Origin of the sequence: Rhodocytophaga aerolata (genome assembly GCF_030503435.1) — a bacterium.
GTDB classification, from domain to species: Bacteria; Bacteroidota; Bacteroidia; order Cytophagales; family 172606-1; genus Rhodocytophaga; species Rhodocytophaga aerolata.
In genome coordinates this window covers 1-57,671 of sequence record NZ_JAUKPO010000014.1, presented here as the reverse complement: position 1 = coordinate 57,671, position 57,671 = coordinate 1, and the positions used below count along the sequence as shown (strand labels likewise).

General features: G+C 41.6%; 47 protein-coding genes (1 of these 47 running past the window's edge). 15 read left to right on the top strand and 32 right to left on the bottom strand.

The window, feature by feature from the left end; genetic code table 11:
• Positions 1 to 576 carry the 3' portion of a lytic transglycosylase domain-containing protein gene (locus tag Q0590_RS21235; RefSeq protein ID WP_302039617.1) on the top strand. 432 nt of this gene lie to the left of the window's left edge, so only the last 576 of its 1,008 coding nucleotides appear in the window; its start codon lies beyond the left edge, outside the window; its stop codon occupies positions 574 to 576.
• A 225-nt stretch (positions 577 to 801) separates the two neighbouring features.
• Positions 802 to 3,693, top strand: coding sequence for an excinuclease ABC subunit UvrA (uvrA, locus tag Q0590_RS21230; RefSeq protein ID WP_302039616.1), 2,892 nt, complete (start codon positions 802 to 804; stop codon positions 3,691 to 3,693).
• Positions 3,694 to 3,736: 43 nt separating this feature from the next.
• On the opposite strand, the gene Q0590_RS21225 is transcribed toward uvrA, so the two are convergent.
• The 11 genes from Q0590_RS21225 to Q0590_RS21175 all read right to left on the bottom strand — a co-directional run bounded on the left by Q0590_RS21225 (position 3,737) and on the right by Q0590_RS21175 (position 14,360).
• A complete protein-coding gene (locus tag Q0590_RS21225) occupies positions 3,737 to 4,327 on the bottom strand; it encodes a cytochrome c oxidase subunit 3 (protein ID WP_302039615.1) in 591 nt (196 codons plus the stop codon).
• A 130-nt stretch (positions 4,328 to 4,457) separates the two neighbouring features.
• The gene (locus Q0590_RS21220; RefSeq protein ID WP_302039614.1) at positions 4,458 to 5,063 is read right to left on the bottom strand and encodes an OmpH/Skp family outer membrane protein; all 606 of its coding nucleotides are present in this window, start codon (positions 5,061 to 5,063) and stop codon (positions 4,458 to 4,460) included.
• A gap of 47 nt (positions 5,064 to 5,110) precedes the next feature.
• Positions 5,111 to 5,719, bottom strand: coding sequence for an OmpH/Skp family outer membrane protein (locus Q0590_RS21215; RefSeq protein ID WP_302039613.1), 609 nt, complete (start codon positions 5,717 to 5,719; stop codon positions 5,111 to 5,113).
• A gap of 32 nt (positions 5,720 to 5,751) precedes the next feature.
• A complete protein-coding gene (bamA, locus tag Q0590_RS21210; RefSeq protein ID WP_302039612.1) occupies positions 5,752 to 8,328 on the bottom strand; it encodes an outer membrane protein assembly factor BamA in 2,577 nt (858 codons plus the stop codon).
• Between the two features lie 8 nt (positions 8,329 to 8,336).
• A complete protein-coding gene (gene uppS, locus Q0590_RS21205; protein ID WP_302039611.1) occupies positions 8,337 to 9,074 on the bottom strand; it encodes an undecaprenyl pyrophosphate synthase in 738 nt (245 codons plus the stop codon).
• A 63-nt stretch (positions 9,075 to 9,137) separates the two neighbouring features.
• Positions 9,138 to 9,788 (bottom strand): type IX secretion system protein PorG, encoded by a 651-nt coding sequence (gene porG / locus Q0590_RS21200; protein ID WP_302039610.1) that lies wholly within the window; start codon positions 9,786 to 9,788, stop codon positions 9,138 to 9,140.
• A gap of 92 nt (positions 9,789 to 9,880) precedes the next feature.
• Positions 9,881 to 10,891, bottom strand: a complete 1,011-nt coding sequence (locus Q0590_RS21195; protein ID WP_302039609.1) for a DUF6089 family protein — start codon at positions 10,889 to 10,891, stop codon at positions 9,881 to 9,883.
• A gap of 101 nt (positions 10,892 to 10,992) precedes the next feature.
• Positions 10,993 to 11,871 (bottom strand): NAD kinase, encoded by an 879-nt coding sequence (locus Q0590_RS21190; protein ID WP_302039608.1) that lies wholly within the window; start codon positions 11,869 to 11,871, stop codon positions 10,993 to 10,995.
• A gap of 182 nt (positions 11,872 to 12,053) precedes the next feature.
• Complete coding sequence (locus Q0590_RS21185) at positions 12,054 to 12,716, bottom strand: CBS domain-containing protein (protein ID WP_302039607.1); 663 nt, start codon at positions 12,714 to 12,716, stop codon at positions 12,054 to 12,056.
• 229 nt (positions 12,717 to 12,945) lie between these two features.
• Positions 12,946 to 13,731, bottom strand: a complete 786-nt coding sequence (locus Q0590_RS21180) for an alpha/beta fold hydrolase (protein ID WP_302039606.1) — start codon at positions 13,729 to 13,731, stop codon at positions 12,946 to 12,948.
• 59 nt (positions 13,732 to 13,790) lie between these two features.
• Positions 13,791 to 14,360 (bottom strand): anthranilate synthase component II, encoded by a 570-nt coding sequence (locus Q0590_RS21175; protein ID WP_302039605.1) that lies wholly within the window; start codon positions 14,358 to 14,360, stop codon positions 13,791 to 13,793.
• A gap of 165 nt (positions 14,361 to 14,525) precedes the next feature.
• On the opposite strand from Q0590_RS21175, the gene Q0590_RS21170 reads away from it, so the two are divergent.
• From Q0590_RS21170 to Q0590_RS21150, 5 genes are all read left to right on the top strand, one after another.
• On the top strand, positions 14,526 to 15,485 hold the full coding sequence (locus tag Q0590_RS21170; RefSeq protein ID WP_302039604.1) for a calcium/sodium antiporter: 960 nt from the start codon (positions 14,526 to 14,528) through the stop codon (positions 15,483 to 15,485).
• 117 nt (positions 15,486 to 15,602) lie between these two features.
• Entirely contained in the window at positions 15,603 to 16,244 is a 642-nt protein-coding gene (locus tag Q0590_RS21165) for an OmpH/Skp family outer membrane protein (protein ID WP_302039603.1), read from the top strand.
• A 236-nt stretch (positions 16,245 to 16,480) separates the two neighbouring features.
• Positions 16,481 to 16,927, top strand: a complete 447-nt coding sequence (locus Q0590_RS21160) for an Hsp20/alpha crystallin family protein (RefSeq protein ID WP_302039602.1) — start codon at positions 16,481 to 16,483, stop codon at positions 16,925 to 16,927.
• A 151-nt stretch (positions 16,928 to 17,078) separates the two neighbouring features.
• The gene (locus tag Q0590_RS21155; RefSeq protein WP_302039601.1) at positions 17,079 to 17,795 is read left to right on the top strand and encodes an RluA family pseudouridine synthase; all 717 of its coding nucleotides are present in this window, start codon (positions 17,079 to 17,081) and stop codon (positions 17,793 to 17,795) included.
• Between the two features lie 23 nt (positions 17,796 to 17,818).
• On the top strand, positions 17,819 to 18,592 hold the full coding sequence (locus Q0590_RS21150; RefSeq protein ID WP_302039600.1) for an ABC transporter substrate-binding protein: 774 nt from the start codon (positions 17,819 to 17,821) through the stop codon (positions 18,590 to 18,592).
• 60 nt (positions 18,593 to 18,652) lie between these two features.
• Here Q0590_RS21150 and Q0590_RS21145 read toward each other — a convergent pair whose 3' ends face one another.
• The 5 genes from Q0590_RS21145 to Q0590_RS21125 form a co-directional block, all read right to left on the bottom strand.
• A complete protein-coding gene (locus Q0590_RS21145; protein WP_302039599.1) occupies positions 18,653 to 19,198 on the bottom strand; it encodes a lysophospholipid acyltransferase family protein in 546 nt (181 codons plus the stop codon).
• Between the two features lie 90 nt (positions 19,199 to 19,288).
• Positions 19,289 to 20,062: a patatin-like phospholipase family protein gene (locus Q0590_RS21140; RefSeq protein ID WP_302039598.1), complete on the bottom strand. Its 774-nt coding sequence runs from the start codon at positions 20,060 to 20,062 to the stop codon at positions 19,289 to 19,291.
• Between the two features lie 321 nt (positions 20,063 to 20,383).
• Entirely contained in the window at positions 20,384 to 21,232 is an 849-nt protein-coding gene (locus Q0590_RS21135) for an MBL fold metallo-hydrolase (RefSeq protein WP_302039597.1), read from the bottom strand.
• 25 nt (positions 21,233 to 21,257) lie between these two features.
• A complete protein-coding gene (locus Q0590_RS21130) occupies positions 21,258 to 22,205 on the bottom strand; it encodes an acetyl-CoA carboxylase carboxyltransferase subunit alpha (protein ID WP_302039596.1) in 948 nt (315 codons plus the stop codon).
• A gap of 44 nt (positions 22,206 to 22,249) precedes the next feature.
• Complete coding sequence (locus Q0590_RS21125; RefSeq protein WP_302039595.1) at positions 22,250 to 23,164, bottom strand: Ppx/GppA phosphatase family protein; 915 nt, start codon at positions 23,162 to 23,164, stop codon at positions 22,250 to 22,252.
• A gap of 710 nt (positions 23,165 to 23,874) precedes the next feature.
• Here Q0590_RS21125 and Q0590_RS21120 point away from each other — a divergent pair.
• Positions 23,875 to 25,572: a tail fiber domain-containing protein gene (locus tag Q0590_RS21120; protein ID WP_302039594.1), complete on the top strand. Its 1,698-nt coding sequence runs from the start codon at positions 23,875 to 23,877 to the stop codon at positions 25,570 to 25,572.
• 83 nt (positions 25,573 to 25,655) lie between these two features.
• Here Q0590_RS21120 and Q0590_RS21115 read toward each other — a convergent pair whose 3' ends face one another.
• The 12 genes from Q0590_RS21115 to Q0590_RS21065 all read right to left on the bottom strand — a co-directional run bounded on the left by Q0590_RS21115 (position 25,656) and on the right by Q0590_RS21065 (position 41,441).
• Complete coding sequence (locus tag Q0590_RS21115) at positions 25,656 to 26,708, bottom strand: 2-oxoacid:ferredoxin oxidoreductase subunit beta (protein WP_302039593.1); 1,053 nt, start codon at positions 26,706 to 26,708, stop codon at positions 25,656 to 25,658.
• The gene (locus tag Q0590_RS21110; protein WP_302039592.1) at positions 26,683 to 28,524 is read right to left on the bottom strand and encodes a 2-oxoacid:acceptor oxidoreductase subunit alpha; all 1,842 of its coding nucleotides are present in this window, start codon (positions 28,522 to 28,524) and stop codon (positions 26,683 to 26,685) included. Before Q0590_RS21110 ends, Q0590_RS21115 begins: the two co-directional genes overlap by 26 nt.
• Before the next feature lie 73 nt (positions 28,525 to 28,597).
• On the bottom strand, positions 28,598 to 30,376 hold the full coding sequence (locus Q0590_RS21105) for an FAD-dependent oxidoreductase (protein WP_302039591.1): 1,779 nt from the start codon (positions 30,374 to 30,376) through the stop codon (positions 28,598 to 28,600).
• A gap of 250 nt (positions 30,377 to 30,626) precedes the next feature.
• The gene (locus Q0590_RS21100) at positions 30,627 to 31,988 is read right to left on the bottom strand and encodes an HlyD family secretion protein (RefSeq protein WP_302039590.1); all 1,362 of its coding nucleotides are present in this window, start codon (positions 31,986 to 31,988) and stop codon (positions 30,627 to 30,629) included.
• A gap of 4 nt (positions 31,989 to 31,992) precedes the next feature.
• Entirely contained in the window at positions 31,993 to 34,230 is a 2,238-nt protein-coding gene (locus tag Q0590_RS21095; protein WP_302039589.1) for a peptidase domain-containing ABC transporter, read from the bottom strand.
• Between the two features lie 13 nt (positions 34,231 to 34,243).
• Entirely contained in the window at positions 34,244 to 37,420 is a 3,177-nt protein-coding gene (locus tag Q0590_RS21090) for a lantibiotic dehydratase (protein WP_302039588.1), read from the bottom strand.
• Positions 37,421 to 37,680: 260 nt separating this feature from the next.
• Positions 37,681 to 37,824 (bottom strand): class I lanthipeptide, encoded by a 144-nt coding sequence (locus tag Q0590_RS21085; RefSeq protein ID WP_302039587.1) that lies wholly within the window; start codon positions 37,822 to 37,824, stop codon positions 37,681 to 37,683.
• A 472-nt stretch (positions 37,825 to 38,296) separates the two neighbouring features.
• The gene (locus Q0590_RS21080) at positions 38,297 to 38,446 is read right to left on the bottom strand and encodes a class I lanthipeptide (protein ID WP_302039586.1); all 150 of its coding nucleotides are present in this window, start codon (positions 38,444 to 38,446) and stop codon (positions 38,297 to 38,299) included.
• Positions 38,447 to 38,562: 116 nt separating this feature from the next.
• Positions 38,563 to 38,706 carry a class I lanthipeptide gene (locus tag Q0590_RS37560; RefSeq protein WP_366970481.1) on the bottom strand — a complete coding sequence of 48 codons (144 nt, stop codon included), beginning with the start codon at positions 38,704 to 38,706 and terminating at the stop codon, positions 38,563 to 38,565.
• Positions 38,707 to 38,762: 56 nt separating this feature from the next.
• The gene (locus tag Q0590_RS21075; RefSeq protein ID WP_302039585.1) at positions 38,763 to 38,882 is read right to left on the bottom strand and encodes a class I lanthipeptide; all 120 of its coding nucleotides are present in this window, start codon (positions 38,880 to 38,882) and stop codon (positions 38,763 to 38,765) included.
• A 94-nt stretch (positions 38,883 to 38,976) separates the two neighbouring features.
• Entirely contained in the window at positions 38,977 to 39,135 is a 159-nt protein-coding gene (locus tag Q0590_RS21070; RefSeq protein ID WP_302039584.1) for a class I lanthipeptide, read from the bottom strand.
• Positions 39,136 to 40,202: 1,067 nt separating this feature from the next.
• Complete coding sequence (locus Q0590_RS21065) at positions 40,203 to 41,441, bottom strand: lanthionine synthetase C family protein (protein WP_302039583.1); 1,239 nt, start codon at positions 41,439 to 41,441, stop codon at positions 40,203 to 40,205.
• A 488-nt stretch (positions 41,442 to 41,929) separates the two neighbouring features.
• Between Q0590_RS21065 and Q0590_RS21060 the strand changes: the two genes are divergently transcribed.
• Both Q0590_RS21060 and Q0590_RS21055 read left to right on the top strand, forming a co-directional pair.
• Positions 41,930 to 42,211: an osmoprotectant transporter permease gene (locus Q0590_RS21060; protein ID WP_302039582.1), complete on the top strand. Its 282-nt coding sequence runs from the start codon at positions 41,930 to 41,932 to the stop codon at positions 42,209 to 42,211.
• A 19-nt stretch (positions 42,212 to 42,230) separates the two neighbouring features.
• Complete coding sequence (locus Q0590_RS21055) at positions 42,231 to 42,920, top strand: hypothetical protein (RefSeq protein WP_302039581.1); 690 nt, start codon at positions 42,231 to 42,233, stop codon at positions 42,918 to 42,920.
• A 14-nt stretch (positions 42,921 to 42,934) separates the two neighbouring features.
• On the opposite strand, the gene Q0590_RS21050 is transcribed toward Q0590_RS21055, so the two are convergent.
• Positions 42,935 to 45,736: a vWA domain-containing protein gene (locus Q0590_RS21050; RefSeq protein ID WP_302039580.1), complete on the bottom strand. Its 2,802-nt coding sequence runs from the start codon at positions 45,734 to 45,736 to the stop codon at positions 42,935 to 42,937.
• A 215-nt stretch (positions 45,737 to 45,951) separates the two neighbouring features.
• Here Q0590_RS21050 and Q0590_RS21045 point away from each other — a divergent pair, with 215 nt between their 5' ends.
• Complete coding sequence (locus tag Q0590_RS21045) at positions 45,952 to 46,968, top strand: DUF6268 family outer membrane beta-barrel protein (protein ID WP_302039579.1); 1,017 nt, start codon at positions 45,952 to 45,954, stop codon at positions 46,966 to 46,968.
• On the opposite strand, the gene Q0590_RS21040 is transcribed toward Q0590_RS21045, so the two are convergent.
• Together Q0590_RS21040 and Q0590_RS21035 are read right to left on the bottom strand one after the other, a co-directional pair.
• Positions 46,965 to 50,657, bottom strand: coding sequence for a BamA/TamA family outer membrane protein (locus Q0590_RS21040; RefSeq protein ID WP_302039578.1), 3,693 nt, complete (start codon positions 50,655 to 50,657; stop codon positions 46,965 to 46,967). The genes Q0590_RS21045 and Q0590_RS21040 overlap by 4 nt on opposite strands.
• Positions 50,657 to 51,520 carry an SdiA-regulated domain-containing protein gene (locus tag Q0590_RS21035; RefSeq protein ID WP_302039577.1) on the bottom strand — a complete coding sequence of 288 codons (864 nt, stop codon included), beginning with the start codon at positions 51,518 to 51,520 and terminating at the stop codon, positions 50,657 to 50,659. Before Q0590_RS21035 ends, Q0590_RS21040 begins: the two co-directional genes overlap by 1 nt.
• A 190-nt stretch (positions 51,521 to 51,710) precedes the next feature.
• Between Q0590_RS21035 and Q0590_RS21030 the strand changes: the two genes are divergently transcribed.
• Complete coding sequence (locus tag Q0590_RS21030; RefSeq protein WP_302039576.1) at positions 51,711 to 52,991, top strand: Pycsar system effector family protein; 1,281 nt, start codon at positions 51,711 to 51,713, stop codon at positions 52,989 to 52,991.
• A 13-nt stretch (positions 52,992 to 53,004) separates the two neighbouring features.
• On the opposite strand, the gene Q0590_RS21025 is transcribed toward Q0590_RS21030, so the two are convergent.
• Positions 53,005 to 53,730, bottom strand: coding sequence for a hypothetical protein (locus Q0590_RS21025; protein WP_302039575.1), 726 nt, complete (start codon positions 53,728 to 53,730; stop codon positions 53,005 to 53,007).
• A gap of 234 nt (positions 53,731 to 53,964) precedes the next feature.
• Here Q0590_RS21025 and Q0590_RS21020 point away from each other — a divergent pair, with 234 nt between their 5' ends.
• The 3 genes from Q0590_RS21020 to Q0590_RS21010 all read left to right on the top strand — a co-directional run bounded on the left by Q0590_RS21020 (position 53,965) and on the right by Q0590_RS21010 (position 57,445).
• Complete coding sequence (locus Q0590_RS21020) at positions 53,965 to 54,552, top strand: arylesterase (RefSeq protein ID WP_302039574.1); 588 nt, start codon at positions 53,965 to 53,967, stop codon at positions 54,550 to 54,552.
• Between the two features lie 108 nt (positions 54,553 to 54,660).
• Positions 54,661 to 56,709: a M3 family metallopeptidase gene (locus Q0590_RS21015; RefSeq protein WP_302039573.1), complete on the top strand. Its 2,049-nt coding sequence runs from the start codon at positions 54,661 to 54,663 to the stop codon at positions 56,707 to 56,709.
• Between the two features lie 58 nt (positions 56,710 to 56,767).
• The gene (locus tag Q0590_RS21010) at positions 56,768 to 57,445 is read left to right on the top strand and encodes a dienelactone hydrolase family protein (protein ID WP_302039572.1); all 678 of its coding nucleotides are present in this window, start codon (positions 56,768 to 56,770) and stop codon (positions 57,443 to 57,445) included.
• The last annotated feature ends 226 nt before the right edge of the window (positions 57,446 to 57,671 follow it).

Sequence of the window (57,671 nt, the reverse complement as noted above, 5' to 3'; positions counted from 1 at the left end):
TTGGAGATCAATGAGGAAGTAGATGAACGGTACCATCCGATTAAAGCAACCCATGTGGCCTGCCAGTATTTTAAAGATTCTTACAAAAAGTTTGGTAACTGGACCAGTGTTGCCGCTTCGTATAATATAGGCATGAGCGGCTTAAGTAGGGCCTTGCGTAACCAGAACGAAACTTCATATTATAAGTTAAACCTCAATAGCCAGACAGCAGATTATATTTTCCGGATTGTAGCCATTAAACAATTACTGGAGCATCCGAAAGAGTTTGGTTACAATGTTCCCCGGTATAATCCATATGCCATTCCCATGAAAAGAATTCCTGTGAAGGAATCCATTCCTGACCTGGCAGTGTTTGCTGAAGAACATGGCATCACCCTGGAAATCTTACGAGAACACAATGCCTGGTTACTGAAAAACAGTCTTACCATTAAAGATCCGGAAAAAACCTATACACTTCTAGTACCCAGAAATCCGGAAATGTTGGTTAAAAAAGAGACTAAAAATGCTTCTCCCCAGCAGGCGCAAACAGATTCTATTAAAATTTCTGTTACTGACTCTACCCTCTCCCGCCGATAGAAACTATCTGCTTTGTTATTGGTGTTACATGCCCAACATACAAGCAAATTAATTACCTGTAAATACTCCATGCATAAGCTGAATTAAAAGCTGGCATTATTAAAGAAATGGCATGAAAAAGCCAGCTATTTGCAATTGGCTACTTAGTTCATATACGTTTCGTTAATTGTTACAGAATCAGCAGAAAATTGAGTAGTTTTACAGATTGTTTACAATCCAATGCAGATGAACCACCCGCTTGCAACAGGCAATCCTGACCTTAATTCAGCACCTGTTCAGACAGTAGCCGCCGATGCTACCGGTTATGAAAATATAGAGATTTACGGTGCCCGAGAGCATAATCTTAAAAATATAGATGTTACTATTCCCCGAAATAAGCTAGTAGTTATTACTGGCATTAGCGGAAGCGGCAAATCTTCGCTTGCGTTTGACACGGTGTATGCTGAAGGTCAACGAAGGTATATGGAAAGCTTTTCTGCCTATGCCCGCTCGTTTCTGGGAAATATGGAACGGCCAAATGTGGATAAGATTAATGGATTGAGTCCAGTGATCTCTATTGAGCAGAAAACGACTTCCCGCAATCCCCGCTCTACCGTAGGTACCGTAACGGAGATTTACGATTTTATGCGTTTGCTTTTTGCACGTACAGCAGAAGCCTTCTCATACGTAACCGGCGAAAAAATGACCCGCCAGTCACAGGATCAGATTATTGAACATATTCTGCAAAACTTTGTAAATCAGAAGCTGGTATTGCTGGCACCTGTTGTTAAAGGCCGTAAAGGACATTACCGCGAATTGTTCGTTCAGATCAGTAAAATGGGGTTTACTAAAGTCCGGATAGATGGAGTGGTACAGGATATTACTGCCAAAATGCAGCTGGACCGCTATAAAACACACGATATTGAAATTGTAATTGACCGGTTGGTAGCCAGAGAAGATGAACGCTTCCGGATATCACAATCTGTACAAACAGCCTTACAACATGGCAAAGGTACCATGATGATTCTAGGCGATGATGGTAAGCCTGTTCAATTTTCTAAGTTTTTAATGTGCCCCACCTCTGGTATAGCTTATGATGAACCTGCCCCTAACAATTTTTCTTTTAACTCTCCCTACGGCGCTTGCCCAGTTTGCAACGGCTTGGGCGTAATAGAAGAAATTACAGAGGATGCCGTTATTCCTGATCGTGAACTGAGTATTACCAGAAGTGCAATCGCTCCACTAGGCGAATACCGCGATATCTGGATCTTTAAAGAGATGGCTACTGTACTTAAAAAGTTCAAATTTAGCTTATCTACCCCAGTTAAAGATATGTCCAGAGAAGCCCTGGATGTATTATTATATGGTTCTGATGCAGTAAATAAGGCAGCTAATGAAAAAGGGGCAGGAGCCAATTATAGCTTTAAGTTTGAGGGAATCATTAATTTCCTAAAAAAGCAGCAGGAAACCGGTTCTGATAAAATGCAAACCTGGATTCAAGACTATATGGTAACTACTGTATGTCCGGAATGCCACGGAGCCAGATTGAAAAAAGAATCTTTGCATTTTAAAATTGATCATAAAAATATAGCTGAACTGGCACAAATGGATATCCGGATACTGGCCACTTGGTTCAGCGATCTGGAAACCCGCCTGAGTGACCGACAGAATATGATTGCTTCAGAAGTTCTGAAAGAAATACGTAAACGAATAGGCTTCTTACTGGATATTGGTCTGGATTATCTGACCTTAGACCGCCCCTTACGTACGCTTTCCGGCGGAGAAGCCCAGCGTATCCGCCTGGCTACGCAAATAGGTACCCAATTGGTAGGTGTGCTGTACATTTTAGATGAACCGAGTATAGGGCTTCACCAACGGGATAACGTAAAGCTGATAGATGCCTTAAAAAGGCTGCGTGATGTAGGAAACTCGGTCTTGGTAGTGGAGCATGACAAAGATATGATGCTACACTCCGACTATATTCTGGATATTGGCCCTGGAGCAGGCAGACATGGCGGACAAGTAGTAGCCGAGGGTATTCCGGCGGATTTCATTAAAAATAACAGCATGACGGCTGCTTTTCTGAACGGAAAAACAGGTATAGAAGTCCCAAAGGAACGTAGAAAAGGAAATGGCCTTGAACTGGTATTACGCAATGCAAGTGGCAACAATCTAAAAGATGTAACATTAAAGCTGCCGTTGGGTAAAATGATTTCTATCACTGGTGTTTCCGGCAGCGGAAAATCTACACTCATTCATGATACCTTGTTTCCGATTCTGAATAATTATTTCTATAACTCCAGGAGAGAACCTTTGGCTTACAAAAGTATCGAGGGTTTGGAGCATATAGATAAAGTTATTGAGGTAGACCAATCACCTATTGGCCGTACACCCCGGTCCAATCCGGCTACTTATACTGGTGTATTCTCAGATATACGCAGCTTATTTACTGAAATGCCTGAGTCTAAAATCAGAGGGTATAAACCCGGCAGGTTCTCTTTCAATGTAAAAGGCGGCCGTTGCGAATCGTGTGAAGGTGCCGGTATGAAGCTGATTGAAATGGACTTTTTACCGGATGTATACGTACCTTGTGAAACCTGCAAAGGTAAACGTTATAACCGCCAGACGCTGGAAGTCCGGTTTAAAGGCAAATCCATATCTGATGTCCTGGACATGACGGTAGAGCAAGCTGTAGACTTTTTTGAAAATCAGCCGAAGATTCTGCGCAAGATAAAAACCTTGTTTGATGTTGGACTGGGTTATATTACGCTAGGCCAACATGCCACTACCCTTTCTGGTGGAGAAGCCCAACGGGTTAAACTAGCGCAGGAACTTTCTAAGAAAGATACGGGCAAAACGCTGTACATTCTGGATGAACCTACTACCGGCTTGCACTTTCAGGATATAAAACAGTTGTTGGATGTACTGAATAAGTTAGTTGACAAGGGCAACACCGTACTGATCATAGAGCATAACCTGGATGTTATTAAAGTATCAGACTATATTATTGACCTTGGCCCAGAAGGCGGTGCCAAAGGAGGAATGATTCTATGTGAAGGAACCCCGGAAAAAGTAGCTAAATGTAAAAACTCTTATACAGCTACGTTTGTAAAAGAAGAATTAAAACAAAGTGTATAAACAAGAGCAGGAAAGTTTTCTATGTAAATTTTCCTGCTTCTTGCTAATGGCCGTGGTGGTAGAGAAGAAAGACAAATAAATAAATCCATAGGATGTCTATAAAATGCCAGTAGATCGACACCATCTGTAATTTCAATTGCGTAGGAGGATTTACACTATACACAAAAGAATCTACGTAAGTTACTCTTTTTAAAGCATGAGAGAATGTAACGCCTAAGTAGATAATTCCACCCAGAATATGCAGAATATGTAAGCCAGATAAGGTATATAAAAAAGCACCGGCTATATTATTATGCATATAGACTCCTGTATTAAATAACTGTTTCCATCCAACGATCTGGGTTAGAATAAACGATACGCCTAGTAGTAAAGTAAGCCCAATTAACCATTTATAGGCAATAAACTTATCTCGTTTAAAGGATTGAACAGCTACATACAAAGAGCCACTGCTAGCTAGAATAATGGCTGTGCTTAGCCAAAAAATAGCCGGCAACTTGAAATTATGCCAGTCTGGGCTCGATTTACGTAGCAGATACAGAAATGACAGAGAGACAAACAATAAAATAATCCCTATAATAGATACGCCCATCATAAATTTAAAAGGCTCTCTTCGTTTAGTGAGGTAGCTTGGCATCTGCTTGTTCTTTTATTATGTAACTATACCTTTTAAACAATGTTTTCTGCAAAAAAGCTTAGTTTATACACATAAAAAAACCTTCTTTAAATTCAATTAAAGAAGGTTTTAAATAAAAATAAATTATACGTTATTTTTTTGGTGCAGGCGTATTAGCTGGCTTCTGATTGTTAGCAGGAGTTGTAGTAGCGCCGGCTGGCTTTTGATTGTTGTTGCTGGTTGGTGAACTAGCTAATAATTTTTTGGCAACAAGATCAGAAATATCATCTCCGGCAGGTGAATGCAATAATACTTCTTTAGCTAAAACATAGGTATAGCCATTCTCATTTGCTACAGCAGTAATAGCCTCCTGAATTCTTTTCTCAATAGGATCGAAAATTGTTTGTTGTCTTTTTTGAATATCAGCCTGGGCATTGGTAGCTTTTAACTGTAATTGCTCATTCTTGGCTTGCAATTCTCTTTCTTTAGATGCTCTCATAGCAGCATCCATCCCCTGACCATCCTGCTGATATTTTTCTACCTCTTTTTGAAAAGCTTCTTCCTCTTTTTGCAATTCGTTCTGTTTTTGCTTCTGGAATTCAGATAACTGGGCATAGGCTTGCTTTACTTCGGGCAACTTATCAGACACCGCACGTGAATCAACATAACCAATTTTTACAGCAGTCTGTGCATTTGCTATGCTACCAATACCAAAGATAAAAAACAGGGCAATTAATATTCTCATCTGATTTTTCATGATAAATAAAATAGTGATAAAATTTGTATAAAGGGTTTAGATTTTGATTAATTCTTATTTACTGGAGCCCCACCAGCTCTGGGTGGCGCACTGGGAGACGTTTGACTAGCAGGGCCTTGACCATCTTTGTTCTCAGCCAAACCTAATTCTTCTAAAATATAATCAGAATAGTCGTGGCGGGGATCAGAGTAGATCATTACTAAGTCTGCTGCTTTATCAAACATAAACTCTAATTTTCTGGTTTTTACTACTTTTTGCACAGCTTCATAAATCTGATCGCGTAGAGGCTGCATCAGCTCTTTCTTTTTCAGATACAACATGCCTTCAAATCCGAACACCTTGTTGTTATACTCACTGACTTCCTTCTTTTTCTGCTCAATAGCTAAAAGGCGCTGGCTTCTCATTTCGTCCGTTAACAAAATTTCTTCGGCTCTAAAATCCTGCTCCATCTGATTAACTTCGTCGTATTTTGCCTGAATTTCACGCTGCCATTTACTGGCAAATGCCTCTATCTCACTTTGAGCCTTGGTTGCATCAGGCATTTTACTCAGGATAAAATCCGTATCTATGTACCCGAATTTCTGTGCTTGTAGTGGCAATATACTACAAACACTGAAAAGTACTGCCAATATTATACCAAAACTTACTTTATTCATAAATCACTTATTCTTCTTTTTAGTTCACCCGATTAACGGAATTGCTGCCCGATCGTAAAGTGGAACTGGCCGCCTTTCTGACCTGGAAGCGGATCGAAGCCCCATCCGTAATCTATTCCCAACAACCCAAAAGCAGCCATATTAATTCTGGCGCCAATCCCTGCTGACCTCCGTATCTTAAACGGATTAAACTCAGAATAATTATTCCAGTTGTTGCCACCTTCCAAGAATCCGAGAACAAATATTGTAGCCGATGGGTTTGGTGAAATTAAATAACGTAATTCAGTGACAAATTTATTATACACAATACCACTTTGCGGTTGCCCTGGTAAAGCTGGTCCGCCCAGTAACGATTGATCTTGATAACCTCTTAGGCCAATAATGTCTGCCGCAAAAAACACCCCTTGCCCAGCCATACCAGAACCACCCATAATAAAACGCTCTGCAAAGGTGTATGGTGAATCTTTATTGTATCTACCTATAAAGCCCATATGTGCACGCGCGCTCAAAACTAATTTACCGCCTAAGCCTAAAGGAGTAAACCAATTGGAATCAAACATCCATTTATGGTATTCCATGCTTATATCGTCAGGACTTGTACCATTTTCACCGGTGCTTTTAATCTGCCCAGTTATACCTAATACTGAATAAGGAGGCGTAAAAGTGGCACTTAAGGAAATGGTTGATCCACCTCTTGGGAAGATAGGGTTATCTACACTATTCCGGGCTATGGTTGTATTGAACGTTAAATTATGTGCAACCCCATTTCCAAATTGTATTCTGAATATATCATAATTATCTAACTGATACCGCTGATACGATAGGGCATGTGTTAAGCTGAAATAATCGTCTGGCCATTTTAACATCCGGCCAAGACTCAGAGAAGCACCACTTATTTGGAAAGAGCCAAACGTATTAACATTATATCCTAGGCTTTCATAATACCGTTCATAACCAGCTGATGGCCGACTAACTGTATGGTTAAGGCTTAACGTAAATGAGTTACGTTTTTTGCCACCTAACCAGGGTTCTGTAAAAGAGAAAGAATACGTTTGGTACTGCCGGCCGCTTGCCTGGAACCGTACCGCTAAGCGTTGTCCGTCTCCGGAAGGTAATACGCCGCCCCATTCACCCCATTTAAATAATTTACGGGTAGAGAAGTTATTAAATACCACGCCCAGCGTACCTACAAAGCCTACGCCTATCCCATTGCGGCCGCCACCGCCCCAACCACCAGAAAGCTCTATCTGGTCGCTTGGCCGCTCTTCTACCTGGTATTCAATATCTACCGTTCCATCAGCCGGATTAGGTATGGGCACCGGATTTACAGTTTCTGGGTTAAAATACCCTAAGGTAGATATTTCGCGTTGAGTACGTATTAATAAAGAACGATTGAACTTCTGGCCTGGCAAGGTCCGGATCTCACGTAGAATTACATGGTCACTTGTTCTCGTATTTCCAACTACTCGCACTTGATTAATAGTAGCTTGAGGGCCTTCTACAATCCGCATTTCTATATCTACGGAATCCCCTTCAATGGCTACTTCTACTGGTTCTATATTAAAAAACAGATACCCATCATCCATGTAGAGAGAGGTAATGTCTGATCCATTTGGATTAAAAGTTAATTTTTTCTCAAGTTCCGCTATATTATATACATCTCCTTTATTGATGCCTAATACAGCGGCTAGTTGTGTATCGGTGTACACATAATTTCCTTCCCAGGTTACATTGCGATAGTGGTACTTTTCCCCTTCTTCCAGGTTAATTACCACATTTATGGTATTTTCATCATGGGCATACACACTATCGGATACGATAAGGGCATCCCGGTAGCCTTCTTCATTATAAAAAGCAATCAGTTTCTTTTTATCTTCTTCATACTGGGAAGCTATAAATTTGGAAGGCGTAAAAATACGTAAAGGATTCTTTTGCTTGGTCTTTTTAAGTTTTCTTCTCAGTTTGTTATCTGCGAAAACTTCGTTGCCATTAATAGCCAGTTCATTAATCTTTACTTTCTTTTTCTTATTTACATTGATTCTCAGCGTAATGGTATTGCCTCTGGCTGTATCTTCTACCTGCACCATATTTACAGATGTATTTAAAAACCCTTTTTCTTCAAAGTGCTTTTTAATGGTCATCTGGGTATTTTTAACAAGCGCATCATCTACAACCTTTCCTCGAATAAGTTTAATTTTCTCTGTCAGCGCGTCAATTTCTCCTTTTTTAATTCCCTTAAACGTAAACTTAGACAAGCGGGGGCGTTCCTTTAGGAATACATCCAAGTAGATTTTATCTCCCTCAATTTTAGTATAAGATATCCGTACATCGCCCAGAATCCCCTGATCCCAAAGGCGTTTTATGGCATTACTAATATCGTCTCCTGGTACTTTTATACGGTCGCCTACTTTTAAGCCAGAAATAGAAATTAACGCATTAGGGTCTAAAAAGCGGGCTCCACTTACGGTAATTTCTGCTATCTCATATTCCTTAGGTTCACTGTAACTGACCGAAGGAGTAGCAGAACCCGCAGAAGGATTAAGTTTGAACTGTGCTTGCGCAAGAGCCGGAACAAGCAGCAACGTGAGGATAACTAATAAGTTTTTCATTACTTTTTTTAAGATTTTACTTGCTCGCTGATTCTACCAAATCTACGCTCACGCTTTTGATATGCCAGGATGGCTTCATATAAGTGCTCTCTTCTAAAATCAGGCCACAATACATCCGGCATATATAGTTCTGAATAGGCTATTTGCCAGAGCAGAAAATTACTGATGCGCATTTCACCACTTGTCCGGATTAACAGTTCAGGGTCTGGAATGTCTTTTGTATTCAGGTAGTGTGCAAAGGTTTCATCTGTAATTTCACTTACCTGTAACTTGCCTTTTTCTACATCCGCAGCTATGTGCCGGGTAGCCTCCAGAATTTCCCAGCGTCCGCTATAACTTAAGGCCAGTACCACGGTAAGCCCTGTATTTTGACTGGTAATATCTATTGCCTCCCGTAACTCCCGCTGACAAACCTTGGGTAAGTTCTCAATATTACCAATGCATTTAAGCCGGATATTGTTTTTTATTAACGTCTGGGTTTCACCACGAATTGTGGAGACAAGTAACTGCATTAAGGCATTTATTTCATCTTTCGGCCGGGACCAGTTCTCTGTAGAAAAAGCATATAGAGTTAAATAGCCAATACCTAATTCTGCACAAGACTCTACCGTATCTCGCACGGCTTTTACTGCATTTTTATGACCAAATACCCTGGCTGCCCCCTGGTTTTTTGCCCATCGGCCATTACCATCCATTATAACGGCAATATGTCTAGGTAAATTGTTTACGTCAATCTGTTGTTTCATGCCCCCGTTGTGCTGCAAATAAAATGCAAGTTACGAAGATTGTTGCTGCTATTCAACAAATTATTAATAAAACCTGGGGCATTTTACACTATAAAACGTGTAGCTGATAGATAGGGAAGTGTAGGTGTATAAATCGTTATTATATGGGTTGCCGTTGGCAAATTTATTGGTAGTATCCAACGGACCAACGCCATCCAGATAATCGGTAAACGTTTTGCGGGCTCCAAACTCCAGGCCTAGATTCCACTGGCCAGTTAAAACATATTTTATACCAATACCAAAGGGTAAAGCTAGCTGTGTAAGCTGGTAATCAGGCCTATAGTTTTCTACCGGATCAAACTTAAATACAGCAATACCACCAAACAAATAAGGAGTCCATGGCTTGCGGCTTTGTTCGTTCCGGTAATCTAAAAAATTATATTCGGCTGTAGCAGAAAGCTCTGTAAGGCGGGCATTAAAAAACCGGTTGCGTCTGTTAGCAAACTGATCGGTTGCCCGGCTATCGTCTGCATGAATTTTTCCCAGCATGAAACTATATTTCAAGGTTACGGCACGCTTAGGGGTATGGCGCAAAAATATATTTGCAGCTGGGCGGGCAAATCTCGGATCTAGGGCAGGCGACAGATCTCCTTTGTAAAGTGCTATACCTCCCCCGGCACCTATTTCCAGTTTTTGGGCATTTACGTGGGTACATACACAACATATCAAAATCACACTGAGTATTTTGTATGCATGTACAAACTTGAAATGGATTATTTTATTTAAGCTTTTGTATGAATTACTAACAGTCAAAGGTGTGTTGGTTTTTATCTAAATTTTGGACATCGCACCCCTTTTATCAGGATGTAATTGATCTGGAAGCCAGTCACCAGATACCAGTCTTTTTCGGAGGGCTTACCCCGCTGATCGCCTCTTATTCCATAGCCATTTACTGTTTCATAGAGGTTCCCATCTGAACCTACATAGGTGATGGCTCTAAGTCCAGTATCATTTAAAATTCTATTTAGGGTAGCTTCTCTGGATTCTCCAGTATTGGCAGCTATGTTTTCCAGGGTTCTGTTCGACATTTTAACGGCCAAATCTCCACTTGCTGTACGTAAAGCAGCCATATCCGGATAGTTTCCGCTTACATCATCCAAATAATCAGTGAATGTGTAGCGGTAACCTATTTCAAAACCTAAATCGATTCTGGAAGAAAGTTTATACCGCACCCCTACACCTGCTGGTAAAGCTATTTGTATACGGCTATAGGGGTTAGGATTATTCTGTCCTGAAATAAATTGCCCTTCAGTACCCAAAGGTTGTAAGGCTACCCAGTTACGGCCGTCTTCTTCTGGCGTACGTGCTTTTGGGTTATGATGAAACAGTGCAATACCTGCAAATACATAAGGAACAAAATCGGGTCTTCTTAAAAACGTATTCCGGTTCTCAAACAAATCCCAAATCCCTACTACTGACAATTCTTTTATATCATTACGGAAGTGGTTGTTTCGAACATAACGATATCTTCCGTTCACATCTGTTGGATTAGCTGAAATAAAATCGTCGCCCTTTAAACGGCCCCAGGAAAAAGCTGCTCTTACACTAAGCCTCGGCGTATACCTATGTTGTATATAAGCGCCTAAGTTCGGACGGGTAAACCGGACATCGGCACTGGTAAACGATGAACTCGGCGTAATATCCCCAAAATAATTCATTGCATTAATACTGCCGCCAACACTGGTATATTGCTTGTTTCTGGTGTATTTCTGCGCAAAAGACTGGGGTATAGCCCAAATGAAGCAAATCAGAAACAAGAACAGTGTACTTTTTTTCATATAGAAAACAATATAATCAGAAACTTTGCAAACCGGGTGTATCGAAATAGTACTAAAGCGTGATAAGCTACAAATATAGCAGTAAAAGGCATAAAAAAAATTTAATTCCGTTTATCAAACCCCCAGTTAAGTTTATTCCGTAGTGTGCTCAAGTAATTATCTCCATTTAATTTCATTAACCTGGCTATAAATCTTTCCTTTTTTACAGCTAATTGCACTGTGGCATCTACCACTTTGGAACGGGAATCAAGAGAAATTAAGTAGTTCTTTCCGCGACCCTGAATATCAAAAGAAATAATACTGTCATCAGAAACTATTAAAGGACGTACATTCAGATTATGCGGACTTACCGGAGTAATAATAAAATTATTGGTTTGAGGCATTACAACCGGCCCACCGCAACTCAATGAATACCCTGTAGAACCTGTAGGCGTGGCTACAATAAGGCCATCTGCCCAATAAGAATTTAAGTATTCACCATTAATAAAAGTATTTACAATAATCATTGAGGAGGTATCCCGTTTAGTTACGGTAAACTCGTTCAAGCCAAAATTAAGCCCGTCAAATATATCCCGGTCAGACTCCAGCCGGATCAGCGAGCGGTCATCGTAGCTATAATAGCCATTAAAAATGCAATCTATTGCGGTTTTTATCTGCAAAGGGGAGGTTGTGGCCAGAAAGCCAAGGGTGCCTGTATTAATTCCCAATATAGGAATTTCACGTTCGCCCACATAGGTTACTGTTTCGAGTAGCGTGCCATCTCCACCAACGCTGAACACCAGGCTCGCGTCAAAAATATCTCTATAATGGCTGAAAAGGCTTACTGGAGGTAATTTTTTAATACCTGCTTTATGAATAAACGTATGGAAAGCTTCGGATAGTTGTAACTCTACATTTCTGGTGGCCAGCTCATCAAACATAGCCTGTATTTGCGGTTTAGCTTCTTCCTTAAAATTTCTTCCATGGATGGCGATTTTCATGAGGCACAAACGAATGTAAGGTGAGATTAGGCAGAAATATAAGAATGTAAGAATTGCCGGCAAATTATAATAAGTTATAGGCTATCTCGCATGCTGCTGTCTATTGTAAATTTTCGATGAGGGTTAGTAAATGTTTTGAGAATGGATATGTATAAAAGATATAGCAAATGGTGTTTGGCCTATTACATATTCAGGTATTTAAGCAGCAAATCCAGGCGTTCTTTATCTTCTCCAGAATCAGGCGCATTCTGAAACTTAGCAATGATCCGGTAATCGAACCGTTCAAAAGTAGCTACCACTCTGGATATATCTTTTCTATTAAGCTTTATGGTCAGTTTTATTTTCAACGGATCTGATCTATCCGGGCAAACATAGCTGCTTAATATTTTAGAATCATTAGACTCCACCAAGCGACTGATCTCACTTAAGGAATAGTCCCGTTCATAAAGTGATAATACGATGATACCTCCTGGTTCCTGTACAGCAGATTGTGCAAAAGCAATTATAGTACTATGTACGGTAATTACTCCCATAAACTCCTTATCGTCGTTAAGGACAGCAACTACTTGTATGTGATGATCCAGGGCTAGTTTGAGAACATCGTAAAAATGCTGATAATTAAGCGCATATACATCCTGTGCAGTTAGCGGCATCTCACTCAAATAATAAGACAGATCATTAATCTGAAAAATTATTTCTTCACTGATAAGTCCCACATATTCCTGGCCTTCCAGCACAGGCAACTGCGGTACACGTAATTCTTCCATCCAGCGCAGTGCTTTTTCAGCAGTGTCTGTCACTTTTAATGGTGGAATCATTTGGTTAATTAACTCTTCTGCAATCATAGAAGTATAGATAATAATAGAAGCAAACAAAAAATGTGCAGACTTTTCTAAATCCTGATTCTTAGGAAGTCTTTCTACATTTTCTTTTTATTGAATGTATACCGCAGCCTCCCGCCCTGTTTATCCGGCTTTAATTACTTGGATACTAAAAGAAGTGTTAGCTTCTATACTACATATATAAGCAATTAATTGTTTACGCTCAGCAAGCAAATAATTGCTGATGCCTTACTTAAACTTTCATTTTTTCCAGATTATCCACATGTTCTGCTTCCATAAACTCGGAGAGCAACTTATTGAATTTTGCCGGATGTTCCATCATTGGAGCATGGCCACATTTATCAATAAACCGCAATTCAGAATTAGGTATTAATTTATTAAACTCATGTGCTACCATTGGTGGAGTAATGGTATCGTTTAATCCCCATACCAACAAGGTGGGCACTTCAATTTTAGTTATTTCTTTGGCCATATTATGCCGCTGAGCTGACTTAGCGATGGCTACAATCCGCATACATTTAGGAATATCTTTGGTAATATCAAAAACTTCGTCTACCAGGTCTTTGCTGGCTGTAGCTGGGTCGTAAAATGTGTAGGCCACTCTTTCTTTAATGTAGTCGTAACTTCCCCTTTTGGGAAACGAGCCACCCATAGAGTTTTCGAATAAACCTGAACTGCCGGTAAGGACAAGCCGTTTTACATTCTTTTTGTTAGTTAAGGTATAGATCAGGGCAACGTGTCCACCCAACGAATTACCTAACAGTGTTAAATTATTCAAGCCCTTAAAGGCAACAAAGCTTTCTATGAAAGAAACCAGCCCATCCAGGCTAGCCGTTTTAATAGGCATTTCATAGATCGGCATAACAGGAATTATTACTCGATACCTGGTAGAAAATTCACGTATTACGCTATCCCAGTTGCTCAACGCACCAAATAATCCATGAAGTAGCAGCAAAGTTTCACCTTTACCTTCGTCGAGGTATTTAAAACCTGCTTCCTGTTTTGGAGTATAATTCATATGACAATATTCTTAATTTACTACTTTTACTATGCAAAGTAAAATAAAGTTTAAAAACTTCAACAGGCTATTTTATTAAATTTTACCCAATTCTGCATTATTGCCAATCCATGTGATGTAAGAGCGGCTTCCAGATGGAACTGAATTCCACGGATAGGTAACTCCCCATGCCGCAAGGCCATCACTTCCCCACTGCTTGTAGTAGCTATGGTTTGCAAGGGTTGAGGTATATTTTCCAGAATTAACGAATGATACCTAACTACTGTCGCTGATTTTGGTAGGCCGTCAAATAAATAATCAGGCTGGTAGCTTACAGCAGATAACTTACCATGCATTGGCCGGATAGCCTTTGTTAGTTGGGCACCAAAATGGATACCCAGCGCCTGATGGCCTAAACATATACCTAGAATGGGCAGTTTAAACGCATAATAGTCTACTACCTGCATTAAATTCCCTGCCTTATGTGGCGTTTGAGGCCCTGGAGAGAGTATAATTCCTTGATACGATTCAGCTATAATGTCTTCTAAAGCTATATTATTGCGCACTATTTTATAGGTTGCTCCGCATTGGGCTATATAATCGGCCAGGGTATAGGTAAACGAATCAAAATTATCCAGGAGTAACACCATGCAGCAAAGATAGGACATTATCTGCTTCTCTTCCGGTGTTATGCAGCTTGTATAAGAAATGTTTGTGGTTGGCCGCTATTTTTTCTGCATAAGCAACTCAGTAGGTTTACTTATGTTTACCTTCGCCATTAAATTACGGTTTTCATTTATCTGGCTTCTTTCTTTATGGTTCTGAATTTTGTACTACTGATTATAGGTTTTATTGTGTTAATTTATGGGGCTAATTTTTTAGTGAATGGCGCCTCCTCTCTGGCTAAACGGTTTAAGGTATCTGAATTAGCCATTGGCTTAACAGTAGTAGCTTTTGGCACCTCTACTCCTGAACTTATTGTGAGTGCTATCTCCAGCGTGCAAGGCCATAATGAAGTAGCTTTTGGTAATATTATTGGCAGTAATATTTTCAACTTATACATGATTCTGGGCTGTGCAGGTGTTATTTACCCCATTCTGGTGCAGTCTAGTACGGTATGGAAAGAAATTCCCTATTCTTTAGTAGCGGCCATACTCTTATTCATATTAGCCAACGATGTATGGCTATTTAATACTACAGAGAATGTGCTTAGCCAGATGGATGGATTGATCTTACTGGTATTTTTTGCAGCTTTTATATGGTATGTATTTGTCAGTATTGAAAATGACCCGGCAGCAGCTGACTCTCCCATAAAAATTTATGGATTGCCCAAAACTATTGCCTTCATTGCGGCAGGCTTGGCCGGGTTAATTCTTGGGGGCAAACTGGTTGTAGACAATGCCATAGAAATAGCTCAGACATTTGGTGTAAGTGAAAAACTTATTGGCCTTACCATCGTAGCCGCCGGTACATCGCTGCCAGAATTAGCTACCTCGGTAGTGGCTGCCCTCAAAAACAGAAGCGACATAGCCATAGGTAATGTAGTAGGTTCTAATATCTTCAATATCTTTTTAATTCTTTCTATTTGTTCACTTATTAAACCTATACCCTATAACCCGGCTATGAACCAGGATATTCTGGTTGTAGTTATAGGCACAGCCCTTCTTTTTATAGCTATGTTTGCAGGCAAAGCCCGTAAACTTGACCGATGGGAAGCAGCCGTTCTACTCGTAGCGTATATGGTCTATATCGGTTATTTAATAAAACAAGGCTGATACTCCTCGTAAAACTATACCTGTAGGAAAGGATATTCAGGTACATGGTTGTCTATGCTCAAACAAATAATTTCTTTTACCTATCTTTGCTTATCTAGTTAACAATATTCTTAAATCGTGAAAAATTTATCATTAATCCTGAATGCCGTGCTTCTGGTAGCTGTAGCTGTATTGTATTACCTACACTTCTCAAGCAACTCCAGTAAAGCCGCTACTACGGCCACTCCTACCAAAGCAGATACATTAGTAAAGGCAGATGGCACCATGCAACAAATTGCTTATGTCAACTCTGATTCTCTGCTGTTTAATTATGATTATTACAAAAGTTCTATTAAAGAACTGGAAGAGAAACGCAAAAAACTGGAAACAGATATAAGCGGAAGAGCCCGTTCTTTGGAAAATGAAGCAGTGTCGTATCAGCAAAAAGGCAGAAACATGACCCTGGAGCAAGCTCAACTTACCGAGCAGAATCTATACAGAAAGCAACAGGAATTAGTGCAGTACCGTGATAGAGTAAGTCAGCAGCTGGCACAGGAAGAACAAAGTAAAATTGAAGATTTATATAGCAATATTACTGAATACCTGAAAGAATATACGAAAGATAAGCCCTACCGACTAGTGTTGGGCTATAGCCGGGGCGGAGGCATTTTGTTCGCCGACAATAGCCTGGAGATAACCAATGAAGTATTGACCGGATTGAACAAACAGTATAATGATAAACAACCCAAGGCGGCCACACCAATAGCTCCTAAAAAATAAATTTACTTCCATCTTTTGCAAAAGCGCAGCTTCTAGTAGGCTGCGCTTTTTTTGTTATTTACTGCTCAGTCAGGCCATAATGACAGTTTTATTCATTGCATACTGAGTATTTTAAGACAAAATGTCTCAAAGAGTAGTCAAAATGTTTTATTTGAGGGGATGGCATTCAAGTTGATTAAAGGGTATACGTACATCAATTGAATAGTAAACAACTTATATAAAAGGAGGATAAAACTATGACACTCGTAAAATGGAATTCTAATGAAAATTCAAATCTGCCTGCATTCTCAAATTTGTTGGAAAACTTTTTTGGCAGAGATTTATCAGATTTTGTAGGCCGGGATTTTACTAGTTCCGTACCTGCCGTAAACGTGGTAGAAACTGCAGATGCTTTTAAAGTTGAAGTGGCTGCTCCAGGTTTAAAGAAGGAGAATTTTCAGATAACTTTTCACAACAATGTATTAACGATTGGTTCTAAAACCGAGCATTCTACAGAAGATACTAAAGGTAAATATGCCCGCAAAGAGTTTGGGTATACTTCATTCCAACGTTCGTTTACAGTACCAAATACAGTTGATACTGAGAAAATTGAAGCGAATTATACCGATGGTATATTAAATGTACGCTTACCAAAGCGGGAAGAATCCAAAGAAAAATCTGCCCGTCAGATCAGTATTTCCTAAACTGTTTTAGTTTATAAGTAAGCATATAAATAGGCTGTATCTCTACAATACAGCCTATTTCGTTTTATACCAAAGTTTACAGCTTAAGCAAGTGGTATGTTTACCATAATCATTACCTTTACATTTTTTATTAACTGCTTTTATCTCACCTATGCCCGTCATACCGTTTAAAGACTTAATTATTTTCGAAAATGAAGATTATATTCTCATAAATAAGCCTCCACATATTGCTTCTCTGGACGAGCGTACCGGCGAAGGCACCAGTATTCTACGGATGGCCAGAGACTATTTTGGAGATATTCAGGTAAATCACCGGCTGGATAAAGAAACTTCTGGTATCCTGGCCCTGGCTAAACATCCGGAAGCTTACCGGGCATTATCTATTCAGTTTGAAAAGAGGCAGGTAGACAAGGTATATCATGCAGTAGTAAGTGGAATCCATGTATTTGAAGGCATCTGTGTTTATCTGCCTATCTATCCACTAACCAATGGTAGCGTAAAAATAGACCGGCAGCGGGGTAAAGAAGCCGAAACCTTTTTTGATACGCTGCAATTATACCACAAGCATACGCTCGTACAATGCCGGCCTGTTACCGGCCGTATGCACCAGATCCGTATTCACCTAACTGCTTTAAAAGCTCCCATTGTATGCGACCCTCAGTATGGCGGCGAGTATATTTATTTATCTAGCATCAAACGCAAGTTTAATTTGAAAAAAGATACAGAAGAACTACCCCTCATTCAAAGAGTTGCATTGCATGCTTTCTCTTTAAGTTTCAGTTTAATGAATAGTGAACGCATCACGGTAGAGGCGCCTTATCCCAAAGATTTTGCTGTATTAATTAAGCAACTCGAAAAAAATAAATAGCACAAAACTGATCATTTTTGCCTATGACTCTGCCTAGTCTGCCAAAACGCATTATTTCTCTGGTTCCCTCTCAAACGGAGTTACTGGTAGATTTAGGTTTGGAAGAACGGATAGTGGGCATTACCAAATTTTGTATTCACCCGCCTCATTTATTAAAAACAAAAACAATTATTGGTGGCACTAAAAACTTCAACTTCTCCCGGATCGACCAGCTACAACCAGACTTAATTATTGGGAATAAGGAGGAGAACTACAAAGAAGGCATAGAAGCTTTACAACAAAGGTATCCTGTCTGGATTAGTGATATAAAGACCATGGAAGACGCTTTAGCCATGATACATAAAATAGGGAGCCTAACTGGTAAAGAGCAACAAGCCTCTGAGTTGGTAAAAACTATTCTCACCTCCTTTCAGGATCTTACACAACTTAAACATCCACCAACGGTAGCGTATTTTATCTGGCAAAATCCGTATATGGTAGCTGCGTCGCACACCTTTATTGATCAAATGCTAAGCAAATGTGGGTTTATCAATGTATTTGCTCATCTAAAGAGGTACCCGCAGATCACTAAAGAGCAATTGACAGAGGCAAATCCTGAATATATCTTCTTATCATCTGAGCCTTACCCGTTTAAAGAAGAGCATCTGACTTATTTTAAAGAAATATATCCACAGGCAATTGTAAAATTGGTGGATGGCGAAATGTTTTCCTGGTATGGCAGCCGCCTGCTTTATTCACCGGCTTATTTTAAGGAATTGATTCGTAGCATCAACGCAGAAATTAGACAGGCGTTCTAACAATTTTTTTGCTAGCAACAAGCATTCAATTTTCTGCTGCCGGCTGAATGACATAACTAGCTAATGCACACTGGATCTTTCGGGATGTTTGGCAGTTATACCTCTGTAGAAGCTTTTTATCTCTTCAATATCTTTGGCATAATCGCCGCTTGGGTAAAATAGCTTAGCAATACCTGCTTCCTTTTTGGCATAGTTCAGGTAGGCTAGGGCAATTGGTACACCGGCACCCAAAGCCACATAATAAAACCCAGATTTCCATTCTTTAACATAACCACGGGTACCTTCCGGAGGCACTAATAATACCAAGTCATTATGCTTTTTAAATTCGCTGATCATGCTATCTACCATGCGGGTATTTTTACTGCGGTCGACGGATATACCGCCAAAATACCGCATAATAATTCCTAAAGGAAATTTAAATAACTCCTTTTTAGCCAGATAATTAACCTTAACACGCATTAGTAACAGAGCAGCCATGGCTATGGGAAAATCCCAATTGCTGGTATGTGGCGCCCCAATCATTACATATTTTTTTACCTCTGCAGGAATACCATTGTATGTTCTCCACCCGATAATGGCAAAATAAATCCTGGCAATTGCTCTCATGAATTGTCGTATTTTCCCGGAAAATAGTGCAATTTAGAAAGATTCTGGTATTCTCATCTATTTACCGACAAAACAGGGAAAGGAATTTAATTACGAATCTACTGGCAAAGGATTTTTAAATGAAGCTAGTTTTTCGGTTAACTGCATCGTGTATTCATAGCCTATTTCAAAAATTTGGCGTGCCTTCCGGCCATCGTAGGAAGTAAATTGATGTAAAGTGGGAGGTTCAATTACCAGGTTGCATTTAGCTGCCCGTTCTTTTACATTATTCTGAACAGCCAATAATAAAGTCCTTTCCATAATTGCCCGGATAGACCGCAATGGCATCTCAGGGTCTATGGGATTCGTATGTACTCCAATAATATAGTCACATTTGCCTATCAGAGGTTCTACAGGAAGGTTATTCAATATACCTCCGTCTACATACATCCGGCCATCGATCCGCATAGGCTCAAACATGCCAGGTATACAACAAGTGGCAATCAGTGGCTTTACTAAAGGTCCCTTATCAAAAAAAACAGTTTTACCAGCCTGAAGGTCTGTTGCTGATACAACTACCGGAATTTTTAGATCTTCAAAAGTAGCCGGAAGGTACATCTCATATAATTTCTCCACCCGTTCCATACGCAGGATACCGGTAAAGCTTACCGAAATTCGCATAAACCGGTGAAACTTGGATGCAATAAATATTTCCAGAATTTTGTCCGGATGATAGCCTGCTGCATACAGAGCTGCTGCAACGGCTCCGGCACTTACACCTGAAATAATCTGCGGCTGAAATCCCTGTTCTAGCAGGCCTTTCATTACCCCCAAATGGGCAAATCCTTTGGCACCACCCCCAGATAATGCGAGTCCTATTTTCATCGGTTATTTTGTTACGTTTTATTAAGGTTGTTAGCTACACAAAAAGGCATTAAGCCTTAAAAATACCCGGTCAGCTATTTAACCTTTTCTTTCAAATCTGTATTATTCCGGCTATTGGGAGAAATTGTATGGATCTAAATTACCCATTAAGCAAAATTCTCTGCATGAGATAAGTTTATGAAAGAAGGTAAGCTACCTTTAGTATGAATACGGCCTTATGTATAGAGGTAAAACAATTAATGCTTCTATGTTTATAAACACGTAGAAAATGAAAATAAGTCTAGCAGGAGGGGATTATTTATGAACTAATAGGAAACGCGCTTACGAAAGGAAATCGGTTAGTTGCCCTTTTTCTTTAACACGGATACCTTTTTCGGTATATGCTACGGTAGCACAAGCAGCAAAAGGGTCATGTTCAAAAAACAGGAGATAGTTTTCGTCGGCTGCCTGATGAAGTACATTTGTTTTCTCCTCCATAGTCAGCAGGGGCCTGGTGTCGTAACCCATTACATAGGGAATAGGAATATGGCTGGTAGAAGGAAACAGATCGGCTACAAACAGAATTTTTCTACCCTGATAATTAATTCTGGGCAGCATCATTTTTTCTGTATGGCCATCTACAAAAATAAAATCTATATGTGTGAAGGGAGAAGCTTGGTCTGTTTCTATAAAATGCAGGTGGCCACTTTCCTGCATCGGCAGCAGGTTTTCCTTTAAGAAACTAGCCTTTTCACGCGGATTGGGATGAGTTGCCCATTGCCAGTGAGAGGAATTTGTCCAGTATTTAGCATTTTTAAACGTAAGCTCATAGCCTGTCCGGCTGGCATTATATTGTACCCCGCCCCCACAATGATCGAAGTGGAGGTGGGTAAGAACAACATCGGTAATCTGGTCAGGTAAATACCCGGCTTTATGAATGGAAGAAATTAAGTCGGCTTCGCCATGCAGGTAGTAATAGCTCAGAAATTTTGAGTCTTGTTTAGTACCTATGCCATTATCAATCAGAATCAGCTTGTTTCCATCTTCTACCAACAAGCACCGCATAGCCCATGTACACATATTATTTTCGTCGGCTGGGTTGGTTTTCTGCCAGATGGTTTTGGGCACTACACCAAACATAGCTCCGCCATCCAACTTAAAAAAACCGGTATCTATAGTATGGAGCTGCATGAAAATAATGTATTAACTACTGCTGTTACTCGATATACACACCCATAGAACAGAATTTTTCTATGCGAAGGTTAATGCGTTCCTGCGGTGTGAGCTGGTTGAGTATATCCAGGTTGCGAATAATTTCCTGCTTTACTGTTTGCGACATACGATTGATATCGGTATGTGCTCCTCCAAGAGGCTCTTCAATAATGCCATCTATCAGCTTGAACTTCATCATATCTTCGGCGGTTAGTTTCAAAGCTTCTGCCGCCTGTTCTTTATATTCCCAGCTTCTCCACAAAATAGATGAGCAAGATTCAGGAGAAATCACCGAATACCAGGTATTCTCCAGCATCAATACTTTATCGCCGATAGCTATACCTAAGGCACCGCCTGAAGCGCCTTCACCAATAATGATACAAATAACAGGCACTTTCAGCATAAACATTTCCCGCAGGTTACGGGCAATGGCCTCGCCCTGGCCGCGTTCTTCTGCTTCAATACCAGGATAGGCACCTGGGGTATCAATAAAGGTAACTATGGGCTTATTAAATTTCTCGGCCATTTTCATTAACCGCAATGCTTTTCGATAGCCTTCCGGGTTGGCCATGCCGAAATTACGCTGCTGGCGTTGCTTAGTGTTGCGGCCTTTCTGCTGCCCAATAATCATAAAGGTTTGCCCATCAATAGCACCAAACCCGCCTACCATGGCTTTATCGTCTTTTACTGTGCGGTCGCCAAACAGTTCAATAAACTGATCGGTAATATTATAAACATAATCTAAAGTATAGGGCCTTTCGGAATGGCGCGAAAGTTGCACACGTTGCCAGCGGGTTAAGTTCTGGTACGTTTCTTTCTTTAATTTAATTATACTTTCTTCCAGAAATTTCACAGCTGTATGTACATCCACATGTTTGTCTTGTGCCAGCTGTTTCATATCTGCCAATTTTGCCTCTAGGTCTGCAATAGGTTTCTCAAAGTCAAGGAGCATCTTTCGTTACTTAAATAAAATAGTCTGCAAAGTTAGAATTTTAATTAAATACTGCTACGGTTGGCTGCCTTAATTTGCCGGGGCTGGTTATGTTTCTCAAACAACATTTGAATAATGCCATCTTTGAGGCCTACATCGGGTACAATAATTTCGGTGGCTTTGGCCCATTTCATGGCAGACAAGTAAATATCAGTGGCGGGCACAATCACATCGGCCCGGTCAGGATTAAGTTGCAGGTGATTAATCCGCTCTTCTAATGTATATCCGGCAATATAGGTTTGCACGCGTACCACTTCTTCCCGCGGAATAGCATTACCTTCTTTCCTTTCCGCCATATCATAAATCTTACTTATATTCCCCCCGGTGCCTACCGCTATTATTGTGCCTTGTACCGATAGCACATGGTCTTCTATCCATTCTTTCATTTTGCGCCAGGTTACCGGAGATTCACTATGTTCCAAATGCCTCACAGAACCTAGTTTAAACGACTTGGCAGCCACTTTTTCTTTGTTAATGTACAAATTAAGCTCTGTACTTCCCCCACCTACATCTATATGTATATAATTTTTATCCGGCGATAGATAGGTGATAATAGCTTTGTTGGTGAGTTCGGCTTCTTTGCTCCCATCAATCACATGGATTTTCATGCCTAATCGGCTTTGTACATGTGCGCTGACTTCTGAACAGTTAGCCGATTCCCGCATGGCCGACGTAGCGCAGATGTAGTAATCTTTTACCTCGTGAAGTTCCATTAGCAGCTTAAAAGAGTGCAATAGTTTCACTAACTTTTCTTCACGTTCGGGACTTATTCTTTTAATGGTAAATACATCGTGGCCTAGCCTGAGGGGAAAACGGACGTATTCTACTTTTTTGAAATGAACATCTGGTCCGTCGTGTAATACATTTGTAATTTGTAGCCTGGCTGCATTGGAGCCAATGTCAATTGCGGCAAGTTTCAAGCGTATAAGTGGTTTATATCGGTATATGAGTCAAGAATCAACGTAAGTATACTAAAATACTCCCCGTTTACAAAATTACGTATGGTAGCCTGGCCGGTGTGCCCCGTTCGGTCAGAATTATAGGCGATGGTTAATAAGATTAAAGGGAACCGCACTACTCTAGGTGAGCAGAAGCAAAGCAGAATGGAATGCCCTCTTACAGACAAAAAGAACATAAAATATTTATAGTTCTATATATTGAATTCTGCCATTTTTTTTGTAAAATTAGTTAAGTAAACTTCTTACTGACAGCGACTTATTTAACCACATCTTGCAAATTTCAGCTATTGCACCTAAAATTTCTACAGCCAATTGCTGTTGACTTTTAGGGATTTCGACCATAGATCGTAAACTGTTGTATTCCTAATTCATTTCACTAATGGATTATCTGCTATGGACTTTTTCAGTATTCTTTTTTACTCAATTAAACAGGTTTATCTGCTTAAACCGAGGCTAAATTTTCTTACTTAAAGTATAGTAACAGTGCACATACCAGGTGCTTAGGCATTTTATATTCTTTGCTTTTGCAGCAAGGTGAGTACTTCAATTGGTTAATCACAGCTAGCTACTAATGTATTTCCTAGCATTTGTGCTAATCCATATAGAAAATTTAAAGGCGCATTTGCCCTTGAATAGTGTAATCAATTTTCCCCTTAAATCTATCTGTACTTATGAAACCCAATCTTTACCTATGTCTGGCTACCTTTCTATGTGTAGCCTTGTCTGCAAAACCTGCTTTTTCTCAATCAGGAAACTATTTTAGCGGTATTTCTGCCGGAGCCAACAATACTACCGGCGACTATAATGCTTTTGCCGGCTATGGAGCAGGTATAAACAATACAGCAGGTTCACTTAATACAGCCTTTGGCTTCTACGCCGGTGCATCCAACAAATCTACCAGTTTTAATACTTCCATAGGTGCTTATGCAGGGTATTTTACTTCCAGTAGTTTTGGTGAGAATGTATTTGTTGGGTACCGGTCTGGCTTCTACAATAGCAATGGATTTTATAATGTATTCCTAGGCAGTAACGCTGGCTATACCAATAACAGTGGTAGCTACAATGTAATTATAGGCAGTGGAGCCGGGTATGACAACACCACCGGATTAAGTAATACATTCATTGGGTATGCCTCCGGAGCAAATAATACGACAGCCAGTTCTAATACGTTTGTTGGTAATCTTGCAGGTTTTAGTAACACTACCGGTGCCAGCAATTCCTTTTTCGGAAGCGGAACAGGTACAAGCAACACTACCGGAACAAGAAATTCTATTTTCGGAAGTGGTGCAGGCTACTATAATAATGCATCAGATAACGCTTTTCTAGGATATTACGCCGGCCGCAATAATAGTACTGGAAATTCCAACGCATTCATGGGTAAAGATGCCGGATTAAATACAACTACAGGCTCATCGAATACATATCTGGGCCGCAGTTCTGGCGATAATAACACTACAGGTTATGAAAACACCTTTGTAGGCAGGTCTGCTGGTACAGGAAACTTATCTGGTTTTGGTAACTCTGCCCTTGGTTACCTGGCCGGACCTGGTGTAAATAACCTTTCCAATGCTACCGCTATTGGTCATAAATCCCGTGTAACAGGCTCCAACAAGCTTGTATTAGGCAGCATTAATGGCACCAATGGAGCCACTGCCAATACCAATGTAGGCATTGGCACTACTTCACCAAGCTACCGCCTGCATGTCAATGCCAGTGATGCTGCTAAAGTAGGTGGGGGTAGCTGGGTAGTAGCTTCCGATAAAAACTTAAAACAAGAGGTAGAGCCCTATCAGGAAGGATTAAGCCAGGTGATGGCCATTGAACCTGTCTGGTTTCGCTACAACGGCAAAGCCGGTTTGCCTACCGATAAAAAATATGTAGGCGTCATTGCCCAACAGGTACAGCAGGTAGCTCCTCATATGATTGGAGAGTTCATTTACCAAGATACTACCGGTAAGCAAGAAAAATACCTGGATTATGATGCCAATGCCCTTACCTATATGCTGGTGAATGCGGTGAAAGAACTTAAGTCTGAGAATGAGCAGTTAAAAAGTGAGCTAGCCCAGATCAAACAGATGCTCAACAAACAAAATCCGGGCAGCGACGCGGTAGCCAGACTCTGGCAGAATCAGCCCAACCCCTATGGCTCTTCTACCCTCATCCGCTATTCAGTGCCCGCTACTGCCTCTTCGGCTTACTTGAAAGTCTATTCGGTTACCGGACAGGAAGTGTTCAGCAAACAACTCTTAATTATGGATGAAGGAGCCGTGGAAATTTCTACCCAGATCCTGACCCCCGGCACCTACATCTACCACTTGGTTATTGATGGCAACACGGTAGACAATAAGAAAATGGTTCTTACTAAATAAATAGGTTGCCAGAGTACCAATCTTGAAATTGTTTAAATTAACACTGCCTACTATAAAACTATCTATAGCAGGCAGTGTTGTTATTACCGCAAACCTGCATTAATAGTTGCTAACGCAGCCGAGCCGGGGCATAAATCTTTTTCGATAAGGGTATTCAGGGGTGTTTTACTGGTATTCAGCGTAGCATGCAGGTCTTTAAATTCGGTATTAACATATAATAAACCTGTCAGAATTTCCCCATTGGCTCTGGCTTTTTGTAAGGCGCTAGCAGCAGATATCCGGTTTGTGGGGTCCCAATTTTTAGCCAGTTTATGCAGATGCAGATAACTTCCATCATGCATGGTTACTAGTTTATCCGTACCTTCATCATAGTAAGTAGTTATTTCTCTTTTTTCCGGAACAAAATCTACCGTAGCGGTTGCTTCTATGTGCTCCCGGACATAATCATACGATTTGGTAGAACCGGGATTGTTATTGAAGGTAACACAGGGAGAAACCACATTAATAAAAGCAAACCCTTTATGATGGATGGCCGCCTTAATGAGCGGAATAAGCTGTTGTTTATCTCCACTGAAACTCTGGGCCACAAACGTAGCCCCTAACTCTACCGCCAGACTCGCCAGATCTATAGCCTGAAAAGGATTTACTGAACCAGCTTTGCTTCTGGAGCCTTCATCAGCGGTAGCCGAATCCTGTCCTTTGGTAAGGCCATAACAGCCATTGTTCATCACAATATACACCATATTCAGATTCCGGCGAATAACGTGCACAAACTGGCCCATCCCAATAGAAGCAGTATCTCCATCGCCGGAAACGCCAAAGTATACTAAATCGCGGTTGGCCATATTGGCTCCTGTCGCTACAGAAGGCATCCTGCCATGTACAGAATTAAATCCGTGGGAATTACCCAGGAAATACGTAGGTGTTTTGGATGAACAACCGATACCTGACAGCTTTGCCACATGATGCGGGGCGATAGACATTTCGTAACATGCCTGAACAATGGCTGCACTAATACTATCGTGTCCGCAGCCAGCGCACAGGGTAGATAAGGCCCCTTCATATTCTTTTTTGGTATAGCCAATTTTATTGGTTGGCAGTTTCGGATGCCTAAATAACGGTCGCAGGTAGCTCATTTTGCTGAGGGGTAATAGGTAAAAGATGGTTGGAAATCTGTTTGGCAATGGCATGTGCCGTAATAGGCATGCCATCGTAATTTAACACTGAAATCAATTTAGCCGGGTTTATTTGCAACTCCAACATCAACAGGCCACGCATCTGGGCATCGCGGTTCTGTTCAATTACAAACAGGGTGTTATGCATATGAATAAACTCTTCTACAGCTTTAGTGAAAGGAAAAGATTTTATTCGCATAGCATCTAAAACTGTACCTTCATTGGCTAACTGATCCATAGCTTCCTCTGCCGAATAAGTAGAAGTGCCAAAGAAAATAATTCCTAAGTTGCTCTGATTCGTTTCCTGGTACATTTGCGGAGGGGGCACCATTTTTTTGGCTGTATTCCACTTTACCATCAACCGGTCCATGTTACGCTTGTAAGCAGCCCCATCTTCTGTATATACGGCATATTCGTCGCGGGAAGTGCCACGGGTAAAAAAAGCACCTTTTGTTGGATGTGTGCCTGGATACGTGCGGTAAGTAATGCCATCGCCATCGGTATCGAGGTAGCGGCCAAAACGTCCTATATCTTCCAGTTCATTAGCAGTAAGCACCTTTCCGCGTTTGTAGCTACGGGTATCGTTCCATTCAAAAGGAGCACTCATGTGGTCATTCATCCCCAGGTCCAGGTCAGTCATCAGAATTACCGGAGTTTGTAGCTGTTCTGCCAGATCAAAGCTTTCGGCGGTCATCTCAAAACATTCCTTAGGGGTAGCCGGAAACAATAATATATGCCTGGTATCGCCATGCGATGCATAAGCTGCCAGCTGAATATCGGATTGCTGCGTACGGGTAGGCATACCAGTACTAGGGCCGGTCCGTTGCACATCTATAAGTACGGCCGGTACTTCGGCAAAATAGGCCAGGCCCAGAAATTCATTCATTAATGATACACCGGGGCCACTAGTAGCCGTAAATGCCCTGGCCCCGTTCCAGTTTGCGCCTATTACCATACCCATAGCGGCCAGTTCATCTTCTGCCTGTACAATGGCAAACTTTTTTTCTTCGGTTTCTTTATCTATCCGTAGTTCGTTGGCATAATTTTCAAAAGCTTCTGCCACCGATGTGGAAGGAGTAATGGGGTACCAAGCACAAACAGTGGCTCCTCCATAAATAGCACCCAATCCGCAGGCGGAATTTCCATCTGTCATAATAGAATCACCCACCAGATTCCGCCTTTCCAGGTGAATAGCTAATGGATACTCAAAGTGAGCTTTTACATAGTCTATCCCTAGCAGCAGTGATTTAACATTGGGGGCAATAAGCTTTTCTTTGCCGGTGAACTGCTCCGACAATAAATCCTGCAATACGCCAAATTCTATACTCAGCAACTGAGACAGGGCACCTACATAAATAATATTTTTAAACAACTGCCGCTGACGTGGTTCTGTAAAATTTGCATTACACATTTCCATTAGCGGAATGGGAAGATAGGTGATATCAGGCCGTATGTATTCCACAGGTAGTTTTTTTGTACTGTCGTACATAAAATAGCCGCCGGGTTTTACACTTTTCACATCCTGAGCCATGCTCTGTGGATTTACACACACCATTAGGTCTATGCCTTCACGCCTACCCAGGTAGCCTTTTTCACTTACGCGTACTTCATACCAGGTAGGCAAGCCCTGTATATTAGATGGAAAAATATTTTTGGGTGTTACCGGAATGCCCATCCGGAAAATAGATTTGGCAAAAAGGAAATTGGCACTTGCCGAACCTGTACCATTTACATTAGCAAAGCGTACGACAAAATCATTAATTTTATTATTCATCATTAAAATGGAGCCAGAAGTATATCAAACTTAGTTTCTAGTATTTCAATCGGAGCCAGTACAAATTATTCCGCAGCTACTTACACCCGGCTTTGGCTACACTATAAAAATATTTTTGCATGTCCCAGGCTGAGGTTGGGCACCTTTCCGCGCATAATCCGCAATGAAGGCAAACATCTTCATCTTTAACCATTACCCGGCCTGTAGCCAAGGGCGCAGAAACCAGTAAATCCTGTGTTGTATTCTCTGCTGGCACCAGCAGTTGCATCCGCAGGTCAGGTTCTTCGGCATTGGGAGTAAAGGTAATGCACGAGGTAGGGCACACATCCATACAGGCATCACACTCGATACAGCGGTTTTCGGTGAATACAGTTTGCACATCGCAGTTCAGGCAACGTTGTGCTTCTTTGAAGGCAGTAAGTTTATCAAAACCTAGTTCTACCTCTTTCCGGCGGTCTCTTAACGTCTCCGTCTTTTCAGCCTGAGGCACCACAAACCGTTGATCGGCGGCTACAAAGCTATCGTAGCTCCATTCGTGAATACCCATTTTCTGACTAATCAGGTTGGTAAGCGGGCTTGGCCTGTTGGTCAAATCTTTCCCCTGGCAATACAGGTCTATCGACACGGCTGCCTGATGTCCGTGGGCTACGGCCGTAATGACGTTTTTAGGGCCAAAAGCCGCATCGCCACCAAAAAATACATTTGGTAATGTAGATTGATACGTAGCCTGATTCACTACAGGCATCGCCCATTTGTCAAACTCCAGACCTAAATCGCGTTCAATCCAGGGGAAGCTGTTCTCCTGGCCTATGGCAACCAGCACATCGTCTGCTTCTATAAACACATCGGGTTCGCCGGTTGGCAGCAACTGGCGTTTGCCGCTGCTATCATACACTGGATGTACTTTTTCAAACTTCATCCCGATGAGTTTGCCATGTTGCACCTCAAAGCTAAGCGGCACATGGTTTTCAAAAATTTGAACATCCTCGTGCATCGCATCTTCTTTTTCCCAGGGCGAAGCTTTCATCTCTTTAAACGGGCTACGTACTACCACCTTTACCTGTTCGCCACCCAATCTGCGGGAAGTACGGCAGCAGTCCATGGCGGTATTCCCACCTCCAAGCACAATTACTTTTTTGCCAACCGAATGAATATGTTCAAAAGCTACATTAGCCAGCCATTCTATGCCTATATGTATGTTAGCTGCTCCCTCTTTTCTCCCAGGCAGGTTACTTAAGTCGCGGCCCCGGGGAGCACCGGTTCCTACAAATACAGCATCGTATCCTTTTCCTAACACCTCTTTTAAACTACTCACATAGGTTTTAAAATGGGTGTGGATACCCATATCCAGAATATAGTTTACTTCCTCATTCAATACTGTCTCTGGTAAGCGGAAAGCCGGAATCTGGCTTCGCATCATGCCGCCGCCCTTTATTTGCTCATCGAATAGATGGATTTCATAGCCCAGAGGCGCCAGATCTCTGGCAACTGTTAGGGAAGCAGGCCCGCCACCAATTAAGGCTATTTTTTTACCATTGGGTAGAAAAGGCCCTTGAGGCATATGCGCTTTTACATCTCCTTTGTTATCAGCCGCTACGCGCTTCAAGCGGCAAATGGCTACTGGCTCTTCTTCTACTCTACCCCGGCGGCAGGCAGGTTCGCAGGGACGGTCGCAGGTACGGCCTAACACTCCGGGAAACACATTGGATTCCCAGTTGATCATATAGGCTTCCGTATATTTTTCAGCAGCTATCAACCGGATGTATTCGGGTACTGGGGTATGTGCCGGACAAGCATACTGGCAGTCTACCACTTTATGGTAATATTCGGGATCTGAGGTGTTGGTCGGATTCATAGTGTTGCATAGGAGCCTTTGGCTGAAGGTAAATCTCAGCAGGCGGTTGATACTCAATTAGTAAATATTGAATTTATTATGAAAATTCCAAGTATTTTTTGAAAATTATCTGTACTGCCTGCCGAATACTTACTTAAAAATAAGCTCCTGCGGATAGTTAGCTGATAATATACCGCTAACTTTCAGCAGAAGCTGGGAAGTAAATAGAGTTATTGGGGTAGATTTACTTGCAAAGAAAGGCCTGAAGCATTTACTCAGTGAGGTCGCTGGCCGCTTTCTGGAATTTGATAAATATATAGCCAAAGAGGGTACGTTCATTGAAAATAATATTTCCGTTTCCTTGCATGCCAATGCGTACCAGTTGTTGGAGTCTATTATAATTTGTGATCTGTACCCGTAGGTTAAACATTCCTTTTTCATCTGGCGTCAGTGATACTTCCTCTACTATACCTTTTACGCTTCCCCATTCATACACCGGATAGGCATCCAGCTTCATTACCACTGGCTGACCTTTTTTTACCTTACCTATCTGGGAAGAGTTTACCTGTACATAGGCATACAAAGGCGCATCTTTCACAATCAGTTTCAGTAGAATAGTGCCAGGGACGGCTTCTTTTTCTCCTTCAAAGACAAAGGATACTTTGCCACTTTTTTGTGCCTTCAACAGCAGGTGGTGCGTAGTTGTAATTTCAAATGCGCCAAAGGTACCCTCAATTTGTTTTGTGATGGAAGCCAGTGAACTTTGGAGTTGCTCCGCTTCCAGGTTTAGGTCATTACTAGTTTTGGCAATCTGCTTTTCCAGACTATTTACTTCCAGCTTACCGGAAACAATTGCTTGTTGCAGAGAACTGCGTTCAGTCAGGTAGTTTTGATACGCAGTAGTATACCCCTGTTCTGCCCGCAGCAGGTTTGCTTTCAACCCATGTAAGTCATTCTTACTAATGTCTCCGGTTTTGTAAATCTGTTCATTGGCCTCATAAATCCGCCTGGCCTCTTCTACTTCGTATTGAAGCTTTACTTTCTCACCTGCCCATTTCTTTTCCAGCCCTTCTTTCTGCACATCTTTCAAGCGGATATCTTCTTTTACTTTTTCTATATTAATTTGCAAAATAGTTTGTTCATTTTCGGAAGAGAGCCTTTTGTGGTTTTGAAAGCTGTTTAGCTTAGCCTGGGCAAGTGTGTATTGGTTTACAAGTGCAGCAATATCCGGCGCACTTATTTCTAAGACCGGGGTCCCGGCCTCTACCACCTGCCCACTTTTTACCAATATTTTTTCAATGTATACGCTGGAGGGAAACCGGTAAATTTCTTCCGAAACCTGGGATTTGACTACAAATGGAATCTGAATCATATCGGGAAACTTCACCAGGCAGCCAGCGATGGCACCGGTAATTGCCAGAAAAACGGCCCACCATCCCATCCGGCTCAGGGCTTTTTGTCGTACATCGGCAATGGGCGCATCATCTACATGGTACAATTCTTCGTACTGTTTTTCTGACAGGTCGGCAAGAATAGAAGGCCCGGTTCTAGTAGAAAGTATTTGTTTAGTTAATCTATCTGTATGCGATACTTGAGTATCTGCCAGGGTAAATTCGATATCAGTGGGTATCATAGGGTTAATAGTCTACATAGGTTTTCATGAAATCATAATAGATGCCCTTTTGTGCTAACAGGCTCTGGTGTTTGCCTTGCTCAGCAATGGTTCCCTGGTCAAACACCAGGATACGGTCGGCATTCTTAAGCGTATGTAAGCGGTGGGCAATAGAAATGATGGTTTTGCCAGCATACCGTTCATAGATATTCTCCAGGATTTTTTTCTCAGTTTCCACATCCAGGGCACTACTGGCTTCATCCAGAATAATTACATCTGGCTCAGGACTGGTAACAAACAAGCGGGCAAAGCCAATTTTCAGTACTTGCCCACCAGACAGATTACTACCAAAATTGCCCACCATATGGTTATAGCCCAGATGATTCGCTTTTACAAAGTCGTGCAAGTCGGCTAGTTGGGCTGCCTCTACAATTTGTTCGGTGCTGGCTGACAGGTTAGCGCAGCGGATATTTTCCTTGATAGTGTCATTGAAAATGTAGGTTTCCTGCGGAAACATATGTATATGCTTGCGCAAGACCTTGGGATGTACCTGCCGCAATTCTGTACCATCGCACCAAATATTGCCGTCGTAATCCGGATACAGGTTCATAAGCAGTTTAACAAAGGTAGATTTTCCGGCTCCGTTACGGCCTACAATACCAATGCGTTCGCCTTTGCGTATTTGGCAGTTCAAATTTTTCAGGATATACTTTTCGTCTTTTTTATTGTATTTGAAAGAAACATTCTCAAAGCGGATTACTTCATCAGAAAAGCGGTGTGATTTCCCCTGTACATCTGTCTCTTCCTTCTCTTCCAGGAAAATTTCATTTACTTTTTCAAAACTCACACTTAGCTGCGTCACCATCATCCAGAGCATACTCACACTGTTCACAGAGTTCATCACTGTCATAAAGATGGAGGTAAAAGCCATGTACTGGCCAATGCTCAGCTGAGAGGTAAATACCTGGTAGGCACCCAGCCAGTAGATGGCTACCTGGGAAAAGATAAAAATGAGCCGTTGTACAGAATTAATCAGGATTTGCTTCTGCTCATCGTCCATTACCGAGTTAATGGACTCTCGATGAATATGCTTCCAGCGGGACAATTTATATTTTTCTAAGGAAAGTAGTTTTACGGTTTTGATACCCAACAGGGCATCCAGAAAGCCTCCCAGAGATGCCTGGTTTTTGTGATAGACTTTGGACCGCAGGTTTTTAACGATAGGAATGAAATAGACTGTAGTAAGGCAGTAAGCTAAAAAGCAGCCCAGCGCCACAAAGCCCAAGGCACTGTTAAACCAGATGAGCACCGGAAAGTACACCATCATGAACAATACATCCAGAAAGTTCTGGATAATTACCGGATTGGTTAATTGCCGGATACCTACCCCTTCCTGAAAGCGGGACATAAATTCTTCCCGCTTGCGGTTATCGTAATATTTCTGCTTCAGGGAAATGAACCGCTCAAAGAACTTACTCATAAAGTCCATCTCAAACCGAAAGCGGTAATGCACCATCAGCATGCTGCGGGTGTAGGTGAGCACCACTTGCACTACAAATACCAGCATCAAGCCTACCAAAATACCTACCAGCAGCTTCTTGTTCTGGTTAATGAGCACATTGTCGAGCATGGTCTGTGTGAACAGCGGTAATACCAGACCTACTAGTTCCAGCAACAGTGAGAAAAGGGCAATTTCGAGAAGTACCTTTTTATTTTCCTTGATAATGGGCAAGTATAGTTGCCTGAAAATAGACTGTTTCTCCTCTTTGTGTTTGGCTACTGCTTCTTTCAGCTCTGTATTTTCTTTGAACTTGTCGGTAGGTTTGAGTTCCAGCACTACGCCGCTCCACTTATTGGTAAACTGCTCGCGGGTGTAACGGGCCTTGCCAAAGGCCGGATCAGCCACGCGTACATAGCTGTCGGTGGCTTCGTACACGACTACGAAATGCTGTCCGTCGTAATGAGCAATGCAAGGCAATTGAATCTTTTGCAGGTATTCATAATCCAGTTCGTAGCCTTCTGCTTTAAAACCAAAGCTCTCGGCTACGGACATCAAGTCGTATAAACTGGTACCTTCCGTAGTTACTTCGCTGAGCCTGGTGAGCAGGTACTGTGTATTCTCTGCTCCGTAGTAGCGGAAGATCATCGCAAGGCTGGTAGGGCCGCAGTCCATGGAAGCACCTTGGCTGATGTGCGGAAAGGTATCTACGAGCGCATAGGGGCTCATCTTCCCACCAGTAATGGTTTTAAGAAAATTGGTCATGGCTTCCGGGAATTTAAGCAGTGGCTAGTTGAGGTTGACCTTTCTTTCCTGCTAATACCGTGCGGCCATACTGGATGCGGTAATACTTGCTTAGGTGATAATAGAGGGAGTACTCTACAAACCGCTGACGGCTGCGGAACAAGCGGTTGACATTCATATGAATGAGGCTTCCTAACAGACTTTGAACAGAGATCTGTAGCTCTCCCATGGCAGACAGAGCTTGTATCTTCTGGGCAAAATCCACAAACTGGTTGCTGCGCTGATGGCTCAACTGGTAGAAGAAGGTATGTTCTTCATTTGCTTCTGCGAAGAGCTCCACCATAGCTGCTTCAATTTCTTTATATCTGGCATCCAGATTCTTTTTCAAGTCCTGATTGTAGCCAAACTCTTTGCCGAAATACATGGCATTTAGCTCTGTAAAGTCTAATTTCTGTTTCAGATCAAAGCCAAACAGGTTGAGTAAATCATTGAGCATTTGCATGCCGAAGCGCCAGCGGCACTCCTCCCCTTCGGTCCCTTCAATCATACTTAAAAACTGCAAAATCATTTGGCTATCGGTATGGAAATACTCTTCCACCGCATCTATGGAATTACTGCCGTAACGTTCCAGTTCGCGGTTATAGGTATCATTCACAATAGCTGTAACGGCTTTGCTATCCAGGTAAGGCGACAAATGCTTGTGCAATTCTCCGATTACTTTGCCAGTATATTTGGGATGTGTCAGGTGGAAGCGGAAACGGAAGTGCTGTGAAGGATCAGCATAGCGGATAAAGAAGAATTTATCTATCCATCCTTTGGCTTTGAAATGCTCGGTAAGCGGATAAAGCACTTCAGTTAGCAGGTTATCTGCGGTTTTAACGCCAGTGTATACTTTATAATACAGCCACTCGGAGCCGGAGAAAAACTTACGGGCTATTGCTTGCTGGGAAGTAGTTGAAGCTGTGCTGCGTTGTACTGACTGTGCTGCCGTTGAAGGCTGATTTTGAAAAGCTACCACAAACTGGTTGCTATGCTTACTTTTTTGTGATTCCACAACCGCATTACCAGGATGGAATAAGTATTCTTTAATTGTAAATATCTCCCTTGCTTTTATTTCCTGAACGAAAGTTTGGGCTAGCCACTGGTTTTCTAAATCGATATATAACTCATTGTCGAAATCTACTAAGCAGATGTGCTGTGGAATCCCGTATTTTTGCCGCCACTGGTCTATTTGCACTTTCAGGGCTGTCCATTCTCCTTTTTTTGCCGCAGCTACTACTTCTTTCAGTTGTCCGGCCCGGCAATTCCACTGGGCTTCAGCCAGAATAATATTGTCGAGCACAATACGAGGTGTAAATACAAATAGGGAACTAAAGCTACTCACTACGCCACTGAGGCTGGTACGCACTCCCTGAGACTGCAGAGCACACAAAAAGTGGTAGACATCCAGTGAATCTGGATTAGAGAAATTATGGGCGTTGGAAAGACGCGGTATAATTACCTTGTTTAAGGATTTAGACCGCAGAATAATGCGGTTGCCGCGGACACTGATAAAAAGATCAGTCAGAGGAATCTGGTGTTTCCGGTCAACAGAGGCTTTACCCAGATAAGGGATTTGATAGTTTTTCAATGCCGGGCGGATAATCACATTGCCGGTGCGGGCTTCTGGCAGGTGTACAATGTCTGCCAAAATAGCTTCAGGCATGGCTTCATCTTCGGCGCGGCTGATATCTTTTAAGAGGTTCAGCACGGAAGGATCTGTGTGGCCAAATCGGCCGAGCAAAAAGGTGCCGGTAGTGCCGCCAAAGGTATCCAGTACGATGTATTCTTTTCCTCCTTCACGCAGTACCGAAAACATAGCCGTATTAGTCAGCGGCAGGTTTTGTTCAACCGTATCTATGCCGCGTAGGTCTTCTTCGGAAAGAGTAATCTGGAACTGGCGGCTTAACTGCGCCTCGGCCACTTTCTGCACAATAAATTCGTGTTCTTTAGGAATGGTCAAAGACCTGCTTCTGGCTCCCTCACTTCCCATGGGTACACCTTCCACCAGAGGTGAAAGATCTGCTTTCTCTCCTCCGGCCGGGAAGCCTACACCCAATTCAGGGTCTAAGGCTACTACCAGCGGCACTTCTTCGTCTTCGTATTTTTGCGTGAATTTATTTTTAAAATCGCCTAAGATTCCTTCGCCATGAGGAGTTAACTTGAGGAGAGCCGGAATCTTGGCAATGAGCTTATTAATGAGGCCTTTATTCAAACTGCCGTTGGTTTCCGGCAGGTATGTATCTATCTGAAAGAGGGCTTTGCGGTTAATGGGTGTTGGCAGTGCAGCCAGTTTTTGTTCTATAGCTATAAATTTTCCGGTGCTGTGGGTCTGGCCTTCCGTTTCCAGGCGTTTTAAATCCGCTTTTACTTCGCTAAGCAATCCAATAATGAACTCCAGTTCTACGGAAGGAAACTGTGCCTGTACCTTTTCTAACGTTGTTATAATTTGCAGCAGGAAATCTTCTCCGGTCAACGAAGGTTCCAGTTCACTCACTAGCAATTGGGAATCGAGTACCTGGGCTACAAACTCCTGGGATTCTTCATTAGTTACTTCTTCGCCTACCAGAATAGCCTCCAGCTCACTGATACGTGCGCCAGCATGTGCTTTTTCAAATAAGGTTTCCAGATAGGGTGTTTTTTCTGCGCTGCTCAGGTGGTGAACACGCATATTGGCCGCATTATACTGATACGCTACATAGCGGTACTGCCCGTTAATCTCATAGAGACTGGAATTAGGGTAAAAGTGCAGATAAGGTTTTACTGCCGGATGCTTCTCCAGGTCTTGGGCTAATGCACAAAGGTAGTTCATATCCAGACGGATTACTTTGCGTACCTGGTCTTCGGTTTTTACTGTTACATGTGTAGAATTCGTATCAATGGGTAAGGTTGAGAACCCGCTAAACAAGCCAAAAGGGGTACAACGAGTGGCATAGCGGGATAAGTATTTGATTAAAGAGTAAATTACCTTGCGGTTTTTCTCGTCTGGCTCTTTAATCAGATCCAGTTTAATTGCCTCCTCATAGAGAGAAGGAGAAGCTATAAATAAGGCTTCTAAAAAAGCCGGGTCTTGTAGCTGTGCCGATAAAGTAGCCCAGGTAAGATTTTCAATGGCTGAGTAGCCAGCCAGGGGAACGCGCACAAAGGCTTGTTCAAAAGATGTCGTTTTCATAAGGTTCGATGTGATACAGGTACGCAGAATTCAAATTTTTACTGGAAGGCAGCGATACGGCAAATAAAACAGCAGCGGGGCGTGGTCAACGGACACAGCTCCGCCTCCGCTGATGTTTGGTGCATCGTACCTTATTAAATTATCGTAATGTTATTGGAATAAGAAAGTGTTGGCTCGTCTGAGGTTGATAATGGATAGCTTTTGCTGATGCTCCGGACGAGTACTATACCTGTGGGCAGGTAGGTTATATTAGTTGGGTATTAGATAGTTTTTGTTGTCAGAATCTCGCACAAAAGGAAGCCAGTGATAATGGAGCGTCCGGCTGCCACTTGCTGGCTCTGGCTTTTTGTTAAGTTTACTATTTTATCTGTTTTCAAGGTGATTTTTTTTACTTGTTTTTTCATAGTTATTGCTCGTTTAAAGAGTATTTGTTTTAGATGGTTTGTTTTTGAAGGTAAGTGGACTATCCTAAATGTTTGTTGCCAGTAATCTACTATCAAATTCCTTTTGTTTGTTGCCGTTCTGATGAAACAAACATACTACACTACCCGGCCCCAAGTCAATTTTTGGGCGTATACAAACGGTGAACAGCGGGAAAATAAGGGTATACAAACATTGAACTGTGCCTAAAAGTGTGTAGCAAAAGGTGAACATGGGCCCAAAAAACATCCTAAATTTCACCAAAAAGGCACTTTTACAGGTAATCAGCCGTCCGGTTATTATATAGTCCAGAACAAGCAAAGATTCTGGTCATACACTATTGAACGTTGCTACTGGAGAAAGAATCCATCTTACCTAGAAGGTATGTACAGTGGCAATAGATAATTTAAGATTTGCCTACTCTGTTGCAGGTTTTCGGCTTCCCCTGATAATTGATTACAGGCAGGTAGGAATTCCGTTTTCCCACTTAGTAGTATTACCGCTACCGGAAGGTCTAGCACCGGCTACTACTTGCTGAGCTTGTGTATTAGACAGATTTACAATTTTATCAGTCTTTAAAGTGATTCTTTTTACTTGCTTTTTCATAATTATTGTTGTTTTAAAGGGGTTTGTGATTGTTTTGTTTTGAATGATTTAAAAGTTTGCCTACTCTGTTGTCAGGTTTTGGGCTACCCCTGATGACTGATTACAGTCATTGGTTTTTACAAGCAGGTTGGTCTTGTGTTTACCCACTCAGTAGTGTTACCAGAAGGTCTGGCACCAGCTACAACGTTCTGAGCTTGCGTGGTAGACAGGTTGACAATTTTGTCAGTTTTTAATGTGATTTTTTTTACTTGCTTTTTCATAATTGTTTTGTTTAGAGAGTTGGAATTATTTTGTTTAAATAGAGAGTGGTGATTATTCACATAGTTAATACGAATGGTTTGTGCATCCTGCCGCCTTGCACATTTTGAGCTTGTGCAGTAGATAGACTAACAATTTTTTCTGTTTTCAGAGCAACCTTTTTAATTTGCTTTTTCATAGTTTTTTGTTGTTTATAGAGTTTGTGATTGTGTTTTAGATGATTTGTTGTTTGCCTACTCTATCTCAGGTTTTCGGCTACCCCTGATGGACGATTACTTAGGACCATCATAGCAACTAATAAGCCCATTGGCATTTAGGCGGGAAGTTGGACAGATTCCCGCCCTTCCGCCTTGTATATTCATTGCCTGAGTATTAGACAGGTTTACTATTTTGTCTGTTCTTAAGGTGATTTTCTTTACTTGCTTTTTCATAGTTTTACTTGTTTAGAGAGTTTGATTGTTTTGTTATATAAGTTATATTTTGGCCTACTTTGTTTTCAGGTTTTCGGCTGTCCCTGTGTGGTTGTGTTGTTGTCGTTTTGATGATACAAACATAGCACACGGCCTGGCCCCATGTCAATTTTTAGGGGTATACAAACAGTGAACGGATGGCAAAAAAAGGGTATACAGCGCGTATACATGACTGTTAGTAACGGTATCAAAAGGTGAACACAGGAGATAAAAACACCTCATTTTCATCATAAAAGCCCTTTTTATATTTTTTTCATCTTGATGGTTTTTTGTCCACTCATTGGAAGAAATAATAAAAATTAGAAAATGCTGATATAAAAAGAGGTAACTCTGGTAAACAGACCTGAGAAAATTCCAGGTATTATTGAATTGGGTGGTGCGTAGATGATGAGATAATAAAAGAATGTATCAGTAGGATATCTATTGATACATTCTTTTACCTGACTTAGAAAAATTATATTCAAAACAATGCCTGCTTTTTTACAGTACAGACACACTACGCAGTAAATGGAAGGAACAGTAGCAGAATCTGCGAAGAATACAGATAGAAAGGAAATGGTATTTAGCTTTCAAATAGTCTCTTGCCTGTAAGAACAGGCATTAAAATAATTCCTGATTTATTAGTAATCTGTTACGTTACTCCGTCACCGTATTGAACCTGTTAGTATAGCTAATCTATACCCGACTAGAAGCATATAAAATTCATCAGCAGTATATATTTCAATCTAAAGGCTATATGTTTTTAAAAACGCACAGCATTTTTTCAAGTATATCAAAGTATAATTTGCCCTTACCAAAAGATATCTCATTCTAAGGAATTACCACCATGCTTTCAGCCAATACCTGGCTAACTTAACAGATGGTACAAGAGGTGTAATAACAGGGGGTTTGTTTCGAGCAAGGTAGTCAGTGCTCTCCGGGTGACTTTACTAAAAAAGAACCGGCTTTCAAGCAAATGCTTAAAAGCCGGTTCAGGGTATTGATAAAAAATGTGTTGCTTGATAGTGAGCCGGTTTATAACATACTAGTTAAGATAGCAGCAGAAAACGGTCCCACCCGGTAGGAGTTCCCAGCATAGAAAGCAGAACCATCCCAATACTTGTCTCCCCTTCTAATAGTCCGTTACTCTGATAAGGCACAAACCCTTCTTTGGTGGGCGTTAATTGTACATATACAGCCTCTTCCGTCTCTGGCAAGCTCCTTTGCAGTGTATTGGTTAACCAGCACCGGGCTGCAGAGCTAATAATGGGGTTGGTGGAAACTTTGCTAAATTTATGATAAATATAGGCAATCCCTGCTGATCCATGACATACTCCGGCGTCGCGTACATGTGTATCGGCAAACTCGCGGCGCAACGTGGATTTATATATGGTATGCAGTGCTGTATCTTTCCAGGGTTTGTAGTCTAGCTTTTCACCAGCCAGGTAAAAAGCACTGGCTACACCCAAATCGCCATAACACCAGGCCAGGCGGCTGTGCTGATCTTGCAGCACATCGGTTACTATGTATGGAAATAGAGAGGTATCTTGTTTGTTGCGTACATTCCACATCCACCGCAAAGCCAGACGAATAAGTTTGTGGCATCGATCCCGTTCATACCCTTTTTCGTACGCTAAGGCAAGCACAGCAACTATACTGGCTACCCCATGTGACAGACTAAGATTATACTCAGGCGTATCCCCTGGTTTGTAAAGGCCATGTTTTTTAAAAAGCCAGGTAATACCGCCATGGAGGCTAAGAATTGATATATTTTCCAGTTGCAGTACCATGGCTGTGATGTACTGATGGATTCTGGGACTGGGCGTACGTTCCAGGAAATAAAGCATTGCACTTAAGCCTCCATGCAGATAGTCGAATTCCGCTTCTTGCAAACACTTCATAGATGCGTTAAACAAAGGTTCGTCCAGATCCTCTACAATGCGTTGTGCATCAGACTCCAAACCTGAAAGCAGTCCTGCATTGGTGAGATGTAAAAAACTCCAGGCCATTCCGGCGACTCCTCCAGCAAATGTGTGTAGCTGATCTCCTTCAGCTATGGCTTCTAAGCTGGCTTCTATGCGTTCCCAGGTACGGCTCTCTTCCGGCAAGTTAAAATGATGCTGGTAGTAGCGTTCAAAAAGTGCAAAGCCCATTTCTCCACCAAGCAGAGAAAAATCCTGCCCCACAGGCTGAGCCATTATATGTTTGTAAATGCGGTGTAAAATGGTTTGGGCGTCTGCTTGTATATCAGATTGAGTTTGTGGGGTGGCAAGTTGTAGTGTTTCCATGTGTACGATGTGGTGATGGGTAAATATTAGAGTGTTAGTTATGATGCTATGATTTGGTGATGGATGATGATACAAAGAAAAGCGACAAAGGCATGTATATCCTATTAACCAGAGTAGGCAAAAGGTGAACAAGCAGAAAAAAAGAAGGTAAGCAAAAGGTAAACAAGCTGTTTTGCCTGTTTTTTGCAGTTTTTCATGCTTGCTACTACAGCAGTGTCTCCCAATACGGCAGAGTTATTCTTGCCTTTATTTTTAGTTTCCAGGCTTACCAGCTACGCATTTATTTACTTCTATCTGCCAATCTGTAACACTCATTTTGTTGAAGATTACTGGGCATCCAATATGATTGTAGGGCAGTATAACCTTTTGTACACCATTTTGTTAAGCCTGTTAACCTTTTGAATACCAGTAAAATTTACTGGCTATACTTCCAGAGTATACCTTTGTATCCATTCACTATAACACTCATACTCAAACAATTTACACCTATGACATTTTTCTGGATACTTTGGGGCTTCGATGCCTTCATTGCATTAATCTTTCTTTATTTCTTTTTTATTGGCCTGACCGATGGCTCTGTATCTTCCTTCAATATAGGTTTATGGATGCTGATTTTGGCCGGACTTGCTGCAATACTACTTGGTAGTTTAGGACTGATGAAAATTGATTACCTAGGTATAGCCAAGTTGCTGCTAGGTGTTCTTGCTGTCCCGGGCTTTTTATTTGGCCTAATGACGATCTCTATGTTATTTATAAAGGAATGGAGATAATACACTTCATTACACTGTTATGGAACGCTCTCTTACCTTAGCTGTTACAGCATTACTTACGGCCCCCTTGGCCTTTCTTCTTTTTGCGTGGCTTACCGCCTCTATGGCTGGAAAAGGTGGCTCGGATATAGTGATAGGCTATGCTTATTCAAGTGCCCTGCTAGGCATGGTTGCAGCCGTAGCCTGGGTATTTTTACTTTATTTTGTAGCTAACCGTTTTCTCTCCGCCCCTTTTCTAAAATATATACAGCTAGTGGATGCCGCTTTATTGGCTGGCTGGTTACTGGCCTGGTGGATGCACCTGGACAGGCAGCCGCAAAAGTTTACGTATGCCCAGAGTCGCCCTATACTTGAGGTAGAATTACGGGCATCCGCTTCCGTGTTACTGGGAAAATCTATTGAAGATGCCTGTTACATTCAGTTTACAGGTGGGGAAAACTTCAACTTGCCCCACCCGGAACGAGTGAGAAAAGAAGAAGATGCTATTATTTTACCCTGGGAAACTACTTTGTTCACTGTAAAAGAATGGGAAGTACGTGTATTTCTGCACGACCAGCTGGTTACGTTTGTGCTGAACTTACCCAAGGAGCCAGCACATACGATGATCTGGTCTGAATGGTCTAACCCAACTTCAACTGACGATGAGTTGTTGCCCCAAAGCCTCATGCTCCGGTACCGGTTCAGAGTTGTTCCATACGGAAGCCAGTAAACGCACCAAGCTAATTACCGGGCACGCTTGGCTTTGGCTTCCCGGACTAGCTGGCTATCGGAGTTTTCGGGGGTAATATGCTCAAAACGGCCTTTACCCCGCTCACTTAGCCGCTGCAGGTTACTAGTAATGCTCTCTTTGGGGCTGTAGGAAAACACAGTAAGGTATATATCTTCCCTGGCTCCCTTCTCTATCAGGTCATAACTCTGGCTGCTAATCGGAAATTCACCATCGGTTGCCAGGATAATACGGTTATTGCCGCCACGTTTATAGTTTTTATCAGCTACTTTATAGGCTAGTTTTAAGCCGGCGTTTCCATCGGTTCCACCATCCGATTTTAGTTTATCTATAGCTTGGCTGATCTTGTCGATCTGGTTGCCTGGTGTAGGTTCCAGCAGTACATGGGCATTACCTGAATATACCACAATGGCTACTTCGTCTTCCGGACGCAACATGTGCAACAGGTTTTTTACTGATTTTTTAAGCAATGGCAGCTTATGGGGCGAATTCATGGAGCCAGACACATCCAGCAACAGCACCATATTGTTGTAGGCATATCCCTCCATGGAGTTTCCGGTACTTTCTCCACCAGAAGTAGAAATGTATACAGTATCCACCCTTGTTTTTTCAACCGTTTTCTCAATATACACCGTATCTCTGGTATGGATCGCCGGATTTTGCACTGGCGGAGTATTCGTTTGTGTAGTTGGGTTTTGCTGTTGAACCATAGTGGGATTAGCCGGAGCTGTAGTTTCCGGTGTATGCGTTACTGGCTGGGCAGGTTGAGTTGCAGCCACTGTCTGTTTAATAAAGTAATGAGGCTGTAAAACGGATTTTAAAAGCGGCACTTTAGATAACTCACAAAACTTATTGTACTCATACACCAACTGGTTATTGTATAAATAGATAAAATCTTCGTAGTTAATGGTTTTGGTATAGGTGCTAGGTTGAGAACCTGTATTTATTTTTTCAGCAAAAGCCCGGGAGTTTTCTGCCAGGTCTTCATAAGGATTATAGGGACACAGACCATTATTACGGCCAATCCGCTGTAATCCTTTTAGATTTGTGTATTCTTTAGCAATTAGCTCACGGACATTGGCTGTAATCTGATCAGTGACAGGCAGTGTAGGGGTTTTACCTGTTATATATAGTTTAACACCTGTTAGGCCTTGCCTGTCGTTATCCAGTGCTCGTAGCAAAGCTTTACCAGATACGTACCATGGGCTATTAGCTTCAGCTGGTGGATAGTTTTCAAACACTTTCCGCACATCTGTATACAATGCTTCTTTTTTCTTGTCGAACAGCTCAAATAGCAGAGCATATCTATTTACAATCTCATCTGACCGGCGAAACTGATCTTGGACGTATGTTTTCCCGGCCGCATATTCTGTTAGTTCTACACTTAATCCATCCATTTCTTTGAGCATATTTAGCAGCACTTCCGCTTGAGTAGTTAGAGCAGGTTTTACACCGGCTGGCAAGGTGTTGCTCCCTTGTAGCGTTTGCTGATAAGCCGACAGCGGAATTTTAAAATCTTGATGGGAATAATAGATAGCATTCCGGTTCTGTGAAGAAGCTTTTCCTTTGGCATACTCCGCTGTTGCCTGATAATTTCGCATACCCAGTTGTAACATGTGCATAGCCCGTACCGATTCATTGATAAAGTCTACATATTGGTTTAAGGCAAGAGACGCAGGTGCTGAAATAGGCGTTTTCTCTGGAATTATTTTCAAGGTTGGCGTATCCATATCCCGGAAGGGCTTTGTCTGAGCAGTGCTTGTTGCTTGTTTGCCTTTTGTACGGATTTCAAAAAGGGGACAGTACTTGGGAGCCGTTAACAAATATTGCCCTTGCTGCGCCGCATACAATACAAACTGGTTATAATTTACCAGCAGATCATTATTATAATAGTTCAGCAGGTTTTTATAAACTTCATTTCCATGCTTATCCGATTGTTTGGCCTGATATGTATAGTTATCTACCGCATTTCGTTTGGCTTCTTGTAGCGAATATATAGATTCTCCAAAACCAGTGTACATACTGGAAGCCGGATATTCTATATTCTTTGGGCTTTGTTTAAACGCAGTTACCCGATTTTCCTCAGCAGTGATACTTTGCTGAAAAGTTTCTATGGGCCAACCAGTGGGCACTTCCTCCGCCAGGTTATAGGACCAGGCATCTAACAATTCTTGTTCATCAGCTAGTACGGCCTGCATGGTTTTAGCTGCCTGCTGATATGGATTAGACTCCTGATAAATAGCTGATTTGTGATAAATGTTGGATACTTGCTGGTATAAACTGCTGCTAGCTTTACGTAGTTCTGCAAGCTGTGCCTGCATTTGAATGAGCAATTTATCTCCCTGTTGTAATTTGTCGCCTTTGTATTCATCTAAGCGGATATACACCTCCAGCGATTTGTACTGCTCGTCTAATTTCCCAAGCGATTGCCATAGTTCCTGAGCTTTCTGGTTCAGCATTTTGCTATCCGCAACAGCCAGGCTAGTGCTCTCCTTTATTGATTTTTGATACTGATATTCTTCCAGTGATCCTGAAGGCCTTGGAAGCCGTACAGCCGCTGCTTTACCTTTTTTCCAGGCTTCTGCTGATTCATAATAGGTTTGCAAATGAGTAACAATGGATTCGGCCTCGTCTGCCGCATAACTGATAAAAGCCACATAGTTAGCTAATGCCTGTGAAAGAGCAGAGTTAACCTGTGCTTCATTACTTGTGTGCTGATGGCTGGCTTCTATCGTTTTTTCGAGCCTGGCTTTGCGTTCTTCATCTCGTAAGTGGTCGGAGTCGTATCCGTAGTTCATAAGCAGGAATAGTATAGGGAACAAAAGCAGACGCATAAATAAATTACTTAGGTACAGTAATTTATCAAAATAAATGATGATTTCGCAAGCCAGAAACGACAGAGATACAAAAAAATCAGCAGCTTTATTGTACAACCCATCAGGAACAAAAAAAATAGTTAATGAAAACGGAACTAAATTTGCTTATACTTGTTTAGCTGATACTTCTCTACTCTATGAAGCCCCTATTTCTGGTAATACTGAGTTTGCTAATAGCACAGCTTGTATGTGCACAAATAAGCAAAACACATTCTGCAGACACCAGCTTTTGTGTGCCCAGCGTGATTGGTATGCCCCGCACCAAAGGCATTATACTACGCCAGGAATATCTGATGGATTATGGCATCCGGTCTATCGCCAAAGATGGTACGGTAGCCAACGGAGAGATTGGTGCCAGCAGCCGCCTGGAATTTAAAATGCGTTTACCCATTATTTCCAAGCCTGGTTTTGCTTTAGCTGCCGGTTTTCATTACTCCAAAGAAAACTACTACTTCGAAAAACCGGAACAACCTACTACGGATGTTCCCTTGTTCAGTAGCATGGAAGATAAATCTTTGCAGACTATTGGCGGAGCCTTATATGTAGTAAAACCTCTGCGTGGAAATAAATTTATATTGTTACGGCTTAGCGGCGATTTGAACGGAGACTATCAGATGAATGGCTATTCAAAAACTAATTTTCTGCAGTTTAACATAGCTCCGGTTTTTGGTTGGAAAAGAAACGAAAACTTATCGTATGGAATCGGATTTACCTATGGCAATATTTTTGGCCGCAATCTTATTTCTCCAGTAATCTCCTATAACCATACGTTCACAAAGAACTGGGGGGTAGAAGCCTTGCTACCTTCTAAAGTAAAGCTGCGCTACACAATTAATGACCGTACGCTGCTATATGCCTCTACTGAGCTGAACGGCGCACGGTACCGGGTAAATTTTGGAAATGCTGCGTTGCCTCAGCAAGATCTGTTTTTGCGGCGGGCAGCTGTCCGGTATGTAGTAAGCCTGGAAAAAGAAATACACGACTGGCTCTGGTTTAGCCTGGAAGCGGGTATGCAATCTAATATCAACTTCACTTTGTCCAATAAAATGGGCCCTGCCCGCCATGCACTTATTCAGAACCAGCTAAATCATGCTTCTTTAATTAGTTTTAGCTTGTTTGCTGTGCCGCCCAGGAAATTTATGAGCCGGCATTAGAATAGAAAACCTGCTTTAATTAAAGGCAAAACCTCTTCCTTCGAAAAACCTACCATTGCTGATAAAACTACTTTGCTAAGCGGGGCAACATATATTCCGCCACCGTAACCATGATGCCATTTAGCGGAAGTTTCTCCATCCAGCCATACTCTGCCTACATCGTTAAATCCGATTAAACCTACTTGCCCCGGAAAAAGATACGAACGGAAACTAAACAACTTCATCCGCAGCTCAAGGTTGTGAAAGAAACTGCTCTCGCCGGCAAACCTGGTTTTCCGGAAGCCCCGCAGATTAGTATTGCCACTTAATACCTGCGCTTGAAAAAATTCGTAATTCCCAAAACTTCGTCCGGCTCCTACTCTGGTAGCCATGGTTATTTGGGCAGGTACCCGGAAGGTAAAATACAAGGCCAGAGAAGAATAAATCTGCCCAAAATCATTTGCCGTTGGCTTAACTCCTTTGTTCACATTAGCATCTATACCTAGTACAATGCCTTCGGTAGGCATCTGGGTATTATCACGTTTATCTAGCAATAGGCCTACATTAGCACCAGCATAATGCTTTTCTTCAAAGCTATCAGGCGTTAACCCATTCCGGGAAAAATCAGCGACAAACCTGCCTGGCGTACTTTCCACATCCACACTCTGGTATGTTGGGCCGAAATATACAGTACCAAAGCCTCCAATTTGTGACCGCAACAATGTTTTTAAGGTGGTATGTGTAAAGCGGACACGGTAATAATCAATGCCTTCTTCAGGCAGACTATAGGGAGTTTCATTGCCAAGACCAAAGAAATTGGTTACATAGTTCGGCTTCTTTCTGTCAAAGTCTACATCCAAGTCCATTTTACCAATTACATCTGTAAAAATACCACGGTACCGCAGATGGTAAGAAGACGTAAGGGGCGCATAATTAAACATCAAACTGTGTTGCATGGCATACGGTTCTTTACGGAAGCCATGCGTACGGTATAAAACACCGGCTCCCCAAAATATACCATCGTCTAAATTATACTCTATAGAAGCCAGCGGGCCAATGTAATTGTATTGGAATGCTTTGCGGTTGTAGGCATTTATATCCGGGTCATCCGACGTCAGGTTTCGGCTTTCGCTGTTCAATACTAACTGATTGCCTTTTCTGGTGTCATATACTTTGGTCTTTTTGAAAAGCCCGCCTACTTTTGATACATCGGTAATCTGGTCGTTCTCGTTTCCGCCAATTATACGCACCAGAATGCCCTTACTTACCTGACCGCTGACCTGAAAAATATCTTCTCCTCCAAAGCCATATAAGCGGATTTCTTTAGTTTCTCCTTTGTTAAATACACGGCTATATACTACCTCGCCACGTTTACCGTGCTTATCCATTTTAGATACTGTAACCTGTGTTTGCTTATTGTTGAGACGTGTTACTTCAAAATATTCCCTTTTATCACTACCGGTTATGTCTACAGCCTTTGCTAAAAACAGGTAATACTTGGTGGCTTCCCGCTGTAGCTGATCGCGGCGAGATTTGAGTTTAGCTGCTACGTTATCTGCCGATAGTTTATAGATAGATTCGGGCCATTGGCGTAATGCTGTTGCAATTACCTCATCTGTCAGGTCTTGTTGCAAAGAATCAGCCATGGCCGTCCATTGTTCCAAAGAAGGTTCCGTAAGGAAAGATCTATCGAAATAGCGGGCATTGTGCATAAATGTATTTACATCGCGTACGCGGCTCCCAAATCCCTGAATTTTAGGCATAATCCATTTGCGGCTGGCAAGCTTAGGTAACAAGCCTTCATTTACAAAAAAAGCCTGATCGCGGTCGCGGGGTATCGGTTTAAATACCATATCTTTATGCTGATCAAAACCTGCCCACCGCCATTGGTCGTCGTGTCGGTCCCAGTCGCCAATAACCAGATCGAACAGACGGGCCCGCAATACCGCTAGCTGATCTATGTGATTGTCGTGATCTTCTTGAAGTTTTTCCAGCACTTTAGTTGTACTATAAAGCTTTTTGGCATTTTTGAGCCCTTCAATAGTAATATCTTCTCCTTCGCCAGCTGGCCGCTCTTCAAATAAGGCTAATGTATTGGCAAAGGCGGACCTTTGTTTGCCTAGCCTGGGGTCGTCGGGAATATATACCAGACGAGGGTTGGTATGATAAATATTTGCTGCCTTTGCCAGCGTAGGTATTACCATAAAGGCATAGGGATGAGAGGCAGAAATTTGATCTTGCACCAGATCGACGGCAAATGTATTTTTTAATGCTTCGGGTACGGCTCCACTAGCATATTTTTCTATCGAGCGCAAGGTATATTCCCGGCCTGCCGGATTCTCCAGCCGCAACGATTTGGTCTGCATACCGCCTCCCCGTTGCAAAATAGTTAACCCGCCTTGAGCCTGCCCTATGTCTAGCAAGGGGACTTTTACTGGCTGGGACCATATAGCCCGGTAATTTTCTCCTAAAAATGTTTTCCCTAAAACGCTTGTCTTGTATTGATTACTTGCCTGCACGGTTACTGTACTATCGGTAAGATCTATATTCTTCCATTTTTCTTCTTCTGATAACTGATCTTTTAGAGGGCGTACTTGAAGTTTTTTTGCATAAACCAACGTACCTTCTGGCCCTTCCATCTCAGGTTTCCAGAACTCCAGCCATACTTCTCCATTGGCATAGTACTTGAGTTTTCCGAAGCCTTCGCCAATATCTGCAAACTGGGCATACTTGCCGTCTGCTACATGGCTCTGCTTACAGCCTGCTCCGCTTACGATAAAGTTCATACTATCGCGTACAATGTGTTGTAAGGTATGCTCATGGCCTGCCGCATGAATGATACTTGGATGCTGTGAAAATATATTGATGAGCGCTTTGCGCATTAGGCGGTATTTGGGATGAGGGGTATCTTGCGGATCGCCAAAAAGTGTTCGGTATAAAGGATAGATAGACCCCAAAACTGGCAAAGGAATATATAGATCTTCATTCAAATCAGTCAGCGGGAAAAGATGTTGCTTAGCTGTATAATACCCGCCATGCGACCCATACGTATACATGGGGTGGTGCGAAGTAACCAGTATTTGTTTGTGCAGGTTTCTTTTTACTATATCGTCCAGCTGTACCAATACCTGATCGGCCGTTTTGGCTTCACAATCGGAATCTTCCCCAGGTTTATCCCAGGCATGAATAAACCACTGCGTATCCAGTACGATTAATACCAGGCTGTCGCCTAACGGAATTTCCACCGGTCCGGGACACCCATTGTCTGGCAGAAAAACATTGCCTCTTTTCAGATAGTTTTCTACAAAAAATTCCTGGTTTTTTATCCGTTCCCAGCCTTTTCTGCCACTTCTAGCCCAGTCGTGGTTGCCTGGTATAAAAAATACCTGGCCCGGAAAATGATCAGTGATCTTCAACTGCTCCAGCAAATACTGCTCAGATTCTTTCCGCTTCCTCTCCGCTGAATCCGGTAACCCTTTCTGATAAATATTATCTCCCAAGTAAATAACGGCGCTGGCTGTATCACTTACCTCTAGTTGATTTTGCAGCAAGGCAAGCGTTGGTTCTTGTATAGTTAGGGAAGGGGCACCCACATCACCTATCAGATAAACGGTGTAAGCAACCGGCACAGCTGGCTGAGTAGCCGGTTGTGCAAAGGTGAAAGAGATGCATGCAAAGAGCAGAATAAGAATAGGTAGGAAATACTTCATTATGGTGCAAAATTATACCTGAGAATGCTTGCCATACTGCCTCTGCCTTCATTAGAAATAAACAGGTCTCCATTAGGAGCAAAACAGATACCTTCAGGTTGTTTAAAATACCGTGCAGGAAGTGGCTGTACGGCTTCAATACTACCATTTTTATTCAACACAACCAATACTTTTCCTACCGAAGCAAGGACGTATACCAACCCGTTTACCGGATGAATAGCAATCCCTGAAGGACGGAAACTTTCTTTGCTCTTGGTTAATTGTTTTACCTCTTTTACTGATAGTACAAACACGGGATCTGGCTGGAGGGTATTATTTTTTAAATCAAAAGCAAATACCGCCCGGTTGCCAGAATCATCTTTTTCTATACCCGATATGCCTTTGCATGCCAATAACAAACGGTTGTTTTCAGCATCGTAGGCCAAACCCTCTACATCGTTTTTACCAGAAAGGGGCGTATCTATTATTTCTGCAGGGGTTGTTCCGGTTAGTGAGGTTTTATACAAATTTCCGTCACTGCGAACAAGATAAACAGCCTCTCCGGCCAGAGTTAAATCTTCATAATCTCCTGAGGCACCAAACCTGATCCGGTTGATAACAGCTGTACTTTTGGTATCGTATATATAAAGTATGCCTTTTTCATCTTGTACGGCTCCCAGTATCCCATCTTCCACATACATTACGCCTGAAATTTCTTCCAGCTCAGAGGGCAACCAGAATCTTTCTGATGGCTCATTAATGCGGTATGGAAATGCCTTCGAAAGTTCTCCTTCACCTGACGACTGGTCGGTAGATGAACCAGTACAGGCAGTATGTATATATAGCATAAAGAGAATAACAACCTTTAACAAAAATCTTTTCATTTCTCTATATTTACAGTGCCAGCTTCTGTTTATTTTAAAAAATGTAATCTTACAGTAGATTTCTTTTAATAACAATGTTCTTACATAGAGTTTATAGGTTTTATTAGCTCTTATACTTTATATTCTTTTAACAAGCCTATACATCTTTTCCGTTAAGCATGTTTTATACACACATAACCTGTTGCCCTTTATGATTCAGCAAACATCCTTGCTAGAAGAAACTAAAAAGTTTGTGGAATCTCTGTTTCAAAAGCAGCTTCCTGACCAATATACGTATCATAATTTACAACATACGAAAGAAGTAGTTGCGGCTGCTCAACTAATTGCAGATAAAACGCATTTAACGCAAGACGAACAGGAAGTTGTATTGCTGGCTGCCTGGCTGCATGATGCCGGATATTGCTGCCGTTACGACAATCATGAAGAAGATAGTATACGGCTAGCCCGTAAATTTCTGACAGAGCAGCAAGCGGCCTCTGAAAAAACCGAAAAAGTGCTGGGCTGTATCCGGGCTACCCGATATCCCCAACAACCGCATACGCTGCTGGAAGAAGTATTATGTGATGCCGATATGTACCATATCACCCTGGACAATTATTTTGAAAGAGCTGAGCAGCTTCGCCTGGAGTTGACTCATGTTAAAAATAAGCAGATTGGCCGCCGTGAATGGATAGCTACTAACCGGGAATTTTTGAAGTCCCATCTATTTTTTACGCAGTATGGGAAAACAGAAATGGAAGCCGCAAAAGAAAAGAATGTTAAAAAACTAAAAAAAGCTCTTAAAGAAATGGAAAACGGACAACCAGAATTTATTTCACCAGAGCACTCACACATTATACCTCATTTGCATCCTGATTCGCCAGAACATTTGCAGGCTAAGGAGTGGAAAAAAGAAAAAAAGGAGAAAAAGAAAGATAAACATATGGATAAGGACATCCATACGCCTGTCAGAGGTATAGAGACCATGTTTCGGACAATGTCAGTGAATCAGATGGAGTTGAGTGCCATTGCCGACAATAAGGCAAACATTATGATTACGGTTAATTCAATTATTCTTTCCATTGTGGTATCTGTGTTAGGCCGGCGGCTGGAAGAATATCCTAATTTTTATATTCCTACCCTTATTTTAACATTAGCCTGTTTGCTAACAATTATTTTTGCTGTGCTGGCTACCCGGCCCAATGTAACTTCAGGCGTATTTTCTAAGGAAGATGTGTATAAAAAGCGGACTAATTTGCTGTTCTTTGGCAATTTCCACAGCATGAACCTGGACGATTATGAATGGGGTATTCAGGAGATGATGAAAGACAGTGACTACCTGTATGGCAGCATGATCCGGGATAATTACTTTCTGGGCAAAGTACTCGGAAAAAAATATAAACTTTTGCGGGTAGCCTACACCATTTTTATGTTTGGTTTAGTTATTTCTTTTATATCCTATATTATTGCCATTGTATTTTTTCCGGTGTAGCTACCATTTTGCATTAGTCGGTAAACGTTTTTGTAAACCTCTTTTCAAGCTGAAGGAATAGCAATTCCCTGGCCGGCGATGGCTTCATGGCTGGTTTCCATTTCTTCCACGTATAATACAGACTTCGGGCTTCTTCTTCATTAGCTAAAAGAAATAAGCCAATATCCTGATGGTATTTTTTACTAACGGTTTGTAGTTTATCTTCTACATACAATACCGTCTGGTAATAAAACATATCTTCTTCCAGCTTATCAGCTATGAAATCATCATAAAAATAAGTAACAACTTTTGCTATGTTTGCTGCCCACTCTTCAACATCTTTTATCTCTTTATTTGATTTTATAATAATTCTTTCCAGTTGATAAAGCTCATTTAGATTAAGCACTTTATTCAACGTAAATGCATAATCAGACCCTAGTTCTTTAATATAGTCGTAAGTATCTTCTGATAAATCGTTTTTTGCCAGGCTGATAATCTGTTTAAACTTTTGCTGCTCTTCCTCAGGCCACATGGAAAATGTTTCCAGCAAAGCCAGGCTATCTAGTTTTCTCATATTCGTACTTTTTTCTTTTAAAGCTTGCTTATAGGTTGCTATCTGCTGTAGGTACTCAAACTTTTCAGGAAATAACCCAGCCTTGTATTTTTCACCTAAAATAGCTGCCGGTGTAATTTCCTGGCTGTAACCAGGGAATGCAGTAATATGCAGAATCAATACAAGTACTAGAGTAAAAAATTTCATAGATAGAAAGTTGATTTTTAGGCAAGTAAACTGTCATTCCTGTAAACAGGAATTGGAAACACAAGGCTACTATTCAGATAAAATTGCTCTACGACTGTTAATTATTCATTTGGCTTTCACAACAAAGCCAGAACGTAGGCACCCAAATTTTAATTTATACAAAATATCCTGCTTTTCAAATAGATAACCCTGTATCCAAATGACCGTTAGTAAGGGTTACTTTGACCAGATGCCATGCCAAGGATTAAAAATATTTTGTGTTTTGGAAACAGTTTAACGGCCGGTTATGGATTATCTTCTTCACAAGCCTGGCCTACCCTTATCCAACAACGCCTCCACGCGTTTCGCATGCCTTATCATATTATCAATGGAGGACGTAATGGTGATACTTCCGGAGGAGGTGTACTCCGTATTGAGCAGTATTTACCTGACCCTATTGACGTTTTTATTTTGGAACTAGGCATTAATGATCTTCCCAGAGGTATTTTACCTACGCAAACAGCGGCAAATCTCCAAAAGATTATAGACCGTGTTAAAGAGACTCACCCCAAAAGCAGAATGGTACTGGCTGGTATGGAAGTGCCTAGCTTAGTAATTCCCAGAGAAATTTCTATGTTTTTAAATGATCCGGTAGTGGCCGCTTTCCGGAATATATTTGGAGAAATAGCCAGAAAAAACAATATGGCTTATATTCCTTTCTTGCTCAAAGGAGTAGCAGGTATTGCCCATCTCAACCTGATGGACCGCATCCATCCTAATGCCCAAGGCCATCATATTCTGGCCGAAAATGTATGGGAAGTATTAAGTGCCATTCTCGATTAACCAAAATACTAGACAAGAATAGCAGCTTTTGTGAATTTTGCAGAATATTTTTTAGTTTTATCATATATTCAACCAGTTTTCTACAACAAACCTTACGCTACACCATCAATGAACCCACTCTTAGAACCTTTTAATACTCCTTTTGAAACTGCTCCGTTCGATCGTATAAAAAATGAGCATTTCCTGCCTGCTGTACAAGAAGCAATTGCTCAGGCAAAACAGGAGATAGCCAGCATAACGGCTACAGGAAACACCCCTGACTTCACCAATACAATTGAAGCGCTGGAAAGAAGCGGTAAGTTAGTAAACACTATTTCTTCTATATTCTTTAATCTGAATGCAGCGGAGACCAATGAAGAAATTCAGCGCATAGCACGAGAAATATCTCCTTTGTTAACAGCCTACTCTAACGATATATTATTAGATGAAGCCCTCTTCAAAAGAGTGCAGGCCGTTTATCAGCAAAAAGCCTCATTAAAACTTTCTAAAGAAGAAAGCATGCTGCTGGACAAAACATATAAAAGCTTTGTCCGCAATGGTGCCAATCTGGATGAAACAGGAAAAACACGCCTACGGGAAATTGATACGCAACTTTCCCAACTTTCCCTCGAGTTTGGCGAACATTTACTGCATGAGACCAATGCCTTTCAAATGGAAGTCACAGCTAAAGATGACTTGAAAGGGCTGCCGGAAAGTGTGGTAGAAGCAGCCGCACAAACAGCTAAAGAAAAAGACAAAGAAGGAAGTTGGGTATTTACCTTGCATCTGCCCAGCTATCTGCCCTTTATGACATATGCTGAAAACCGCAGTTTACGCGAAAAACTCTTTTATGCCTATGGGTCACGTTGCTTCCAAGGGAATGAGTATGATAACCAACAAGTAATTCTGACGATTGTCCACTTGCGTGAAGAAAGAGCAAAGTTATTGGGCTATGCCAGTCATGCTGATTATATTTTAGAAGAACGTATGGCTGAGTCACCGGCAAAAGTAATTAGCTTTTTAAATGATTTACTGTTTCATGCCAAGCCAGTAGCCTTACTGGATGTAGAAGAAGTAACTGATTATGCGCAGCAACAGGCAAATTTACCTTCCCTACAACGCTGGGATTTTGCTTTCTTTTCAGAAAAACTGAAGAAAGAAAAATATTCCATAGACGATGAAATGTTAAAACCCTATTTCCAGCTGGAAAACGTAGTTCAAGGTGTATTTGAAGTAGCTAACCGCTTATATGGCATTCAGTTTAAAGAAAATAAAAGCATTCCTACATACCATCCCGATGTAGTTACATACGAAGTACAAGACGAGGATGGAAAACACCTGGCTGTCTTTTATGCCGATTTCTTCCCCAGAGAGGGAAAAAGGAACGGAGCCTGGATGACTTCTTACCGTGGGCAAAACAAGCAAGCAGGTATAGATAAACGGCCACATATTTCTATTGTATGCAATTTTACAAAGCCCACTCTTACAAAACCTTCTCTCCTTACATTTAATGAAGTAACTACCTTATTTCATGAATTTGGGCATGCACTTCACGGTATATTAGCAAACGGAACGTATGAAAGCCTGACCGGGACCAATGTTTACTGGGATTTTGTGGAATTACCTTCTCAGGTAATGGAGAATTGGGTTTATGAGAAAGAATGCTTGGATTTATTTGCGAAACATTACCAAACAGGAGAGAAAATACCTGCGGAGCTTATTCAGCGGATAAGAGATAGCGCAAATTTCTTAAGCGGCTATGCCACCGTCAGACAAGTTGGCCTTGCACAATTGGACATGGCTTGGCACTCTACGACGGCAACCTCCATTCCATCGGTAGATACATTTGAAAAGCAAATTTTACAGCCCACACAAGTATTACCTGTTGCCGAAAACACCAATACTAGCTGCTCATTTTCACATATTTTCCAAGGCGGCTATTCCGCCGGATATTATAGTTATAAGTGGGCTGAAGTATTGGATGCAGATGCATTTGAGTTTTTCCAGGAGAAGGGAATATTTAACAGGGAAACAGCAAGGTTATTCCGAACCCACGTATTATCTGCCGGAGGAAGTGAACCACCTATGGAACTGTATAAACGATTCAGAGGAAAAGAGCCTTCTGCTAAAGCTTTGTTAAAGAGAGCTGGCTTACTAAAAGCAACATCAGAAAAATAAATATATCAGATTAAAAGCTAGTCGCATAACAATCACTTAAAACATATATTTCATAATTATGGCAGGAACAATGGTTTCTTTTAAATCGAATGGAAGTACAGCATCTGGCTATCTGGCAACTTCTGAGAGTGGAAAAGGCCCAGGTATAATTGTAATTCAAGAGTGGTGGGGATTAGTAGACCATATAAAAGATGTTTGCAACCGTTTCGCTAAAGCAGGATTTACAGCATTAGCCCCAGATCTGTATGATGGAAAAGCAACAAAATCTCCAGATGATGCCGGAAAAATGATGATGGCATTAAATATTGATGAAGCAGCAAAAAAACTAAATAGTGCTATAGAGTATTTGTCAAATCATGAAGGAGTATCGACAAAAAAAATAGGGGTTGTTGGTTTTTGTATGGGTGGTCAATTGGCTTTATATGCCGCTACAATTAACACTAAAGTGGGAGCCACAGTAGATTATTATGGTATCCATCCAAGCGTAAATCCTGATTTTAGTAAGCTAGAAGGACCTGTACTAGGTTTTTTTGGAGAGAAAGATAAAACTACGCCTAAAGAAGCGGTTGAGGCATTAGAAGAGAAACTAAAGTCGGCAGGTAAAACATATTCTTTCACCATCTATCCTGGAACAAGCCATGCATTTTTTAATGACACTCGTCCGGAAGTATATAATCGTGAAGCAGCTACAGATACCTGGCAAAAGATGATTGCTTTTTTTAAAGAGAGCTTTTAAAAAAGCAAATTAAGACATTTTGAAAAGGTGGATCTATAATAAATAATTCCACCTTTAGTTTTTTATTTAATATGGTATGGGGTGGGCACAAAAAAAGAAAGAAGCAACGAGCGGGAGTTGAGATGCGGAGGAGGGATAGGAAACAAAAAAGCCTCCTTTGTGGGGAGGCTCTTGCTTGATAATGAGGTGGCGGGGACCTACTCTCCCACCTTGTGAGGGCAGTACC

What these genes read in the sequence shown, in the direction of transcription:
- Q0590_RS21060 (WP_302039582.1), top strand. Translation starts at nt 41,930, where the DNA reads ATGACATTTTTCTGGATACTTTGGGGCTTCGATGCCTTCATTGCATTA.
- Q0590_RS21095 (WP_302039589.1), bottom strand. Translation starts at nt 34,230, where the DNA reads ATGACCAATTTTCTTAAAACCATTACTGGTGGGAAGATGAGCCCCTAT.
- Q0590_RS21065 (WP_302039583.1), bottom strand. Translation starts at nt 41,441, where the DNA reads ATGGAAACACTACAACTTGCCACCCCACAAACTCAATCTGATATACAA.
- Q0590_RS21100 (WP_302039590.1), bottom strand. Translation starts at nt 31,988, where the DNA reads ATGATACCCACTGATATCGAATTTACCCTGGCAGATACTCAAGTATCG.
- bamA (WP_302039612.1), bottom strand. Translation starts at nt 8,328, where the DNA reads ATGAAAAACTTATTAGTTATCCTCACGTTGCTGCTTGTTCCGGCTCTT.
- Q0590_RS21135 (WP_302039597.1), bottom strand. Translation starts at nt 21,232, where the DNA reads ATGCAGCTCCATACTATAGATACCGGTTTTTTTAAGTTGGATGGCGGA.
- Q0590_RS21130 (WP_302039596.1), bottom strand. Translation starts at nt 22,205, where the DNA reads ATGCTCCTTGACTTTGAGAAACCTATTGCAGACCTAGAGGCAAAATTG.
- Q0590_RS21170 (WP_302039604.1), top strand. Translation starts at nt 14,526, where the DNA reads ATGGTTCTGAATTTTGTACTACTGATTATAGGTTTTATTGTGTTAATT.
- Q0590_RS21015 (WP_302039573.1), top strand. Translation starts at nt 54,661, where the DNA reads ATGAACCCACTCTTAGAACCTTTTAATACTCCTTTTGAAACTGCTCCG.
- Q0590_RS37560 (WP_366970481.1), bottom strand. Translation starts at nt 38,706, where the DNA reads ATGAAAAAGCAAGTAAAAAAAATCACATTAAAAACTGACAAAATTGTC.
- Q0590_RS21045 (WP_302039579.1), top strand. Translation starts at nt 45,952, where the DNA reads ATGAAGCCCCTATTTCTGGTAATACTGAGTTTGCTAATAGCACAGCTT.
- Q0590_RS21050 (WP_302039580.1), bottom strand. Translation starts at nt 45,736, where the DNA reads ATGAACTACGGATACGACTCCGACCACTTACGAGATGAAGAACGCAAA.
- Q0590_RS21020 (WP_302039574.1), top strand. Translation starts at nt 53,965, where the DNA reads ATGCCAAGGATTAAAAATATTTTGTGTTTTGGAAACAGTTTAACGGCC.
- uvrA (WP_302039616.1), top strand. Translation starts at nt 802, where the DNA reads ATGAACCACCCGCTTGCAACAGGCAATCCTGACCTTAATTCAGCACCT.
- Q0590_RS21035 (WP_302039577.1), bottom strand. Translation starts at nt 51,520, where the DNA reads ATGAAAAGATTTTTGTTAAAGGTTGTTATTCTCTTTATGCTATATATA.
- Q0590_RS21080 (WP_302039586.1), bottom strand. Translation starts at nt 38,446, where the DNA reads ATGAAAAAGCAAGTAAAAAGAATCACTTTAAAGACTGATAAAATTGTA.
- Q0590_RS21215 (WP_302039613.1), bottom strand. Translation starts at nt 5,719, where the DNA reads ATGAATAAAGTAAGTTTTGGTATAATATTGGCAGTACTTTTCAGTGTT.
- Q0590_RS21115 (WP_302039593.1), bottom strand. Translation starts at nt 26,708, where the DNA reads ATGAGCTACCTGCGACCGTTATTTAGGCATCCGAAACTGCCAACCAAT.
- Q0590_RS21185 (WP_302039607.1), bottom strand. Translation starts at nt 12,716, where the DNA reads ATGATTGCAGAAGAGTTAATTAACCAAATGATTCCACCATTAAAAGTG.
- Q0590_RS21040 (WP_302039578.1), bottom strand. Translation starts at nt 50,657, where the DNA reads ATGAAGTATTTCCTACCTATTCTTATTCTGCTCTTTGCATGCATCTCT.
- Q0590_RS21030 (WP_302039576.1), top strand. Translation starts at nt 51,711, where the DNA reads ATGATTCAGCAAACATCCTTGCTAGAAGAAACTAAAAAGTTTGTGGAA.
- Q0590_RS21145 (WP_302039599.1), bottom strand. Translation starts at nt 19,198, where the DNA reads ATGAGAGCAATTGCCAGGATTTATTTTGCCATTATCGGGTGGAGAACA.
- Q0590_RS21120 (WP_302039594.1), top strand. Translation starts at nt 23,875, where the DNA reads ATGAAACCCAATCTTTACCTATGTCTGGCTACCTTTCTATGTGTAGCC.
- Q0590_RS21075 (WP_302039585.1), bottom strand. Translation starts at nt 38,882, where the DNA reads ATGAAAAAGCAAATTAAAAAGGTTGCTCTGAAAACAGAAAAAATTGTT.
- Q0590_RS21055 (WP_302039581.1), top strand. Translation starts at nt 42,231, where the DNA reads ATGGAACGCTCTCTTACCTTAGCTGTTACAGCATTACTTACGGCCCCC.
- Q0590_RS21010 (WP_302039572.1), top strand. Translation starts at nt 56,768, where the DNA reads ATGGCAGGAACAATGGTTTCTTTTAAATCGAATGGAAGTACAGCATCT.
- Q0590_RS21070 (WP_302039584.1), bottom strand. Translation starts at nt 39,135, where the DNA reads ATGAAAAAGCAAGTAAAGAAAATCACCTTAAGAACAGACAAAATAGTA.
- uppS (WP_302039611.1), bottom strand. Translation starts at nt 9,074, where the DNA reads ATGAAACAACAGATTGACGTAAACAATTTACCTAGACATATTGCCGTT.
- Q0590_RS21225 (WP_302039615.1), bottom strand. Translation starts at nt 4,327, where the DNA reads ATGCCAAGCTACCTCACTAAACGAAGAGAGCCTTTTAAATTTATGATG.
- Q0590_RS21155 (WP_302039601.1), top strand. Translation starts at nt 17,079, where the DNA reads ATGCCCGTCATACCGTTTAAAGACTTAATTATTTTCGAAAATGAAGAT.
- Q0590_RS21105 (WP_302039591.1), bottom strand. Translation starts at nt 30,376, where the DNA reads ATGAATCCGACCAACACCTCAGATCCCGAATATTACCATAAAGTGGTA.
- Q0590_RS21140 (WP_302039598.1), bottom strand. Translation starts at nt 20,062, where the DNA reads ATGAAAATAGGACTCGCATTATCTGGGGGTGGTGCCAAAGGATTTGCC.
- Q0590_RS21090 (WP_302039588.1), bottom strand. Translation starts at nt 37,420, where the DNA reads ATGAAAACGACATCTTTTGAACAAGCCTTTGTGCGCGTTCCCCTGGCT.
- Q0590_RS21220 (WP_302039614.1), bottom strand. Translation starts at nt 5,063, where the DNA reads ATGAAAAATCAGATGAGAATATTAATTGCCCTGTTTTTTATCTTTGGT.
- Q0590_RS21110 (WP_302039592.1), bottom strand. Translation starts at nt 28,524, where the DNA reads ATGATGAATAATAAAATTAATGATTTTGTCGTACGCTTTGCTAATGTA.
- Q0590_RS21160 (WP_302039602.1), top strand. Translation starts at nt 16,481, where the DNA reads ATGACACTCGTAAAATGGAATTCTAATGAAAATTCAAATCTGCCTGCA.
- Q0590_RS21025 (WP_302039575.1), bottom strand. Translation starts at nt 53,730, where the DNA reads ATGAAATTTTTTACTCTAGTACTTGTATTGATTCTGCATATTACTGCA.
- Q0590_RS21150 (WP_302039600.1), top strand. Translation starts at nt 17,819, where the DNA reads ATGACTCTGCCTAGTCTGCCAAAACGCATTATTTCTCTGGTTCCCTCT.
- Q0590_RS21085 (WP_302039587.1), bottom strand. Translation starts at nt 37,824, where the DNA reads ATGAAAAAACAAGTAAAAAAAATCACCTTGAAAACAGATAAAATAGTA.
- Q0590_RS21190 (WP_302039608.1), bottom strand. Translation starts at nt 11,871, where the DNA reads ATGAAAATCGCCATCCATGGAAGAAATTTTAAGGAAGAAGCTAAACCG.
- Q0590_RS21175 (WP_302039605.1), bottom strand. Translation starts at nt 14,360, where the DNA reads ATGGTGTTACTCCTGGATAATTTTGATTCGTTTACCTATACCCTGGCC.
- Q0590_RS21195 (WP_302039609.1), bottom strand. Translation starts at nt 10,891, where the DNA reads ATGAAAAAAAGTACACTGTTCTTGTTTCTGATTTGCTTCATTTGGGCT.
- Q0590_RS21180 (WP_302039606.1), bottom strand. Translation starts at nt 13,731, where the DNA reads ATGAATTATACTCCAAAACAGGAAGCAGGTTTTAAATACCTCGACGAA.